49 protein-coding genes, 1 tRNA gene and 1 pseudogene (2 of these 51 only partly in view) are annotated in these 57,464 nt (G+C 65.6%); 29 read left to right on the top strand and 22 right to left on the bottom strand.

Features of this window, described 5'->3' with window-relative positions; all coding sequences use genetic code 11:
* From ubiE to ACNJYD_RS01515, 12 genes are all read left to right on the top strand, one after another.
* Positions 1–303 carry the 3' portion of a bifunctional demethylmenaquinone methyltransferase/2-methoxy-6-polyprenyl-1,4-benzoquinol methylase UbiE gene (ubiE, locus tag ACNJYD_RS01570; RefSeq protein ID WP_439365144.1) on the top strand. It extends 459 nt beyond the left edge of the window, so the window shows 303 of its 762 coding nt (coding positions 460–762); the start codon falls outside the window, past its left edge; it ends in the stop codon at positions 301–303.
* Positions 300–1,874 (top strand): 2-polyprenylphenol 6-hydroxylase, encoded by a 1,575-nt coding sequence (gene ubiB / locus ACNJYD_RS01565; RefSeq protein WP_212257712.1) that lies wholly within the window; start codon positions 300–302, stop codon positions 1,872–1,874. Before ubiE ends, ubiB begins: the two co-directional genes overlap by 4 nt.
* 56 nt (positions 1,875–1,930) lie before the next feature.
* Positions 1,931–3,382, top strand: coding sequence for a bifunctional phosphopantothenoylcysteine decarboxylase/phosphopantothenate--cysteine ligase CoaBC (gene coaBC / locus ACNJYD_RS01560; RefSeq protein ID WP_439365143.1), 1,452 nt, complete (start codon positions 1,931–1,933; stop codon positions 3,380–3,382).
* A complete protein-coding gene (dut, locus tag ACNJYD_RS01555) occupies positions 3,379–3,837 on the top strand; it encodes a dUTP diphosphatase (protein ID WP_212257714.1) in 459 nt (152 codons plus the stop codon). The genes coaBC and dut overlap by 4 nt, the downstream gene beginning before the upstream one ends.
* Positions 3,838–4,171: 334 nt before the next feature.
* Positions 4,172–6,676, top strand: coding sequence for an ATP-binding protein (locus tag ACNJYD_RS01550; RefSeq protein ID WP_439365142.1), 2,505 nt, complete (start codon positions 4,172–4,174; stop codon positions 6,674–6,676).
* Entirely contained in the window at positions 6,673–8,190 is a 1,518-nt protein-coding gene (gene tsaE / locus ACNJYD_RS01545) for a tRNA (adenosine(37)-N6)-threonylcarbamoyltransferase complex ATPase subunit type 1 TsaE (protein ID WP_439365141.1), read from the top strand. The genes ACNJYD_RS01550 and tsaE overlap by 4 nt, the downstream gene beginning before the upstream one ends.
* A gap of 86 nt (positions 8,191–8,276) precedes the next feature.
* Positions 8,277–8,594 (top strand): PilZ domain-containing protein, encoded by a 318-nt coding sequence (locus tag ACNJYD_RS01540; protein ID WP_036009083.1) that lies wholly within the window; start codon positions 8,277–8,279, stop codon positions 8,592–8,594.
* 118 nt (positions 8,595–8,712) lie between these two features.
* On the top strand, positions 8,713–9,435 hold the full coding sequence (locus tag ACNJYD_RS01535; protein ID WP_172788593.1) for a nucleotidyltransferase family protein: 723 nt from the start codon (positions 8,713–8,715) through the stop codon (positions 9,433–9,435).
* 214 nt (positions 9,436–9,649) lie between these two features.
* Positions 9,650–12,796: a double-strand break repair protein AddB gene (gene addB, locus ACNJYD_RS01530; RefSeq protein ID WP_439365140.1), complete on the top strand. Its 3,147-nt coding sequence runs from the start codon at positions 9,650–9,652 to the stop codon at positions 12,794–12,796.
* Complete coding sequence (addA, locus tag ACNJYD_RS01525; RefSeq protein WP_439365139.1) at positions 12,790–16,299, top strand: double-strand break repair helicase AddA; 3,510 nt, start codon at positions 12,790–12,792, stop codon at positions 16,297–16,299. Before addB ends, addA begins: the two co-directional genes overlap by 7 nt.
* A 70-nt stretch (positions 16,300–16,369) precedes the next feature.
* Positions 16,370–16,690, top strand: coding sequence for a thioredoxin (gene trxA, locus ACNJYD_RS01520; protein WP_008540017.1), 321 nt, complete (start codon positions 16,370–16,372; stop codon positions 16,688–16,690).
* Between the two features lie 157 nt (positions 16,691–16,847).
* Positions 16,848–17,855, top strand: a complete 1,008-nt coding sequence (locus tag ACNJYD_RS01515; protein WP_439367564.1) for an ATP-dependent DNA ligase — start codon at positions 16,848–16,850, stop codon at positions 17,853–17,855.
* A 139-nt stretch (positions 17,856–17,994) separates the two neighbouring features.
* Here the strand turns inward: ACNJYD_RS01515 and ACNJYD_RS01510 are convergent, their stop codons facing one another.
* From ACNJYD_RS01510 to trpA, 4 genes are all read right to left on the bottom strand, one after another.
* Positions 17,995–18,735, bottom strand: coding sequence for a metallophosphoesterase family protein (locus ACNJYD_RS01510; protein WP_439367563.1), 741 nt, complete (start codon positions 18,733–18,735; stop codon positions 17,995–17,997).
* Between the two features lie 124 nt (positions 18,736–18,859).
* Positions 18,860–20,203 carry a bifunctional folylpolyglutamate synthase/dihydrofolate synthase gene (locus tag ACNJYD_RS01505; protein WP_439365138.1) on the bottom strand — a complete coding sequence of 448 codons (1,344 nt, stop codon included), beginning with the start codon at positions 20,201–20,203 and terminating at the stop codon, positions 18,860–18,862.
* Positions 20,200–21,141 carry an acetyl-CoA carboxylase, carboxyltransferase subunit beta gene (accD, locus tag ACNJYD_RS01500; RefSeq protein WP_172788597.1) on the bottom strand — a complete coding sequence of 314 codons (942 nt, stop codon included), beginning with the start codon at positions 21,139–21,141 and terminating at the stop codon, positions 20,200–20,202. Before accD ends, ACNJYD_RS01505 begins: the two co-directional genes overlap by 4 nt.
* A gap of 109 nt (positions 21,142–21,250) precedes the next feature.
* Positions 21,251–22,087 (bottom strand): tryptophan synthase subunit alpha, encoded by an 837-nt coding sequence (trpA, locus tag ACNJYD_RS01495; RefSeq protein ID WP_172788598.1) that lies wholly within the window; start codon positions 22,085–22,087, stop codon positions 21,251–21,253.
* Between the two features lie 72 nt (positions 22,088–22,159).
* On the opposite strand from trpA, the gene ACNJYD_RS01490 reads away from it, so the two are divergent.
* The gene (locus ACNJYD_RS01490) at positions 22,160–22,504 is read left to right on the top strand and encodes an endonuclease domain-containing protein (RefSeq protein WP_439365137.1); all 345 of its coding nucleotides are present in this window, start codon (positions 22,160–22,162) and stop codon (positions 22,502–22,504) included.
* Positions 22,505–22,583: 79 nt separating this feature from the next.
* Here the strand turns inward: ACNJYD_RS01490 and trpB are convergent, their stop codons facing one another.
* The 8 genes from trpB to aroA all read right to left on the bottom strand — a co-directional run bounded on the left by trpB (position 22,584) and on the right by aroA (position 30,778).
* Positions 22,584–23,801, bottom strand: coding sequence for a tryptophan synthase subunit beta (trpB, locus tag ACNJYD_RS01485; protein WP_439365136.1), 1,218 nt, complete (start codon positions 23,799–23,801; stop codon positions 22,584–22,586).
* Positions 23,798–24,469, bottom strand: a complete 672-nt coding sequence (locus tag ACNJYD_RS01480) for a phosphoribosylanthranilate isomerase (RefSeq protein WP_439365135.1) — start codon at positions 24,467–24,469, stop codon at positions 23,798–23,800. The genes trpB and ACNJYD_RS01480 overlap by 4 nt, the downstream gene beginning before the upstream one ends.
* Positions 24,470–24,536: 67 nt before the next feature.
* Entirely contained in the window at positions 24,537–24,929 is a 393-nt protein-coding gene (locus ACNJYD_RS01475) for a lipopolysaccharide assembly protein LapA domain-containing protein (RefSeq protein ID WP_212257926.1), read from the bottom strand.
* An 82-nt stretch (positions 24,930–25,011) separates the two neighbouring features.
* Positions 25,012–25,317, bottom strand: a complete 306-nt coding sequence (locus tag ACNJYD_RS01470) for an integration host factor subunit beta (RefSeq protein WP_124162406.1) — start codon at positions 25,315–25,317, stop codon at positions 25,012–25,014.
* Positions 25,318–25,489: 172 nt separating this feature from the next.
* A complete protein-coding gene (gene sppA, locus ACNJYD_RS01465; RefSeq protein ID WP_260381533.1) occupies positions 25,490–26,470 on the bottom strand; it encodes a signal peptide peptidase SppA in 981 nt (326 codons plus the stop codon).
* Between the two features lie 361 nt (positions 26,471–26,831).
* Positions 26,832–28,538, bottom strand: coding sequence for a 30S ribosomal protein S1 (gene rpsA, locus ACNJYD_RS01460; RefSeq protein ID WP_172788603.1), 1,707 nt, complete (start codon positions 28,536–28,538; stop codon positions 26,832–26,834).
* A 267-nt stretch (positions 28,539–28,805) separates the two neighbouring features.
* Positions 28,806–29,444, bottom strand: coding sequence for a (d)CMP kinase (cmk, locus tag ACNJYD_RS01455; protein ID WP_172788604.1), 639 nt, complete (start codon positions 29,442–29,444; stop codon positions 28,806–28,808).
* Positions 29,441–30,778, bottom strand: a complete 1,338-nt coding sequence (gene aroA, locus ACNJYD_RS01450) for a 3-phosphoshikimate 1-carboxyvinyltransferase (protein ID WP_439365134.1) — start codon at positions 30,776–30,778, stop codon at positions 29,441–29,443. The genes cmk and aroA overlap by 4 nt, the downstream gene beginning before the upstream one ends.
* Positions 30,779–30,936: 158 nt before the next feature.
* On the opposite strand from aroA, the gene ACNJYD_RS01445 reads away from it, so the two are divergent.
* From ACNJYD_RS01445 to ACNJYD_RS01435, 3 genes and pseudogenes are all read left to right on the top strand, one after another.
* Positions 30,937–31,344 carry a TIGR02300 family protein gene (locus ACNJYD_RS01445; protein ID WP_172788606.1) on the top strand — a complete coding sequence of 136 codons (408 nt, stop codon included), beginning with the start codon at positions 30,937–30,939 and terminating at the stop codon, positions 31,342–31,344.
* Positions 31,345–31,439: 95 nt separating this feature from the next.
* Positions 31,440–31,515, top strand: a tRNA-Ala gene (locus ACNJYD_RS01440).
* A 158-nt stretch (positions 31,516–31,673) separates the two neighbouring features.
* Positions 31,674–31,909, top strand: a pseudogene (locus ACNJYD_RS01435) (GIY-YIG nuclease family protein).
* Positions 31,910–31,912: 3 nt separating this feature from the next.
* Here ACNJYD_RS01435 and ACNJYD_RS01430 read toward each other — a convergent pair.
* The gene (locus ACNJYD_RS01430; protein WP_172788607.1) at positions 31,913–32,371 is read right to left on the bottom strand and encodes a MarR family winged helix-turn-helix transcriptional regulator; all 459 of its coding nucleotides are present in this window, start codon (positions 32,369–32,371) and stop codon (positions 31,913–31,915) included.
* A 155-nt stretch (positions 32,372–32,526) separates the two neighbouring features.
* Between ACNJYD_RS01430 and ACNJYD_RS01425 the strand changes: the two genes are divergently transcribed.
* The 11 genes from ACNJYD_RS01425 (at position 32,527) to ACNJYD_RS01375 (ending at position 44,415) form a co-directional block, all read left to right on the top strand.
* Positions 32,527–32,952 carry an organic hydroperoxide resistance protein gene (locus ACNJYD_RS01425; protein ID WP_439365133.1) on the top strand — a complete coding sequence of 142 codons (426 nt, stop codon included), beginning with the start codon at positions 32,527–32,529 and terminating at the stop codon, positions 32,950–32,952.
* 179 nt (positions 32,953–33,131) lie between these two features.
* Complete coding sequence (locus tag ACNJYD_RS01420; RefSeq protein WP_439365132.1) at positions 33,132–34,337, top strand: CaiB/BaiF CoA transferase family protein; 1,206 nt, start codon at positions 33,132–33,134, stop codon at positions 34,335–34,337.
* A 218-nt stretch (positions 34,338–34,555) separates the two neighbouring features.
* Complete coding sequence (ugpB, locus tag ACNJYD_RS01415; RefSeq protein WP_439365131.1) at positions 34,556–35,872, top strand: sn-glycerol-3-phosphate ABC transporter substrate-binding protein UgpB; 1,317 nt, start codon at positions 34,556–34,558, stop codon at positions 35,870–35,872.
* A gap of 50 nt (positions 35,873–35,922) precedes the next feature.
* A complete protein-coding gene (ugpA, locus tag ACNJYD_RS01410; protein WP_212257730.1) occupies positions 35,923–36,804 on the top strand; it encodes a sn-glycerol-3-phosphate ABC transporter permease UgpA in 882 nt (293 codons plus the stop codon).
* Positions 36,804–37,652 (top strand): sn-glycerol-3-phosphate ABC transporter permease UgpE, encoded by an 849-nt coding sequence (gene ugpE / locus ACNJYD_RS01405; RefSeq protein WP_172788610.1) that lies wholly within the window; start codon positions 36,804–36,806, stop codon positions 37,650–37,652. Before ugpA ends, ugpE begins: the two co-directional genes overlap by 1 nt.
* Positions 37,653–37,658: 6 nt before the next feature.
* Positions 37,659–38,747, top strand: a complete 1,089-nt coding sequence (locus tag ACNJYD_RS01400; protein WP_212257731.1) for a sn-glycerol-3-phosphate import ATP-binding protein UgpC — start codon at positions 37,659–37,661, stop codon at positions 38,745–38,747.
* A gap of 269 nt (positions 38,748–39,016) precedes the next feature.
* The gene (locus ACNJYD_RS01395) at positions 39,017–39,442 is read left to right on the top strand and encodes an Hsp20 family protein (RefSeq protein ID WP_025032962.1); all 426 of its coding nucleotides are present in this window, start codon (positions 39,017–39,019) and stop codon (positions 39,440–39,442) included.
* A 50-nt stretch (positions 39,443–39,492) separates the two neighbouring features.
* Positions 39,493–39,765, top strand: coding sequence for a DUF1150 family protein (locus ACNJYD_RS01390; RefSeq protein ID WP_018645064.1), 273 nt, complete (start codon positions 39,493–39,495; stop codon positions 39,763–39,765).
* 395 nt (positions 39,766–40,160) lie between these two features.
* On the top strand, positions 40,161–40,802 hold the full coding sequence (locus ACNJYD_RS01385) for a TetR/AcrR family transcriptional regulator (RefSeq protein ID WP_212257933.1): 642 nt from the start codon (positions 40,161–40,163) through the stop codon (positions 40,800–40,802).
* Positions 40,799–43,486 (top strand): molybdopterin-dependent oxidoreductase, encoded by a 2,688-nt coding sequence (locus ACNJYD_RS01380; RefSeq protein ID WP_439365130.1) that lies wholly within the window; start codon positions 40,799–40,801, stop codon positions 43,484–43,486. Before ACNJYD_RS01385 ends, ACNJYD_RS01380 begins: the two co-directional genes overlap by 4 nt.
* On the top strand, positions 43,483–44,415 hold the full coding sequence (locus tag ACNJYD_RS01375; protein ID WP_439365129.1) for an FAD binding domain-containing protein: 933 nt from the start codon (positions 43,483–43,485) through the stop codon (positions 44,413–44,415). The genes ACNJYD_RS01380 and ACNJYD_RS01375 overlap by 4 nt, the downstream gene beginning before the upstream one ends.
* Positions 44,416–44,649: 234 nt before the next feature.
* Here the strand turns inward: ACNJYD_RS01375 and ACNJYD_RS01370 are convergent, their stop codons facing one another.
* From ACNJYD_RS01370 to ACNJYD_RS01360, 3 genes are read right to left on the bottom strand one after another with little or no spacing between them, the layout of a single operon-like run.
* Complete coding sequence (locus ACNJYD_RS01370; protein WP_439365128.1) at positions 44,650–46,188, bottom strand: AMP-binding protein; 1,539 nt, start codon at positions 46,186–46,188, stop codon at positions 44,650–44,652.
* Between the two features lie 57 nt (positions 46,189–46,245).
* Entirely contained in the window at positions 46,246–47,376 is a 1,131-nt protein-coding gene (locus ACNJYD_RS01365; protein ID WP_439365127.1) for a DUF5938 domain-containing protein, read from the bottom strand.
* A gap of 34 nt (positions 47,377–47,410) precedes the next feature.
* A complete protein-coding gene (locus ACNJYD_RS01360; RefSeq protein ID WP_439365126.1) occupies positions 47,411–48,214 on the bottom strand; it encodes an SDR family NAD(P)-dependent oxidoreductase in 804 nt (267 codons plus the stop codon).
* A gap of 316 nt (positions 48,215–48,530) precedes the next feature.
* Here ACNJYD_RS01360 and ACNJYD_RS01355 point away from each other — a divergent pair, with 316 nt between their 5' ends.
* Positions 48,531–49,166 carry a TetR/AcrR family transcriptional regulator gene (locus ACNJYD_RS01355; RefSeq protein ID WP_172788617.1) on the top strand — a complete coding sequence of 212 codons (636 nt, stop codon included), beginning with the start codon at positions 48,531–48,533 and terminating at the stop codon, positions 49,164–49,166.
* A 96-nt stretch (positions 49,167–49,262) separates the two neighbouring features.
* On the top strand, positions 49,263–49,889 hold the full coding sequence (locus ACNJYD_RS01350; RefSeq protein WP_439365125.1) for a GNAT family N-acetyltransferase: 627 nt from the start codon (positions 49,263–49,265) through the stop codon (positions 49,887–49,889).
* A gap of 38 nt (positions 49,890–49,927) precedes the next feature.
* Here ACNJYD_RS01350 and ACNJYD_RS01345 read toward each other — a convergent pair whose 3' ends face one another.
* The 6 genes from ACNJYD_RS01345 to hpf all read right to left on the bottom strand — a co-directional run.
* A complete protein-coding gene (locus tag ACNJYD_RS01345) occupies positions 49,928–50,767 on the bottom strand; it encodes an outer membrane protein (protein WP_439365124.1) in 840 nt (279 codons plus the stop codon).
* A gap of 226 nt (positions 50,768–50,993) precedes the next feature.
* Entirely contained in the window at positions 50,994–52,013 is a 1,020-nt protein-coding gene (locus ACNJYD_RS01340; protein WP_439365123.1) for a glycoside hydrolase family 5 protein, read from the bottom strand.
* Between the two features lie 13 nt (positions 52,014–52,026).
* Positions 52,027–53,346 (bottom strand): O-antigen ligase family protein, encoded by a 1,320-nt coding sequence (locus ACNJYD_RS01335; protein ID WP_439365122.1) that lies wholly within the window; start codon positions 53,344–53,346, stop codon positions 52,027–52,029.
* On the bottom strand, positions 53,346–56,558 hold the full coding sequence (locus tag ACNJYD_RS01330) for an autotransporter outer membrane beta-barrel domain-containing protein (RefSeq protein WP_439365121.1): 3,213 nt from the start codon (positions 56,556–56,558) through the stop codon (positions 53,346–53,348). The genes ACNJYD_RS01335 and ACNJYD_RS01330 overlap by 1 nt, the downstream gene beginning before the upstream one ends.
* Before the next feature lie 214 nt (positions 56,559–56,772).
* Complete coding sequence (gene ptsN, locus ACNJYD_RS01325; RefSeq protein WP_063701529.1) at positions 56,773–57,234, bottom strand: PTS IIA-like nitrogen regulatory protein PtsN; 462 nt, start codon at positions 57,232–57,234, stop codon at positions 56,773–56,775.
* Positions 57,235–57,463: 229 nt separating this feature from the next.
* Position 57,464, bottom strand: partial view of a ribosome hibernation-promoting factor, HPF/YfiA family gene (gene hpf / locus ACNJYD_RS01320; RefSeq protein ID WP_172788623.1) — a 1-nt sliver only. The gene runs 605 nt beyond the window's last position; just 1 of its 606 coding nucleotides falls inside the window; its start codon lies off the right edge, out of view — the gene reads right to left on this strand; only part of the stop codon is in view: it crosses the right edge, with 1 base visible at position 57,464.

Genomic DNA, 57,464 nt, shown 5'->3' with positions numbered 1-57,464 from the left:
GCGCTGCGCGAGGCCTATCGCGTGCTGAGGCCCGGCAGCCGCTTCCTGTGCCTGGAATTCTCCACCGTCGAGATGCCGGGGCTGGACAAGCTCTATGATCTGTTCTCGTTCAAGGTGATCCCGCCGCTCGGGCGCATGGTCACGGGCGACGCCGAATCGTATCAATATCTCGTCGAGTCCATCCGCAAGTTTCCAAAGCCCGCCGCCTTCGCCGACATGATCCGCGAGGCCGGCTTTGCCCGCGTCAGCTGGCAGACGCTCTCCGGCGGCATCGTCGCACTGCATTCGGGCTGGCGTTTGTGATCTCTGCCGTCACCCACATTGCGCGCCTGATCCGCGCCGCGCTCGTGTTTGCGCGCGAAGGCGTGTTCGGCGCGGTCGATCCGAGCCTGGTGCCGCCGCCGGGACAGCTCGCGCTGAAGCTGGCGCGCCTCATTGAGCGCCGCGGCGCCAAGCACGGCCCGCGGATCTCGCGCGCGCTGACGCGGATGGGCCCGGCCTATCTCAAGCTCGGCCAATTCCTGGCCACGCGTCCCGACGTGGTCGGCGTCATCATGGCGCGCGATCTCGAAAGCCTGCAGGACCGCCTGCCGCCGTTCCCGCAGGAGGAAGCCAAGGCCACGATCGCGATCTCGTTGGAGCGGCCGCTGACGGACGTCTTCGTGAGCTTCGGCCCGCCGGTCGCGGCGGCCTCGATCGCGCAGGTGCATCGCGGCGAGGTGTTGCGCGACGGCATCCGCAGACCCGTCGCGATCAAGGTGCTGAGGCCCAACGTCGCGGCACGCTTCCGCCGCGATCTCTCGGATTTCTTCTTCGTCGCGCACAAGGCCGAGGCCTATTCGGCCGAGGCGCGGCGCCTGCGCCTGATCGAGGTCATCAACACCATGTCGCGCTCGGTCGCGATGGAGATGGACCTGCGGTTAGAGGCTGCCGCGCTGTCGGAGATGGCGGAGAACACGCGCGACGATCCCGATTTCCGCGTGCCCGCCGTCGACTGGGACCGCACCACGCATAACGTGCTGACGATGGAGTGGATCGACGGCATCGCGCTGAACGATCACAAGCGCCTCGCGGAGGCGCAGGTCGATCTGCCCGATCTCGGCCGCAAGGTGATCCAGAGCTTCCTGCGCCACGCGCTGCGCGACGGCTTCTTCCACGCCGACATGCATCCCGGCAATCTGTTCCTGGATGAGGCCGGCCGCCTCGTCGCGGTCGATTTCGGCATCATGGGCCGGCTCGGCATGAAAGAGCGGCGCTTCCTCGCCGAGATCCTGCTCGGCTTCATCACCCGCGATTATCGCCGCGTCGCCGAGGTGCATTTCGAGGCCGGCTATGTGCCCGCGCACCATTCGGTCGAGAATTTTGCGCAAGCCATCCGCGCCATCGGCGAGCCGATCCACAATCGCACCGCCGAGGAGATCTCGATGGCGCGGTTGCTCACGCTGCTGCTCGAGGTCACCGGCCTGTTCGACATGACGACGCGGCCCGAGCTGATCCTGCTGCAGAAGACCATGGTGGTGGTCGAGGGCGTGGCGCGCGGCTTCGATCCCAAGCTCGACATCTGGAGGGTTGCCGACCCCGTGGTTCGCGAATGGATCGAGCGCAATCTCGGGCCGATCGGCCGGGTGCAGGGCGCACTTGCCGGGACCGGCGACATCGCGCGCGTCTTGATGCGCATGCCGGAGATCGCCGAGCGGTCGGTGAAGGTTCTCGAGCAGCTCGAGACCATGACGCGGGAGGGCATCAGGCTGTCGCCCGAGAGTATCGCGGCCATGGGGCGCAGCGAGGGCCGCAAGAACCGCTGGCGCACCGTGGCGCTCTGGATCATCGCCGCGACCTTCATCGGGATTCTGATCGCCGTCCGGAATCTATGATTGCACTGCAATCACGCGGATGATAGCATCGCTATCATTCCCTGACGGAGGGCGTCATGGCAAGCCTGACCATCCGCAAGCTCGACGACGCCGTCAAAACCTATCTGCGGCTGCGTTCGGCCAAGAACCACAGGTCGGTCGAGGAGGAGGTCCGGGTCATCCTGCGGGAGCTGATCGAGGGCCGCGAGGAGCCGCTGACGCCGTTTGCGGTGCCGCCGGCCGCGTCCGCCGCCCCCACGCCTCAGCGCACCGGCGCCCTTCCCGAGGCCAGCGTCACCCTGATCATCGGCGGCGGGATCGCGGCTTATAAATCGCTCGACCTGATCCGAAGGTTGAAGGAGCGCCGCATCGAGGTGCGCTGCGTGCTGACCAAGGCGGCGCAGCAATTCGTGACGCCGCTGGCCGCGAGCGCACTCTCGCATGAGCGCGTCTACACGGATTTGTTCGACCCGCAGAGCGAGTTCGACGCCGGCCATATTCGCCTCGCGCGCGATTGCGACCTGATCGTGGTGGCGCCGGCCACCGCCGACCTGCTGGCGAAGATGGCGAACGGTCATGCCGACGATCTCGCCAGCGCCATCCTGCTTGCGACCAACCGCAAGGTGCTGCTGGCGCCGGCGATGAATCCGCTGATGTGGAGCAACGCGGCGACGCGCCGCAACGTCGCCCAGCTCCAGCGCGACGGCGTGGTGCTGATCGGCCCGAACGCGGGCGAGATGGCCGAAGCCGGCGAAGCCGGAACGGGCCGCATGTCGGAAGCCATCGAGATCGCCAATGCCGCCGAACGGCTGCTGCGGCCGCCGATGCCGAAGCCGCTCGCCGGCAAGCGCGTGCTGATCACCGCAGGTCCCACTCACGAGGCGATCGACCCGGTGCGCTACATCGCCAACCGCTCCTCCGGCAAGCAGGGCTTTGCCATTGCCGCCGCCGCGCAGGCCGCGGGCGCCGAGGTTACTCTGGTGAGCGGTCCGGTCGACCTCGACGATCCCCCGGGCGTGACAGTGAAACACGTCGAATCGGCGCGGCAGATGCTGGAGCAGGTCGAGGCCGCGCTTCCCACCGACGTCGCGATCTTCGCCGCCGCGGTCGCCGATTGGCGCGTCGCCAATGAGGGCGAGCAGAAGCTGAAGAAGACGGCAGCCGGCATGCCGCCGCTTCAGCTCGTCGAGAACCCCGACATCCTCGCCACGATCTCCAAGCTCACCGACAAGCGCCCGAGGCTCGTGATCGGCTTTGCCGCCGAGACCGAGCACCTCATCGACAACGCCAAGGCAAAATTCGCGCGCAAGGGCTGCGACTGGATCGTCGCCAACGACGTCTCGCCCGCCACCGGGGTGATGGGCGGCGACCGCAACACGGTCCACCTGCTCAGCCGCAAGAACGGCGCGCAGGACGGCGAGATTGCAGTTGATTCCTGGCCGGCGATGACCAAGGAACAGGTCGCCATCGAACTGGTCGCGCAGATCGCGAAAAGCGTGACCGGCAAATCCCTGGAGTCGGCATCTTGAGCACGAAGGTTACCGTCGAGCTGCAACGCCTCGCCCACGCTGAAGGGCTGCCGCTGCCGGCCTATCAGACCAGCGAGGCCGCCGGCCTCGATCTGATGGCCGCGGTGCCGGACAACGAGCCCATGACGCTCGCACCAGGCCAATACGCTCTGGTGCCGACCGGCCTCGCGATCGCCTTGCCGCCCGGGCACGAGGCACAGGTGCGGCCGCGTTCGGGGCTGGCGGCCAAGCACGGAGTCACCGTGCTGAATTCGCCGGGCACGATCGATGCGGACTACCGCGGCGAGATCAAGGTGATCTTGATCAATCACGGCACCACGCCCTTCGTGATCAAGCGCGGCGAACGCATCGCCCAGATGGTGATCGCGCCGGTGCTGCAGGCCGCGCTGGTTCCCGTCGCCACCTTGTCCGCGACCGATCGCGGCGCCGGCGGCTTCGGCTCGACCGGGCGCTAGCTTTCTTGCCTCTCCCGCTTGCGGGTGAGGGCTCTATCCTCTTGGGGATGTCCCGTTGCGGAGACACCCTCTCCCCAGCCCTCCCCCGCAAGGGGGGAGGGAGCGCACCGCCATCGTGGCAGGCAATCCGCATGACACGGTAACGCACGGCAATCCCAGCCGAATCATCCGCAGAATCACGTGAGCCGGAACAACGCGCGGGGCACTTTTTTGGGACCCGCCTTTGCGTTCACGATCTGGACTCTTACCGGCGGAGTCGCGGTGAGGGTATTGTCTTTTGATTCGCGCGCGACGGGGGTCGCCGCGCGTCAATTCGTGCGGTCTTGGGGCAACTATGTCAGGCGTGATCGTGTCGATGCGTCGGACGCTGCTGTCGTGCACATCGCTGGCGCGCAACGGCTTGGTGGGAGGCGCTCTCGCAGCGCTGCTGCCGGCTGCGCCGGCAAAGGCCGCCGACCTCATCGACACCCTTTCCCTCGTGATGGATTTGAACCGGCAGGAACTCGCGGTGCTCGCCACCGCGCTGGCCCTGCTCGGCTTTTCGGTGGTGGCCGCGATCCTGTTGATGCGCACGCGGGTGCGCACGGCGACGAACGAGGCGCGGCTGCGCGCCCGGATCGGGGAACTTCAGCTCCAGGCCGACCGCTTCGGCGCGCTGCTGTTCGCCGAGCCGCAGATCCTGATCTCGTGGCCGGCCGGCGACAACCGCGCGCAGATTTCCGGCGACATCGCGTTGGTGCTGCCGCGCGATTCCTCGCCGCAGCGCGTGCTGGCGTTCGGAACCTGGCTGCCGCCGGAACCGGCGCTGCAGATGGACCATGCGGTCGACGCATTGCGCGAGCGCGGCGACGGGTTCCAGCTGACGCTGACCACCGCGCAAGGCCATATGCTGGAAGCGATCGGGCGCGCCATCGGCGGCCAGGCCATCGTCCGCATTCGCGAGCTGTCCGGACTGCGCCGCGATCTCGCCGAGACCCATCTGCGTTACAAGGCACTCTCCGACGAGACCGAGATGCTTCGCGGCTTTGCCGCGGCCGCGCCGTGGCCGATCTGGGCAAAGGGGGAGAACGGCGCGCTGACCTACGCCAACCCGGCCTATGTGCGCGCCACCGAGGCGACCAGCGCCATCGATGCCCAGGAGCGCAAGCTCGAGCTGCTCGACAGCGCCGACCGCACCGCGATGGAGCGAGGGCTGAAGGACGCCGCCAATTTCACCTCGCGGCTGCCGATCGTGGTCGGCGGCGAGCGGCGCATCTACGACGTGCGCGCCGTCAATGTCGGCAGCGGCAGCGTCGGCGTCGCCATCGATGCCAGCGAGGCGGATGCGCTGAGCTCGGCGCTGGTGCGCATGGCGGAGGCGCACCGCCGCACGCTCGACCAGCTCTCCTCCGGCGTTGCCGTGTTCGACGGCCAGCGGCGCCTTGCCTTCTACAACGATTCCTATCGCCGGCTGTGGGATCTCGATCGCAACTTCCTCGACGCCCATCCGGACGATTCCAGCGTGCTCGACCAGCTCCGCGCCGCGCGCAAGCTGCCGGAGCAGCCGGATTTCCGCGCCTGGAAAGCCAAGCTGCACGAGGCCTATCGCGCGGTCGAGACGGCCAAGGACACCTGGTTCCTGCCCGACGGCCGCGCGCTCTCGGTCGTCACCACGCCGAACCCCGAGGGCGGTGTGACCTATCTGTTCGACGACGTCACCGAAAGCCTCGACCTCGCCCGCCGCTTCGACGGCCTGATCCGCGTCCAGCGCGAGACGCTGGACAGTCTCGCCGAAGGCGTCGCGGTGTTCGGCAGCAACGGCAAGGCGCAGCTGTTCAATCCGGCCTTCGTCCGGATGTGGAAGCTGTCGAGCGATGCCATGCGCGACGAGCCGCACATCCAGACCGTGGAAGGCTGGTGCCATCAGCTGTTCGACGATCCGCAAGTCTGGCGCCAGATCCGCGAGGCCATCACCTCGATCGAGAACCGCGCGGACGTGCCGCTGAAGCTGGAACGCAAGGACGGCAGCGTGCTCGACGGCATGATCCGGCCGCTGCCCGACGGCGCCACCATGCTGACGTTCCAGGACATCACCGACACCGAGAATGTCGAGCGCGCGCTGCGCGAGCGCAACGAGGCGCTGGAGGCGGCCGACCAGATGAAGGTGGATTTCGTCCACCACGTCTCCTACGAGCTGCGCTCGCCGCTCACCACCATCATCGGCTTTGCGCATTTCCTCAGCGATCCCTCGACCGGACCGCTGACGCCGAAGCAGGCCGAATATCTCGACTACGTCACCAAATCGACCAACGCGCTGCTCGCGCTCACCAACAACATCCTCGATCTCGCCACCATCGACGCCGGCGCGATGAAGCTGGAACTCGGGCAGGTCGATGTCAGCAAGGCCATCGAGCTTGCCGCCGAGGGCATCCAGGACCGGCTCGCCACCGACCGCATCCGCCTCAAGGTCGAGATCGCGCCCGATGTCGGCAGCTTCGTCGGCGACGAGAAGCGCGTGGTGCAGGTGCTCTATAACCTCCTCGCCAACGCCGTCGGGTTTTCTCCACAGGATTCCACCGTCGGCATCAGCGCCCGGCGCACCGACCGCAGCGTGGTCTTCACCGTGACAGATTCGGGCCCTGGAATACCTGCCGACATGAAGGACAAGGTGTTCAACTGGTTCGAAAGCCGCTCGCAGGGCTCGCGTCATCGCGGCGCCGGGCTCGGCCTGTCGCTGGTGCGCTCCTTCGTCGAGCTGCATGGCGGCAAGGTGCGGGTGGATTCGATCGTCGGCCGCGGCACGGTCGTGATCTGCGACTTCCCGACCGACCAGGCGGCGCACCGCGACGCCGCCGAATGACGGAAACAACCACATTCGCCGTCGCGCTTCACAACGAGACGGCCACGGCGCAATTGATGGCCGACCTCGCGCTGCTGATCGGTCCCGGGGACGTCATCACCCTCACCGGCGATCTCGGCGCCGGCAAGACTGCGGCGGCGCGCAGCCTGATCCGCTATCTCGCCGGCGATGACGCGCTGGAAGTGCCGAGCCCGACCTTCACGCTGGTGCAGGGCTACGAGCTGCCGCCCTTCCCGGTGCTGCATGCCGATCTCTACCGTGTCGAGGACGAGAGCGAGCTCGAGGAGATCGGGCTGTCGCCGCTGCCCGATGCCACGCTGGTGCTGATCGAATGGCCCGAGCGCGCCCCGTCGGCAATGCCCGAGGACCGCATCGACATCGCGCTGACGCACCGGCCGGCGCTGGGCGCGAACGCACGTGCCGCCGACATCACCGGCCATGGCAAGGGCGCCGCGCAAGTCGCGCGGCTGAAGGCGCTGCGCGAATTCCTCGACGCATCCGGTTACATCGATGCGATGCGCAAGCGCATGGCCGGCGACGCCTCGACGCGCTCCTATGCGCGGCTCGTGCGCGATGAGGAAATCGTCATCCTCATGAACTTTCCGCAGCGCCCCGATGGCGCCGCGCTCTACGACGGAAAATCCTACAGCGCCGCGGTGCATCTGGCCGAGAACGTGAAGCCTTTCGTCGCCATCGATGAAGGTCTGCGCGCGCAGGGAATCTCGGCGCCGGCCATCCACCATTCCGATCTCGACCATGGCTTCCTGATCACCGAGGATTTCGGCAGCGAGGGCGTGATCGAGGGCGATCCGCCGCGACCGATTCTCGAGCGCTACGAAGCCGCGACCGACGTGCTGGCGATGCTGCACGGCAAGGCGCTGCCGGAGACACTGCCGCTGCACGGGCAGACCTACGCGATTCCCGTCTTCGACGTCGAGGCGCTGCTGATCGAAATCGGATTGATGCCGGAATGGTATCTGCCTGATCGCAACGCGCCGCTGAGCGAGGCGACGCGCGCGGAATTTTTTGCGATGTGGCGCGAATTGCTGAAGGGGCCGTTGGCGGCGCCGAAGACGTGGATCATCCGCGACTATCACTCGCCCAATCTGATCTGGCTCGGGCAGCACAGCGGCATCGAACGCGTCGGCGTGATCGATTTCCAGGACACCGTGCTGGGGCCGCAATCCTACGACGTGGTGTCGCTGCTCCAGGACGCCCGCATCGACGTGCCCGAGAGCATCGAGCTGACGCTGCTGTCGCGCTACATCAAGGCGCGGCGGGCGCAAGATTCGAGCTTCGACGCCGCCGGCTTCGCCGAGCTCTACGCGATCATGTCGGCGCAGCGGAACACGCGCCTGCTCGGCACCTTCGCCCGGCTCAACCGCCGCGACGGCAAGCCGCATTATCTGCGCCACCAGCCGCGGATCTGGACCTATCTCCAGCGTTCGCTGGCCCATCCCGCGCTCGCCCATCTGCGCGACTGGTATCTCGCCAACGTGCCGCCGCCAGGCTGATTCAGGACCGATTTACCGGCCGTTAGCCAAGATGTCGCTACTCTGGCGCCGAGGCAGCCGGAAATTACGGGGCTGGAGCGGGGCAGATGGCAGCGAAAGCGGATCAGCGCGGAAATAGCCGGGTTATTTTCGAGCGCGGGTTTTCGGCCCAGATGATGGGAATCGACGGCACCTGGCGGCGCGACTGCACCATGGAGGACGTCTCCGAGACCGGCGCCAAGCTGACCATCGACGGCTCGGTCGAAGGCCTGCATTTGAAGGAATTCTTTCTCCTGCTGTCGTCCACGGGGCTCGCGTACCGGCGTTGCGAACTGGCCTGGGTCAATGGCGACCAGATCGGCGTCAATTTCCTGAAAGTGGGCGACAAGAAGAAGAAGGTCCGTTCCACAGCCGTTGGGGCGTGACGGCAACACCCGTCGTACAACCGTCACGGCGGGTGGTTAAGGCGGTCGAGATGCGGTGCGGCAGATCGAGCCTCGTGTTAGGATTGCTGCGAACGCGAAAGGTCTGAGAAGGCGAAGGATGTCCGTCAAACCGACCAAAGCCATGGTGCTCGCCGCAGGATTTGGCCTGCGCATGCGCCCCCTGACGGACAGGATGCCGAAGCCGATGGTGCCGGTCGCGGGCCAGCCCCTGCTCGACCACGTGCTCGACAAGCTCGGCCAGGCCGGCGTGACTGAGGCGGTGGTCAACGTGCATTACCTGCCGGACCAGATCATCGACCACGTCGCATCGCGTCAGCTTCCGCATGTCACTATCTCGGACGAACGCGACCAGGTGCTCGGCACCGGCGGCGGCGTCGTCAAGGCGCTGCCGCTGCTCGGCGATGCGCCGTTCTTCCATGTCAATTCCGACACGCTGTGGATCGACGGCGTGCGCTCGAACCTGACGCGGCTCGCCGAAAACTTCGATCCTGATCGCATGGACATCCTGCTCCTGATGGCGCCGACCGCGACCAGCATCGGCTATGGCGGCCGCGGCGATTACGGCATGCTGCCGGACGGCGCCTTGCGCAAGCGCAAGGAGAAGGAGGTCGTTCCGTTCGTCTATGCCGGCGCGGCGATCATGTCGCCGGCGATCTTTGCCGACGCGCCCAAGGGCGAATTCTCGCTGACGAAAATGTTCGATCGCGCCAACGAGCAGGAACGGCTGTTCGGCCTGCGCCTCGACGGCGTCTGGATGCATGTCGGCACGCCCGATGCCGTGCACGCCGCGGAAGAGGCGTTTTTGGAGAGCGTGGCGTAGGGGCGCTCCAGGCACGGTGCCGTAGGGTGGGCAAAGGCGCCCTTGCGCCGTGCCCACCATCTCTGTCGACCGCAAAAAATGCGTGGGCACGCTTCGCTTTGCCCACCCTACGAGACCTGTGCTGGTCGCACGAACAGCGGGGACTACTCGCCCATACCCATGACCATTTGACCCCGTCTCCCTATATTGCCTGATCCTTCGAATCAGGCAGCCCATGCGCGTTTTCAGCGTTCCCATCTCAGTTCCGTTCCTGCGCACGGTCGTCACGGCCCTGCTCGATGGGCGGCTGGTCGAGGGGTTCGAGGCGCGCAAGGAACCGGCGCGGCTGGCGGACGCCACGCTGTATCTGCCGACGCGGCGCGCGATGCGCGTCGTCCGCGAGATCTTCCTCAACGAGATGAAGGCGGATGCCGTGGTGCTGCCGCGCATCGTCGCGCTCGGCGATATCGACGAGGACGAGCTCGCTTTCGCGGGCGAGAGCGAACAGTTTTCCGGGACCGCGCCGCTCGACATTCCGCCGCGCCTGGGCGAGCTCGAACGGCGGCTGACGCTGGCGCAGCTCGTCGCCGCCTGGGCCAAGGGCCCGGTGCTGGCGCCGCTGGTGGTCGGCGGCCCCGCCTCGACGCTGGCGCTGGCTTCCGATCTCGCGCGCCTGATCGACGACATGGTGACGCGCGGCGTCGACTGGAGCGCGCTCGATGGGCTGGTGCCTGACAACCTCGACCGCTACTGGCAGCACTCGCTCGAATTCCTGCGCATCGCCCGCATCGCCTGGCCCGCTCATCTCGCCGAGATCAAGCGGATCGAGCCCGCGGCGCGGCGCGACCAACTGATCGAAGCGGAAGCCAAACGGCTGACCGCGCATCCGCATGGCCCCGTGATCGCGGCCGGCTCGACCGGATCGATGCCGGCCACGGCAAAATTCCTGCGCGCGGTCGCATTGCTGCCGCATGGCGCCGTGGTGCTGCCGGGCCTCGACACCGATCTCGACGACGACGCCTGGCGCAGCATCGGCGGCGTGCGCGACTCGCTTGGCAAGTTCGCGGAGCATCCGGCGTCGAACCATCCGCAATATGCGATGCATGCGCTGCTCGATCGCTTTGGCATCAAGCGCAGCGACGTCGAGATTCTCCACCCGCCAGCCGAGGGCGGCCGCGACATCCTTGCATCGGAATCGATGCGGCCGTCCGCCAAGACCGAGGTCTGGCACGACCGGCTGAAGCAGCCTGATGTCGCCGCGAAGATCGCGGGCGGCATGCAGAACCTCGCGGTGGTCGAAGCGCCCAATCCCGAGATGGAAGCGCTCGCCATCGCCATCGCGATGCGCGAGGCGCGCCATCTCGACAAATCCGCGGCGCTGGTGACGCCCGACCGCGCGCTGGCGCGGCGGGTGATGGCGGCGCTGACGCGATGGGATCTCGCCTTCGACGATTCCGGCGGCGACGTGCTGATGGAAACCTCCGCCGGCTCGTTTGCGCGCCTCGCGGCAGAGGCGGCGACCAAGGGCCTGGAGCCGCCGACGCTGCTGGCGATGCTGAAGCATCCACTGTGCCGGCTCGGCCGCGCGCCGGGCGCGTGGAAGATGGCAATCGAGAGCCTGGAGCTCGCGGTGCTGCGCGGCACGCGGCCGCCTGCGGGCACGGCCGGCCTCCTGCGCGAATTCAACCGCTTCCGCGAGGAGCTGGCGAAGCTGTGGCGCAGCGAGGTCTCCGCGCTGCATCGCGCCGAGCCGCGGGCGCGCCTGAAAGCCGAGGATCTCGATCGCATCCAGGCTCTGGTCGATGCCCTGCAAAAAGCCTTGGCGCCGATCGAGAGCCTGCCGCCCGCGAGGCCCTACGACTTCGCCGAGCTCGCGCATCGGCATCGCGAGATCATGATCGAGCTGTCGCGCGACGAGCAGGGCATCCCGCTCGCCTTCGAGGATCGCGATGGTCTTGCGCTCGCCGGCGCGTTCGACGATCTCCTGCGCGGCGGCACAACCAGCGGATTGCTGGTGCAGCTAGCGGACTACGCGGACGTCTTCCAGACCGCGTTCGGCGATCGCGCGGTGCGGCGGCGCGACAGGCCGGGCGCACGCTTGCAGATCTACGGCCCCCTGGAATCGCGCCTGATGCAGGCCGACCGCGTCATCATCGGCGGCCTGATCGAAGGTGTCTGGCCGCCGGCGCCGCGCATCGATCCCTGGCTCAGCCGGCCGATGCGGCACGAGCTCGGCCTCGATCTGCCGGAACGCCGTATCGGCCTCTCCGCCCATGACTTCGCGCAATTGCTCGGTGGCGACGAGGTGATCCTCACCCACGCCGCCAAGGCCGGCGGCGCGCCGGCGGTGGCCTCGCGCTTCCTGCATCGGCTGGAGGCGGTGGCCGGCGACGAGCTCTGGAAGGCGGCCATTCGCGGCGGTGAGACATACGTGCAGTTCGCTGCGGCGCTCGACCAGCCCGCCGAGGTGAAACCGATCAAGCAGCCCGAGCCCCGGCCGCCGCGCGCGACACGGCCGCTCAAGATGTCCGTCACCGAGATCGAAGATTGGCTGCGCGATCCCTACACGATCTACGCCAAACGTATCTTGCGGCTCGATGCGCTCGATCCCGTCGACATGCCGCTCTCGGCCGCCGATCGCGGTTCGGCGATTCACGATGCCATCGGCGAATTCACGGAAAGCTATGCGACGCGTCTGCCGGACGATCCCGCGCGGATGCTGCGCGCGATCGGCGAGAAGCATTTTGCGCCGCTGATGGAGCGGCCCGAGGCAAGGGCGCTGTGGTGGCCGCGCTTCCAGCGCATCGCGCGCTGGTTCGGCGAATGGGAGACGGCGCGGCGCGAGGCGATCGAGGCGATCGTCGCGGAGACCCGTGGCGAGATCTCGATCATGCTTGATCCTCAGCGCAGCTTCCGCCTCTCGGCGCGCGCCGACCGCATCGAGCGCCGCCAGGGCGGCTTCTATGCCATCCTCGACTACAAGACCGGTCAGCCGCCAACCGGCAAGCAGGTCCGCATGGGCCTGTCGCCGCAGCTGACGCTGGAAGCTGCGATCCTGCGCGAGGGCGGCTTCCCTGATATCGACGCCGGCGCCTCCGTGAGCCAGCTCGTCTATGTCCGCCTCAGCGGCAACAACCCGCCGGGCGAGGAGCGCATCCTCGAGCTCAAGTTCAAGCCGGGCGACGAGCCGCAGCCGCCGGACACCGCGGCCGCAGAAGCGCGAGCCAAGCTGGAAGCGCTGATCCGCGCCTTCGAGGACGAGAACCAGCCCTATACCTCGCTGAACCTGCCGATGTGGGCGAACCGCTACGGCACCTATGACGACCTTGCCCGGATCAAGGAATGGTCCGCGGCCGGCGGATTGGGGATCGAGGAATGGTGAAGGCGCCGCGTCCCATCCCTGACGAGGTGCGCGCGCGGCAGGCGCGTGCCTCCGATCCGACTGCATCGGCCTTCGTCTCGGCCAATGCGGGCTCGGGCAAGACGCATGTGCTGGTGCAGCGCGTGATCCGCCTCTTGCTGTCGGGCGTGCCGCCGGAAAAAATCCTCTGCATCACCTTCACCAAGGCCGCCGCCGCCAACATGGCCGAGCGCGTGTTCACCACGCTCGGTCATTGGGTGACGCTGGACGATGATGCGCTCAAGAAGGCGATTATCGCAGTTGGCATTCCGCACCCCAACGCAAAGCTGTGCCGTGAAGCGCGAAAGCTGTTCGCCTGCGCGCTGGAGACGCCGGGCGGGCTGAAGGTGCAGACCATCCACGCGCTGTGCACCCGCCTGCTCCAGCAATTTCCGTTCGAGGCCAACGTTCCCGCGCGCTTTGCCGTGATCGACGAGCGCGACCAGACCGACATGATGGAGCGCGCCAATCTGAAGGTGCTGCTGGAGGCCGCGCGTGATCCTGACAGCGTCACCGGCCGCGCGCTGCTGACGGCGATGGCGAGCGCCGCCGATGTCACCTTCAAGGAGGTCGTGCGCGAGGCGTGCCTCAGCCGCGATCATTTCATGGCCTGGACCGACGAGGCCGGCAACGCGGAAGCCGCTGCCGCGCAGATGGCTTCGGTGCTGGGCGTCGACACGAGCGATCGGATCGAGGCCGTCGAGACGGAGATTCTCGATGGCCCGTTCCTGCCGCGCGCGCGCTGGGACGACATTGCCTTCGCGCTGGAGGACGGCAGCAAATCCGACAATGACCAGGCAGCGCGGCTGCGCGCCGCCAAGGTGTTTTCCGGCAGCGACCAGGTCGATGCCTATCTGTCCGTGTTTCTCACCGACGACAAGCTGCCGCGCAAGGCGGTGCTGACCAAGAAGTTCTGCGATCACAATCCGTCCGTGGCCCGCCTGTTCGAAGCCGAGGCGCAGCGCCTTGCAGGGCTGATCGAGAAGCGTCGCGCCGTGACGGTTCGCGACCGCACCGCGGCCCTGCTGCATATCGCGACCGCGGCCGCCGCGAATTACCGCCGCGAGAAGCAGGAGCGCGGCCTGCTCGACTACGACGACCTCATCGACAAGACGCTGGCGATGCTGGACCGCATCGCCTCGGGCTGGGTGCATTACAAGCTCGACCGCGGCGTCGATCACGTGTTGATCGACGAAGCCCAGGATACCAGCCCGCGGCAATGGGACATCGTCGCGCACATCATTTCCGAGTTCACCGCCGGCGAAGGCGCGCGCGAGGGGCTGAACCGCACCATCTTCGCCGTCGGCGACGAGAAGCAGTCGATCTTCTCGTTCCAGGGCGCGGCTCCCCACGAGTTCGACGCACGACGGCGCGAGCTGCATCGCAAGTTCACAGCGGCCGGGCTGAAATTCGATCCGGTCGCCTTCACCTATTCGTTCCGCTCGGGTGCGACAATCCTGCATTCGGTCGACCACGTCTTCCGCGATCCCGCGATCTACAAGAGCATCCACTCGGTGGAGATCGGCCATCCCCTGCACAACGCGCTCAGCGATGCCGGCCCGAGCGTGATCGAGCTGTGGGACCTTGCGGAGGCCGACGATCGGCAGGAGATCGAGGGCTGGCGCGCGCCGTTCGACGGCGTCGCCGTGACCAGCCCCGAGGTCAAGCTTTCCCGACGCATCCAGGCCGAGATCAAGCGGCTGGTCGAAGGTGGCACGCTGACAGGGCACGAGGGCGAGCGTCGTCCCCTGCGCTATGGCGACATGCTGATCCTGGTGCGCCGGCGCGGCAATGCATTCGACGCCGTGATCCAGGCACTGAAGCACGCCGGCATTCCGGTCGCCGGTGCCGACCGACTCAAGCTCACCGAGCACATCGCCATCATCGACCTGATGAACCTTGCCGACGCGCTGCTGCTGCCGCAGGACGATCTTGCGCTCGCGGTGGCGCTGAAGAGCCCGCTGTTCGGTCTCGATGACGACGATTTGTTCACGCTTGCCCACGACCGCAAGGGCTCGCTGCGCCGCGCGCTCGGCGAGCATGCGGCCACAAGCGAGACATTCGCCACGGCGCTGCGACGCCTCGAAGCCTGCGAGATCCGCGCCCGAGACGAGACGCCGTTCGCGTTCTACGCCTGGCTGCTGGGCGGCGACGGCGGACGCGCCCGCATCCTGCGTCGGCTCGGCCACGAGGCCAATGACGCGCTCGACGAATTCCTGGAGCTCGCGCTGAACTACGAGCGCAAGGCGCCGGCCTCGCTGCAGGGCTTCATGGCCTGGCTGCGCTCGGCCGACACCGAGGTGAAGCGCGACATGGAGATCTCGCGCGACGAGGTGCGGGTGATGACCGTGCACGGCGCCAAGGGCCTGGAGGCCTCGGTCGTGTTCATGGTCGACACCACGTCCTCGCCCGCGGACTCGCAGCGGCTGCGGCTGATCCATGTGCCGCGCGGCAATGGCGGCGAGGTCGTGGTCTGGGCCGGCCGCAAAGCTGATGATCCCAAACCCGTCGCCGAGGCGCGCAAGGCAATGCTGGAGGAGACCGAGGACGAATATCGCCGCCTGCTCTATGTCGCGATGACGCGCGCGGCCGACCGGCTGATCGTCGGCGGCTGCATGCCCGGCAATATGAAGACGGTGCGCAAGCTGAGCTGGTACGACCTCGTCGACACCGGGCTCAAAGGCTCGGGCCTGGACAAGCAGGTGATCGAGACGCCGCTCGGCAAGGTGACCCGGTTCGCACGCCCGGAGGATGCCGCGGCGCTGGGCGCGCCGGCGACCTCGGTGCACCAGACCATCGCGCTGCCGGACTGGCTGCGGACACCGGCGCCGCGCGAGACCATCGACGAGGATTCCGTGCGCCCCTCGGGCCAGTCTGCCGAGGAGGGCCGCAGCGTCCGACCGGGCGAATCGGTGCAGTCGCGCGCGCTGGCGCTGCAACGCGGCACGCTTGTTCACCGTTTGCTGCAATCGCTGCCCGAGATCGCCAGCGAGCGCCGGCGCGAGGCCGCGCTCGCCTTCATGGCGCGCAACGCCTCGGACTGGCCGGAGCCCGACCGCATCGCACTGGCCGACAAGGTGCTCGCTTTGATCACGGACCCGCGCTTTGCGCCGGTCTTTGCCGCCGGCAGCCGGGCGGAGGTGGCCATTGCCGGCCGGCTGGAGCGGCCGGGCCGCACCCCGGCCCTGATATCGGGGCAGATCGACCGGCTGGTCGTGCGCCCCGAGGAGGTCCTGATCGTCGACTTCAAGACCAACCAGAGCCCACCCAAGAGCGCCGGCGAGGCGCCCGCCGCCTATGTCCGCCAGCTGGCGCTGTACCGGGCGGTGCTGTCGCAGCTTTATCCCCAAAAGCCGGTTAGGGCCGTCCTGCTCTGGACCGAGGCCCTTGAATACATGGAGATTTCGGCCCCCGCGCTGGACGCGGCGCTGGCATCCCTTCATCTCGGTGTGAGCGTCCTTGACCCGGCAAGGGGCCGTTCATAGGTTGACCGCATGATCCCGGGCGCGATTCCAGGTCGCGCCGATTCTCTTTCAACCGAGTGAGGTAATCCCAATGGCCGTTAGCAAGGTTTCCGACGCCGATTTCGAAGCCGAAGTGCTCAAGGCGAACGGCCCCGTGGTCGTCGATTTCTGGGCCGAATGGTGCGGCCCCTGCCGCATGATTGCACCCGCGCTCGACGAGATCGCCGGCGCGATGGGCGACAAGGTCAAGATCGTCAAGCTCAATGTCGACGAGAGCCCGAAGACCGCCTCCAAGTACGGCGTGATGTCGATCCCGACCCTGATGATCTTCAAGGGCGGCGAGATGGCCTCGCGCCAGGTCGGCGCTGCGCCCAAGGCGAAGCTGCAGCAGTGGATCACCTCTGCGGTCTGATCCACTGGCGCAGGATTATTGGCGCAAGATTATTTTCGACAACGGCCGGCGAAAGCCGGCCGTTTTGCGTTGATGGGACGTGTTCAGCGTATGACGAGTCCCGCCCTTGCCTGCTCCTCCCCGTAAGCGCGACCGCAAGCCCACGTCTCTCGTGGCGATGGAGGCGCGTTCGGTCGACGCGATCCCGCGCGGCAAGGAGTGGCAGTACGAGCCGAAATGGGACGGCTTTCGCTGCCTGCTGGCGCGCAACGGCAGCAACGTCGATCTGCGCTCCAAATCCGGCGAGGACCTCGCGCGCTATTTCCCGGAAGTCGTCGCCGCGGCCTTGGAGCTGAAGGCCGACCGCTTCACGCTCGACGGCGAGATCGTCGTGCCGCACGGCAAGAGCTTTTCCTTCGACGCGCTGCTGCAACGCATTCATCCGGCGGCAAGCCGCGTGAAGAAGCTCTCGCAGGAGACACCGGCGCTCTACCTCATCTTCGATCTGCTCGCGACATCCAGAGAGAAAGGTCTGGCCGAGAAGACGCTGCGCGAGCGCCGGCCGGCGCTGGAAGTCTTTGCGAAAGCCAATCTCAGGGGCAGCCTCTTCCGTCTCTCGCCGACGACGATGAGCTACGCCACGGCAAACAAATGGCTGGCGCAATCCGGCGGCGGCTCGGACGGCGTCATCGCCAAGCGGATCGACCTGCCCTACCAGGGCGGAAATCGCGATGGCATGCAGAAGATCAAGAAATTTCGCAGCGCCGATTGCGTGGTCGGCGGCTTCCGCTATGCCACCAACAAGATCGCCGGCCGGAACGTCGTCGGCTCGCTGCTGCTCGGGCTCTACGACGATGACGGCCTGCTGCACCATGTCGGCTTCACTTCGGCGATCAAGGCTGAGGCGAAGCCTTCTCTGACCGATCGGCTCGAAGCGCTGATCGGCGAGCCCGGCTTCACCGGCAACGCGCCGGGCGGGCCGAGCCGCTGGTCGACCGAGCGTTCGGCAAAGTGGTGTCCGCTGAAGCCGAAGCTGGTGATCGAGGTCTGCTACGACCATCTCAGCGGCGAGCGTTTTCGCCACGGCACCTCGATCCTGCGCTGGCGTCCCGACAAGGCGCCGCGGCAATGCACCTTCGAGCAGCTGAAGCAGAAGGCGGCCGATCCGATGAAGCTGTTGAAGTGACGTGGTCTCGTGCCCCGGACGTAGCGCAGCGCCTCTTCAGCGATGCGCTGCAGAGCCGGGGCCCATGTTGCGGCATTCTGGGTCTCGGCTCTGCGGCTCATCGCTTGCGCGATGCGCCTTGTCCGGGACACGAGAGGTTCTACTTGATCCACCCCGTCGCCAGCGCGTTCGCCAGCTCCGGCTGACCGTTGCGCCGCGCCAGCGCGGCCATGACCTCGTGATCGTAGGCGACGTGCCGGAAGGTCACCTGCCAGGCACCATCGATGCGTTCGAGGATCGCATAGCGCGCGTGCGGCGTGCCGGCTTCGACGACATGCGGGACCGGATGCTTGTCGCGATAGCCGGGGCTGCCGACGCTGCCGGGATTGACGATCAGCCGGCCGTCGCGCAGGCGCACCGCGCGGGCGAGATGGGTGTGGGCGCACAGGATCAGCGATTGCGTGATGCCTTGCGCGAGCTGCTCGATGCGGTCGAGCGGCGACAGCGCCACCGCGCCGTCGGGATGGACGGTGTCGAGCCAGTACACCTCATCGCTGCCGGGCGTCGCATGGCAAAGGAACACCTGCTCGCGGAAGACCCGCGTCATCGGCTGCGCGCGCAGCCAATCGAGGTGGGCGGCATCGAGCTGCGCATGAGCCGGACGATCCCACGAGCCCATCTTCTCCGGCGAACGGTCGAGCAAGTAACGGTCGTGATTGCCGAGCACGTGCACGGCGTCGAGCGGCATCAGGATCTCGATGGTGCGGCGCGCATCGAGCGGGCCACTCAGCATGTCGCCGAGATTGACGATGTCGGCGATGCCGAGCGCGCGGATGTCGGCGAGCACGGCCTCAAGCGCGAGGTAGTTTCCGTGGATGTCGGCAATCGCGGCAAAGCGCATTGGCATTTCTCACTCTCGTGCCCCGGACGCAGTGCAGCACGCAGTGGTGCGCTGCAGAGCCGGGGCCCATGTTGCGGCATTTCTGGGTCCCGGCTCGCGCTTCGCGCGTCCGGGACACGAGAATTCATGCAGGAGGCGTGCCGTTGATCGCCAGCACGTGGCCGGCGAGATACAGCGAACCGGTGATCAGGATGCGCGGCGGCAGCTCGTAGGCGAGCTGCGCCAGGGCGCGCAAAGCGGCTTCGACGCCAGGGGCGGGCTCGACGCGCATGCCGAGGCTGCGCGCGGCATCGGCGAGACGGTCGACCGGCATCGCATTCTCGATGTCGGGGATCGGCACTGCGATGATGTGACGGGTGAGGCCGGCGAAATTGGCGAGGAAGCCCTGCGCATCCTTGTTGGCCATCATGCCGGCGATGATCACCAGCGGCCGCGACACCCGCTCCTCGAGATCGCCGACCGCCGCCGCTGCCACGCGGCCACCTTCGGCATTGTGGCCGCCATCGAGCCAGATCTCCGAGCCCTGCGGACCCCAGGACAGCAGCTCGCCCGAGGTGAGGCGCTGCATCCGCGCCGGCCATTCGGCACTGAGGATGCCGGCCTCGAACGCGGCGTGGTTGACCTTCAGGTCCGGAAGCGCGCGCAGCGTCGCGATCGCGAGCCCGGCATTGGCGAATTGGTGGCGGCCGAACAGACGCGGTGCCGGCAGGTCCATCAAGCCGCGGTCGTCGGAATAGACCAGACGTCCGCGCTCGACATTGACGTGCCAGCTCTCGTTGGCGGCAAACAGCGGCGCACGCATGCGCCTCGCCTGCGCTTCGATCACGGCCATCGCCTCCGGCATCTGCTCGGCGCAAATCACGGGCACGCCGCGCTTGATGATCGCGGCCTTCTCGCCGGCAATCGAGGCCAGCGTCTCGCCGAGGAAATCCATGTGATCCATGCTGACGGGCGTGATCACGCAGGCCGCAGGCTGATCGACCACATTGGTCGAATCGAGCCGGCCGCCGAGGCCGACTTCGAGCAGCACGATTTCGGCCGGGTTCTGCGCGAACAGCTGGAAGGCGGCCGCCGTCTTCAACTCGAACAAGGTCGCGGCCTCACCGGCATTGACGCGTTCGACTTCTTCCAGCGCGGCACGCAGCTCGTCGTCACCGACGAGCACACCGCCGCCGACGCGGCCAAGGCGAAAACATTCGTTGATGCGGACGAGATAGGGCGAGGTATAGGCGTGGACGCGCAAGCCTGAAGCCTCCAGCGTCGCGCGCAGATAGGCGAGCGTCGAGCCCTTGCCGTTGGTGCCGGCGATGTGGATCACCGGCGGCAGCTTGCGTTCGGGGTGGCCGAGCCGCTCGAGCAGGCGGTGCATCCGCTCCAGGCCGAGATCGATGCGCTTCTGATGCAGGGCCGACAGCCGCCCGATCACTTCGTCGAGCGGTGTCTTTGCACGGTCAGGGGAAGCGTTCACGCGTGCGGCGCAGCCGGCGCCGTCTCGGCGGCCGATACGATCTGCGCCGGGCTTGCGACCGGCTGCACGGACTTCGATGCACCTTCCTGCGCCGGCGCCTTGGTCAAGAGGCGGCAGAGCCGCGCCAGCGTCGGGCGCAGCTCGTGGCGATGAACGACCATGTCGACCATGCCGTGCTCCTTGAGGTACTCGGCGCGCTGGAAACCTTCAGGCAGCTTCTCGCGGATGGTCTGCTCGATCACGCGCGCGCCGGCAAAACCGATCAGCGCGCCGGGCTCGGCGATCTGCACGTCGCCGAGCATCGCATAGGACGCGGTGACCCCGCCGGTGGTCGGATTGGTCAGCACGACGATGTAGGGCAGCTTTGCCTCGCGCAGCATCTGCACCGCAACGGTGGTGCGCGGCATCTGCATCAAGGACAAAATGCCTTCCTGCATGCGCGCGCCGCCGCTCGCCGCGAACACGATGAACGGGGACCTCTTCTCGACCGCGAGCTCCATCCCGCGCACGATGGCTTCGCCCGCGGCCATGCCGAGCGAGCCGCCCATGAAGTCGAAATCCTGCACGGCGACGACGACGGCGGCGCCTTCGAGCTTGCCATAGCCGACCTTGACCGCGTCGTTCAGATTGGTCCGCGCCCGCGCATCCTTGATGCGGTCGACATATTTCTTCTCGTCGCGGAACTTGAGCGGGTCAGGCGTGACCTCGGGCAGTGCGACGTCGAACCAGGTCTCGTTGTCGAAGATCGACTTGAGACGCGCCACCGCGCCCATGCGCATGTGGTAGTTCGAGCCGGGGATGACGAACTGGTTGGCCTCGACGTCCTTGTAGAACACGAGCTGTCCGGAATCCGGGCACTTGATCCACAGGTTCTCCGGCGTCTCCCGCCGCAGCATGTTGCGGATCTTCGGCCGGACCACATTGGTAAGCCAGTTCATGGTTTGCTCCGATGTGCGATCCCGCTGGGAATCGCCTGAAGGATATATGGCGGCCGGACATCTGCCCGGCAAGCCGCCGTGTCGCCCGTCCCAACAGCGGAATTATGGCCTATTCCGCCGCCTGCTGTGCGCCCTTGACGCCCTGGGCCAGGGCGGCCGTCAGCTCGGCGACGGCGTTAACGGTTTTGGCGGTCGCCCGCCCCTCGGCATCGAGGCTGTTCTTGAGCGCATCGACCAGCGCGGTACCGACCACCGAACCATCCGCCTTCTCGGCAATGGCGCGCGCTGCCTCCGGCGTGCGGATGCCGAAACCGACGCAGATCGGCAGCCTGGTATGCCGCTTGATGCGCGCGACAGCTTCGCCGACGGCATTGGCGTCCGCCGCTGCTGCACCGGTGATGCCGGCGATCGAGACGTAATAGACAAAGCCTGATGTGTTCGCGAGCACCGCGGGCAGGCGCTTGTCGTCGGTGGTCGGGGTCGCCAGGCGAATGAAGTTCAGCCCCGCCTTCAGCGCGGGAATGCAGAGCTCGTCGTCTTCCTCCGGCGGCAGATCGACGATGATCAGGCCGTCGACGCCGGCCGTCTTGGCATCGGCCAGAAACTTGTCGACGCCGTAGATGTAGATCGGATTGTAATAGCCCATCAGCACCAGCGGCGTGACATTGTCGTCCTTGCGGAAGTCGCGCACCAGCTCCAGCGTCTTCTTCAAGGTCATGCCGATCTTGAGCGCACGCAGGCCTGCAGCCTGGATCGAGGGACCATCCGCCATCGGATCGGTGAAGGGAATGCCGAGTTCGATGACGTCGGCGCCGGACTTCGGCAGCGCCTTGACGATCTCGAGCGATGTCGCCGGATCGGGATCGCCGGCCATCACATAGGTGACAAAGGCCGCGCGGCCTTGGCTTTTCAGATCGGCGAAACGGGTATCGATACGCGTGGTCATAGTGCGGCGGCCGCTGTGCTATACCTCTCCCCACCGGGGAGAGGTCGGCTGCGAAGCAGCCGGGTGAGGGGGATGGAGCGATTCAAGTCGAGAGCGCGACGGCTCCGCGAGTCACAGACGAGCGCGGAAGCAAAGCTTTGGCAGGCGCTGCGCAACCGGCAGCTCGCCCGCTGGAAGTTTCGCCGCCAGCATCCGGTGGACCGGTTTGTGGTCGATTTCGTGACGCTGGACGGTAAGCTCATCATAGAGGTTGACGGCGTCACGCATTCCAGCCCGTCCCAGATCGAACGTGACGAAGCCAGAACCAAGGTGCTCGAGTCCTGTGGTTTCCTGGTCTTGCGCGTTTCGAACACCGATGTGTACGAGAATCTCGAGGGCGTCCTGGAGCTTATCGAGACCTCACTGAGGTTCGAGTAAGCGGAGAGGCCCCTCACCCGGCTGCTTCGCAGCCGACCTCTCCCCGACGGGGAGAGGTGAAGAGAGTGCGACACACTCCTCACTTGTTCTTGCCCCTCAGGATGTCGCCGACCTGCGGGACGTCCTTGTCGCCGCGGCCGGAGAGATTGACGACCATCAGGTGATCCCTGGGCCGCTTCGGCGCGAGCTCCATCACCTTGGCAATGGCATGCGCGGGCTCGAGCGCGGGGATGATGCCTTCGAGCTTGGACAGCAGCTGGAACGCGGCGAGCGCCTCGTCGTCGGTTGCGGAGAGATAATTCACGCGGCCGACCTCGTGCAGCCAGGAATGCTCGGGGCCGATGCCGGGATAATCGAGACCCGCCGAGATCGAATGCGCGTCCTGGATCTGGCCGTCGGCGTCCATCAAGAGATAGGTGCGGTTGCCGTGGAGAACGCCGGGACGGCCGCCCGCGATCGAGGCGGCATGCAGCTGGGTGAGGCCATGGCCGGCAGCTTCGACGCCGAAGATTTCGACCGCGGGATCGTCGAGGAACGGATGGAACAGGCCCATCGCGTTGGAGCCACCGCCGATGCAGGCGACCAGCGAATCCGGCAGGCGGCCCTCGATCTCCTGCATCTGCGCCTTGGTCTCGTCGCCGATGACCGACTGGAAATCGCGCACAAGCGTCGGATAGGGATGCGGGCCCGCCACCGTGCCGATGCAATAGAACGTGTTGTGCACGTTGGTGACCCAGTCGCGCAGCGCCTCGTTCATGGCGTCCTTGAGCGTGCGCGTGCCCGACTGCACCGGCATCACCTTCGCGCCCAGCATCTCCATGCGGATGACGTTGGGCTGCTGCCGCTCGACGTCGACGGCGCCCATATAGACCACGCATTCGAGGCCGAAGCGCGCGCACAGCGTCGCGGTGGCGACGCCATGCTGACCCGCGCCGGTCTCGGCGATGATGCGCTTCTTGCCCATGCGCCGCGCCAGCATGATCTGGCCGAGCACGTTGTTCACCTTGTGCGAGCCGGTGTGGTTGAGCTCTTCACGCTTGAGGTAGATCTTGGCGCCGCCGAGATGTGAGGTGAGGCGCTCGGCGAAATAGAGCGGCGAGGGCCGGCCGACATAGTTCTTGAGATAGCCGTTCATCTCGGCCTGAAACGCCGGATCAGCCTTGGCCGCGGTGTAGGCCTTCTCCAGATCGAGGATCAGCGGCATCAGCGTTTCGGCGACGAAGCGTCCGCCGAAAATGCCGAAATGGCCGCGCTCGTCCGGGCCGCTGCGGTAGGAGTTTGGCTTGGCGATGTTCATCGGACGCTCAACTCTTGACTTGCATCTTTGCTTGCGCGCGCGGCGCGGATGAAGGCCTTGATCATCTCCGGGTCTTTCACGCCGGGGGCGCTCTCGACACCGGAGGACACGTCGACGCCGCCGGCGCGGGTGACGCGAAGGGCCTCAGCGAGATTGTCGGCGTGCAGCCCGCCCGAGACCATGTAGGGCAGTTTCAGATCGAGGTTTTCGAGCAGGTGCCAGTCGAACGGTTCCCCGAGACCGCCGGGCCGCGTCGCATCCTTCGGCGCGCGCGCGTCGAACAGGATGCGGTCGGCGACGGCGGCGTAACCGGGCAGCACCGCGAGATCGGCTGAGGTTGCGACCGGCACCGCCTTCATGACCGGGCGGCCGAAGCGGTGCTTGATGTCGCGCAGCCGCGCGACGCTCTCCTTGCCGTGGAGCTGGAAAATGTCCGGCGACAGCGCGTCCATGATGTTGTCGAGCGTTGCGTCATCGGCATCGACCGTGAGCGCCACCTTGAGCGCACGCCGCTGCACCTGACGGCCAAGATCGCGGCCGAGCTCCAGGGACAGGTGCCGCGGCGACGGCGGGAAGAACACGAACCCGACCATGTCGGCGCCGGCGCCGAGCGCCGTTTCGAGCGTCTCGGGCGTGGACAGGCCGCAGATCTTGACGAGCAGGGACATGGTCTCAAAGCGGGTAGAGGCCGCAGGTCCGCGGCCGGAAAACGGGGCTTTTCGGTCGGGGCCGCTTCTACAACGTCGCGCGCTGCTTGTCTCGCCCGACGGGCCCGTACAGGCCCATCCCGGAGGGAACGGGAAGGCGCTGGGACGCCGGCTTCGCCGCGGTCGCCTGGGCCCGCAGATCGGCCAGTTCGGCCCTGGCAATCCGGGCCTCCGCGTCATTCCGGCGCGCCGCGCGCCGCCAGCGCCGCTGGCCGAACCAGACGGCGGAGCCGCCCGCGACGACGCCCAGGGCCGCCGCCAGGATCAGCAGCAGGAACAGCGGCAGGGTAATCGACAGCGATGGGTCGTCGGCAATGAAGGGGTCGAAGGAGACGGTGACGAAATGCCGGTTGGCGACGGCGAACGCCACCAGGATCAGGCCCAGCGGAATCACGATCAGCGCGGTCAGGAACTTTCGCATCTCGCTTCGCTCGCCTTGAATCAAGCTTGCGGCCGCATCCTGTGCGACCGCGAAAAACCCTCAAGCGCGCTCACATCGCGCTTCAGTCTGCGCCGCCGGGATCCGGATGGTCGCGGTTCAGCCGCTCGCGCATTTCCTTGCCGGTCTTGAAGAACGGAACGCTCTTCTGATCGACGGGCACATGGGCGCCGGTGCGTGGATTGCGCCCTGCGCGCGCAGGGCGATGCTTGACCGAGAAGGCACCGAAGCCGCGCAGCTCGACGCGATCTCCGCGTGCAAGCGCCGCTACGATCTCTTCGAGAATCGCATTCACAATGTTCTCGACATCCCGCTGGTACAGATGCGGGTTGTGCTCGGCGATACGCTGAACAAGTTCGGATTTGATCATCGAGAGATAGGACCCGGAAGCATGCGGATGACCATTTCCGTGAAAATACCGTGATCTGTCAAGACGCTAAATCAAGGTTGGGCGTCGTGAAAATACGTGACAAATGCCGAAAAAGCAGGCTGCGCCGGCACGCGCCGGACGGGAAAAAGCTCTGGAACTCGCCTGCCGACGGTCAGTTGGACGCAGCCGGCTGCCACAAGGCCAGCATGCCATCCATTCCGAGCCGATCCACCGCCTGTGCGACGCCGGTTTGCCCGATCTGGTGCGCGATCGACCCCAAACCGAGCGCTTCTAGCGTCAATGCGGCCGCGGTCTTCAGGAACGGCAGGTCGCCGAAGCGCGGCTGGAGCTTGTAATCGCGCACGGGAAGCCCCTTCTTGACGCCCTTCTGCTCGACCAGCCAGGTCACGGCCGTCTTCTCGTCGCCGATCTGGTCGATCAGCTTGAGATCGATCGCCTGGCGCCCGGTGAAGACGCGGCCGTCGGCAACTTTTTCGAGCTGCGTGTCATCCATGCCACGCCGCTCCTTCACCATTCCCTTGAACCAGGCATAGGAATCCTTCACCAGCGCATCGAGCGCGGCGCGCGCCTCGGGACTGGTCGGCTCAAAACCGTTGGGCGCTGCCTTCAGCGGCGAGGACTTCACCTCCTCGACCTTCACGCCGATGGTCTTCAGGAGCTCGGTCACGTTGGGGTACTGGAACAGCACGCCGATCGACCCGACCAGCGAGCTCTGTTGGGCGACGATGTGGTCGCTTGCAATCGCCGTGATGTAGCCTCCGGAGGCAGCCAGGCCCTCCACCACCACGACCAGCGGCTTTTTCGCCTTGAGACGGACGAGCGAGTCATAGAGCTGCTCGGACCCGGCCGTGGTGCCGCCGGGCGAGTTGATGTGAACGATGACGGCGGCGGCCTGCGAATTCTCGAGCCGCTCCAGCGCCTGCGTGCGATCGGAATCGCTGCGGATCAATCCCTCGATATGGACGCGCGCGATCGAGCCGGCCGATGCGAAGGTGCCGCGTGCACCGGGTGTCGCAATCAGTGCGAAGCTTGCAATCGCCGCGATCGCGATCAGCGCCGCGATGACGCGCCAGAACGTCAGCTTGCGGCGAATCCTGCGGCGATCGACGATGATGTCCGAATCGAGCGACATCGGAATATCTCCAAATGAAAGATCAGGCGCGTTGTGCCGTCACGGCGTGACCATCGGCCTATCTGGATACATCAATTGCGGCGCAATTTGAAGAAAACAAGGCCTCGTGGGGGACGCGCAGGTCGCCGCAAACGCAGTCGTCATCCCCGCCTAGTGCGCAATTGCGCACGGGGGCGGGATCCATAACCCCAGGGAGGAGTCGTCGCGCGAGCTGGCAACTCCGGGTCTTCGTCAAACTCCTCCCTGGGGTTATGGGTCCCGGGATCGCGCTTCGCGCGCCCCGGGACGACAGTCGCGTATGCCGCAACAAAAAAGCCCCGGCTTGCGCCGGGGCCTTGATGCAGCAAAACGGACGTTTCGCTTACTTGCTGTCGCGGTTCTTGAGCGCGGTGCCGAGGATGTCACCGAGCGTCGCACCCGAATCCGAGGAGCCGTACTGCGCGATGGCTTCCTTTTCTTCGGCGACTTCGAGCGCCTTGATCGACACCTGGACCTTGCGGGCCTTCTTGTCGAACTGGATCACGCGGGCATCGACCTTCTCACCGACGGCGAAGCGTTCGGCGCGCTGGTCGTTGCGGTCACGGGCGAGCTCCGAGCGCTTGATGAAGGTGGTGAAGTCGGTACCGGCGATCTTCACCTCGATACCGCTCTCCTTCACTTCGAGCACTTCGCAGGTCACGACCGCGCCCTTCTTGACATCGCCCGGCTCGGCGAAGGGGTCGCCTTCGAGCTGCTTGATGCCGAGCGAGATGCGCTCCTTCTCGACGTCCACATCGAGCACCACGGCCTTCACCATGTCGCCCTTCTTGTAGTTGTCGATCACCTGCTCGCCCGGAAGCTTCCAGTCGAGATCGGAGAGGTGGACCATGCCGTCGACGTCGCCCTCGAGACCCAGGAACAGACCGAACTCGGTCTTGTTCTTGACCTCGCCCTCGACAACCGAACCGGTCGGATGCTTCTCGACGAAGACCTCCCAGGGGTTGCGCATGGTCTGCTTGAGGCCGAGCGAGATGCGGCGCTTGACGGAATCGACTTCCAGCACCTGCACGTCGACTTCCTGCGAGGTCGACACGATCTTGCCGGGGTGCATGTTCTTCTTGGTCCACGACATCTCGGAGACGTGGATCAGGCCTTCGATGCCCGGCTCGAGCTCGACGAACGCACCGTAATCGGTGATGTTGGTGACGCGGCCGGTGAAGCGGGCACCCAGCGGGTACTTGGCTTCGATGCCCTGCCACGGATCGTCCAGCAGCTGCTTCATGCCCAGCGAGATGCGGTGCGTCTCGTGGTTGATCTTGATGATCTTGACCTTCACGGTCTGGCCGATCGAGAGCACCTCGGTCGGATGGTTGACGCGGCGCCACGCGATGTCGGTGACGTGCAGGAGGCCGTCAATGCCGCCGAGGTCGACGAACGCACCGTAGTCGGTGATGTTCTTGACCACGCCGTCGATGACCTGACCCTCTTCGAGGTTCTGCACCAGCTCCTGGCGCTGCTCGGCGCGGGTCTCTTCGAGCACCGTGCGGCGGGACACCACGATGTTGCCGCGGCGTCGGTCCATCTTGAGAATCTGGAACGGCTGCGAGTTGTTCATCAGCGGCGCAACGTCGCGGATCGGACGGATGTCGACCTGCGAGCGCGGCAGGAAGGCCACGGCTCCGTCGAGGTCGACGGTGAAGCCGCCCTTGACCTGGTTGAAGATGACGCCGTTGACCTTCTCGTTGTTCTGGAACGCCTTCTCCAGCTTGCCCCAGCTCTCTTCGCGGCGCGCCTTGTCGCGCGACAGCACGGCTTCGCCGAGGGCGTTCTCGATACGATCGAGGAACACTTCCACCTCGTCGCCGACCTTGAGGTCAGAGTCACGGCCGGGGCCGGAAAATTCGCGCAGCGCAACGCGGCCCTCGGTCTTCAGGCCGACGTCGATGACGGCCATGTCCTTTTCAATTGCAACCACCTTGCCCTTGACGACGGAGCTTTCCTGCAGGTTGCCGCCTGCGAAGGACTCGTCGAGCATCGCGGCGAAATCGTCGCGCGACGGGCTATAGGTATCAGCAGAAGTCGAAGCCATTTGTTCTCCAGTTGCGGATGTCTTGCCGGCCGTCGGGTTCATGGGCGCATCGCGCGCGCAGTGTCGGAAGGTCCGCAAGACCTTCGAGCGACCGCTCGTTGCCCCGGCCTTGCGACCAGAACAGCGGAAGCGGGCCGGCTGAGGCCCGCGCGTTCGATACGTTGAAAGCTTTGTCCGGAACCTGGATCGCGCCGGTCCCGAAACCGGGACGAAGCGTATCGACCTCAAAGAGCGGGAGCGGGCACTTCCTCCAATGACGGCGGCGGCTTAACCCCGCGACCGGCCCGCTCGGACAGCCTCGATAATGTCGATGGCGGCCCGGACGCCGCCTTCTATATCCAGTTGGGAGTTATCTAGCAAGTAAGCATCCGGGGCCGGTTTTAAAGGCGCAATCGGCCGGTTCTTGTCGCGTTCGTCGCGCTGGAGGATGTCGGCGAGCACGGCCGCCTCGTCCGCATCCTCGCCCCGCGCCCTGGCCTCCATGGTGCGGCGGCGGGCGCGGACCTTGGGGTCGGCGACCACGAAGATCTTCACGTCGGCGTGGGGGCAGATCACGGTTCCAATATCCCGGCCGTCGAGCACGGCGCCCGGCGGATCGGCGGCGAATTGCCGCTGGAAATTCACCAGAACCTCGCGAACCCGAGGGATTGCCGAGACGATCGAGGCGCCCTCGCCGGCCTTCTGGGTCTTCAGCGCAGGATTGCCGAACTTTTCGGGATCGAGCTCCAATGCGGCCTGCACCGCAGCCGCCTCGTCGTTGAGATCGTGCCCTGACTGCATCAGGGCATAGGCCACCGCACGATAGATCACGCCGGTATCGAGATGACGATAGCCGTAATGGTGGGCGAGACGCTTGCCGAGCGTCCCCTTGCCCGAGGCCGCGGGCCCGTCGATGGCGATGATCATGAGAACTCGGCCCCTAACGAACCCATCATCGGAATGAAATCCGGAAAGCTGGTGGCGATGAAGGCGGTGTCGTCGACGGTCACGGGCTGATCGGAGGCGCACCCCATCACCAGCGCGGACATCGCGATGCGGTGGTCCATGTGGGTGGCGACAGTGCCGCCGCCCGGGACGTGGCCGCGGCCCTCGACGATCAGATCGTCGCCGGAGACCTCGACCTTGACACCGTTGACGCGGAGCATGGCGGCGGTCGCCTCCAGGCGATCGGATTCCTTGACGCGCAGCTCCTGCAGGCCGCGCATGATCGTGGTGCCTTCGGCGAACGACGCCGCCACCGCCAGCACCAGATATTCGTCGATCATCGACGGCGCGCGCTCCGGCGGCACCTCGACGCCGCGCAGTTTCGAGGCGCGCACGCGCAATTGCGCCATCGGCTCGCCGGCATCGCCCCGCACTTCGCTCTCCTCGATGGAGGCGCCCATTTCGCGCAGCGTGGTGAACAGGCCGGTGCGCAGCGGATTGGTCATGACATCGGACAGCACGACATCGGAGCCCTCGACGATCAGCGCCGCGACGATCGGGAAGGCGGCCGACGAGGGATCGGCGGGCACCACGACATTGGCGCCGCGCAGCTCGGGCTGGCCGACCAGCGTGATGCGGCGGCCGTGCTGGCCTTCCTGGACCGAGGTGATGTCGGCACCGAAATGCCTCAGCATCAGCTCGGTGTGGTCGCGGCTGGCCTCGCTCTCGATGACAGTGGTGACGCCCGGGGCAGCCAGGCCCGCCAGCAGCACGGCCGATTTGATCTGGGCCGAGGCGACCGGGGTCTTGTAGGTGATCGGCAGCGGATCGCCCGCGCCCTGGAGGGTCAGCGGCAGGCGCCCGCCCTCGCTGCCCGCGGTGACCTTGGCACCCATCTTTTCCAATGGATCGAGGATCCGGCGCATGGGACGGCTGCGCAGCGAGGCATCGCCGTCGAACACCGCCGAAATCGGGCAGCCGGCCACGGCGCCCATGACCAGCCGGCAGCCGGTGCCGGAATTGCCGAAATCCAGCGGCGCATTGGGCGGGGCGAAGCCTCCGACCCCGACGCCGTTGACCCTCCAGGCGAAATCGCCGGTGCGCTCGACCCTGGCACCCAGCGCCTGCATCGATTTGGCGGTGTTGAGGACGTCCTCGCCCTCGAGCAGGCCCGAAATTCTGGTCTCGCCGACCGCGAGCGCGCCCAGGATCAGGGCGCGGTGGGAGATCGACTTGTCGCCGGGCACCCGTACTTTCCCGGTCAGGGGCCCGCTGGCGCGAGACTGGAGCGGTCTCGGTTGGTCGGAATGGGTCAAGATTGTGTCCTTGAATAGGCCCGATGGGCTGGCGCGCAGGTATCACATGGTCCGCGCCCCGTCACGGGCATGTCGTTCTCCCGTAATGCGCTATTGACAGCGGGCCGCCAACTAGCCAAGTGAAGCACCGCTTTTCAGACATTCCCAGGATTCCTGCCGTGGCCAAGTCCGAACTCGGAACCAAACGTATTTGCCCGACCACGGGCAAGAAGTTCTATGACCTCAACAAGAATCCGGTGATCTCGCCCTATACCGGCGAAGTGGTGCCGATCGCCCCGGTTGCTCCTGCGCGCGCGCCCCGTGGGGCCGAGGCCCGCAACATGGCACAGGACAACGCGCCGGAGCCGGCAGAGGCCGAGGAATTGGTCTCGCTCGAGGAGGCCGATGCCGAGGAGAACACCGGCAAGGTCAAGGCCGTCGTGCCCGAATCGGAGGACGATATCGAGGTCGACGAGACCCTCGACGACGATGATGACGACGATTCGACCTTCATTGCCGACGAGGAAGAGGGCGATGAGGACGTGACCGACATCATTGGTGATGTCGGAGGTGATGAAGAGACTTGAGATCAGCCCTGATCTGTGAAAAAGGGTGCACCGCGCGAGTCGGAAAGGCTCGCCGGTCCGGGGTGATCGACCAGGTTCACCCCGTCTAAGGTTAAGGGGCCATAGCTCAGCTGGGAGAGCGCTTGCATGGCATGCAAGAGGTCGGCGGTTCGATCCCGCCTGGCTCCACCAGCCTTCGCTCGCTTCGCGAGCTACGGCTCGGCAAGCCAGCCCCGCTCCATCGTAGCGAAGTGAGCGAAGGCTACCGCGGCGTAGCCCGAAGGGCGAATCCGGGCCCCATCAGATAGAACGCGGGTGTAAGCTCCCCCTCGACGACTGGGGAGTGTGCCGTGAAATACGTCTACATTCTGAGAGCCTCGATTCCCTTCACTTTTATGTCGGGATCACCGACGACCTGCGAACCAGACTGGCAAAGCACAATGCTGGCGAGGTGCCCCACACCTCGAAATACGGGCCTTGGCGTCTCAAGACTTACGTCGCATTCAGCAACGAGAAGCAGGCCGTCGCATTCGAGAAGTACTTGAAGTCAGCGTCCGGTCGCGCCTTCGCCAAGAAGCGGCTCTAACCCCTACTCCCCGATCACCGCATTCAGCCGATCCCTCAGCGCGACGATCTCGTCTTTCATCGCCACCAGCTCCGACACCGAGCAGTCCGATGCCGCCAGGATCGAGTGCGGCACGGCGCGCGCCTTTTCCTTCAGTGCATGGCCCTGCGGCGTCAGGGCGATCAGCACCTGGCGTTCGTCCTCGCGCGAGCGGGTGCGCTTGACGAGATGGGCGGCCTCGAGCCGCTTGAGCAGCGGCGTCAGCGTGCCCGAATCCAGGAACAGCTTCTCGCCGATGTCCTTCACCGGCACGTCGTCGCGCTCCCACAGCACCAGCATGACCAGATATTGCGGATAGGTCAGGCCGAGCCGATCGAGCAGCGGCTTGTAGACGCGGTTGAAGGCGTGCGTGGCGGAATAGACCGCGAAGCAGATCTGGTTGTCGAGGCGAAGCGGGTCGACCGCCGTTGATTTCCGGGCCATGACGAATCTCGTGCGTTTCTCCCATTCTGGGCCCGGCCGGCGGCGCATTCAATTGCGAACAATTAAATGTGAGACGCGCCGATTTAGATTGCGCGCAATCTAATTGCCTGCGATAAAGCTCACACCCCAACCTGGAAAGACCCGAGGAGACGAAAATGTCCGTGAACGTCCTCTACAAGACCAGCGCCAAGGCCACCGGCGGCCGCGACGGCCATGCTGCGACCCTCGACGGCGCGCTCGACGTCAAACTCACCACGCCGAAGGAGCTCGGCGGTGGCGGCGGCGCCGGCAACAATCCCGAGCAGCTGTTCGCGGCCGGCTATGCTGCCTGCTTCATCGGCGCGATGAAGTTCGTGGCTTCGCAGGGCGGCCCGAAGGTTCCGGCCGATGCCTCCGTCACCTCGACCGTCGGCATCGGCCCGCGCTCGGAAGGCGGCTTCGGCCTCGACATCGATCTTGCCGTCTCGCTGCCGGGCCTTGCCCGCGCGGAGGCCGAGGCGCTGGTCGCCAGGGCCCACCAGGTGTGCCCGTACTCCAATGCCACGCGCGGCAATGTCGACGTTCGCCTGACGGTCGTCTGATCGGCAGAACGGATTGGCTGGCCCGGGATCCCCCTCGGGCCGGCCGCTTCCGACTGAATTTGCCACCGCGCGGCATGGCAGCGCAGCCGCGCATGCGGCCCTACGCGAGGGCCCATTGCTGGCGCAAACAAACCTCGCTAGGCCTGTGCTCGAACGACCGACACAGGAGAAGCGAAGGCATGAGTTCTGAAGCCGCAACGGGTGCCATGAGCGGACTGCGCGTCATCGATCTCACGCGTGTGCTCGGCGGTCCCTACTGCACCCAGATCCTCGCCGACCACGGCGCCGACGTGATCAAGGTCGAGCCGCCCGCGGGCGACGAGGTGCGCGAATGGGGCCCTCCGTTCCACGAGGAGGATGCGGCCTATTTCGTCGGCATCAACCGCAACAAGCGCTCGATCGGCCTCGACCTCGCCTCCGAAGGCGGGCGTGTCGTGCTGCTGAAGATGCTGGAAACGGCCGACGTCCTGATCGAGAATTTCAAGCCGGGCACGCTGGAGAAATGGGGCATCGGCAACGACGTCCTCAGCAAGAAATATCCGCGCCTCGTGCATTGCCGCATCTGCGGCTTCGGCGCCGACGGCCCGCGCGGCGGCAATCCCGGCTATGACGCCATCATCCAGGCCATGACCGGCATGATCGCGGCGACCGGCTCGCCCGAGAGCGGGCCGATGCGGATCGGCGTGCCGCTGGTCGACATCACCACCGGCCTCTATGCGGCGATCGGCATCCTGATGGCGCTGTCGGAGCGGCAGCGTTCGGGCAAGGGCCAGTTCCTGGAGACGACGTTGTACGAGACCGGCCTTGCCATCATGCATCCGCACACCGCGAATTATTTCATGCATGGCAAGCCGCCCTCGCTCACCGGCAACGAGCACCCGAACCTCGTGCCCTACGCGATCTTCCCGACCAAGACCGACAACATCTTCATCGGCGTCGGCAATGACGGCACCTTCCGCAAGCTCGCCAAGGAGATCGGCAAGCCCGAGCTCGGCACCGATCCGCGCTTTGCCCGCAACAAGGACCGCATCGCCAATCGCGAGGCGCTGCGCGCCGAGCTCGCCGCCGTGTTCAGCCAGCACGAGGCCGAGCCGCTGTGCAACCGCCTGCTCGCGGCGGGCCTGCCTGCGGGGCCTGTGCAGAAGATCGACCAGGCGCTGACCAACCCGCACACGATCGCGCGCGGCGATATCATCGAGAAGGACTGGTACAAGGGCGTCGCCTCACCGATCCGGCTCGACCGCAGCAAGCCCAGCCTGCGCCGCGTGCCGCCGAAATTCAGCCAGCACGCGGCCGAGGTGCTGGGCGAGTTCGGCTACTCCAAGGCCGAGATCGACGCGATGGTCGAAAAAGGCACGGTCTGCGGTCCCGAGCGCAAGCGCTAAGGGCCTCACCCTTCCCATCAACCAATGCCGCACTGCGGCGCGCGCACGCATGTGCAGCGCGAACGGCGTTGGCTGACCGCTCCGTGTTCGCCTATTTGACGACTTCCCATTTGGCGGCGCTTGCTGCTTTCGTTTCTCCCGCTTACACAGTCATGTGAACGTCATATGGCGCTGCTAGCGCAAGCGCTTCTTAGTGACGGGCAAGGGAGGTTTTCTTGATGGCTCTTCGACATTTTGGCGCGGCTGCGGCTGTCGCGCTCGCGGTTGGTCTCGGCGCCTCGCCGGCACTTGCCGTGACCGAAATCCAGTGGTGGCACGCGATGACCGGCGCCAACAACGACGTCATCGTCAAGCTCGCCAACGACTTCAACGCCACGCAGAGCGACTACAAGGTGATCCCGACCTACAAGGGCAACTACGCCGATACGATGAACGCCGGCATCGCCGCGTTCCGCGCCGGCAACGCGCCGCACATCATGCAGGTGTTCGAGGTCGGCACCGCCACCATGATGGCCGCGACCGGCGCCGTGAAGCCGGTCTACAAGCTGATGGCCGAGACCGGCGAGAAGTTCGATCCGAAGGCCTATCTGCCCGCGATCACCGGCTACTACTCGACCTCGAAAGGCGAGATGCTGTCCTTCCCCTTCAACTCGTCGTCGACCGTGATGTGGGTCAACCTCGACGAGCTGAAGAAGGCCAATGTCGAGATCCCGAAGACCTGGCCTGAAGTGTTCGACGCCGCCAAGAAGCTGAAGGCGGCCGGCCATGCCACCTGCGGCTTCTCCAACTCCTGGGTCACCTGGGTCAATCTCGAGCAGCTGTCCGCCTGGCACAACGTGCCGCTGTCGACCAAGGCCAACGGCCTCGACGGCTTCGACACCGTGCTCTCCTTCAACGGGCCGCTCCAGGTCAAGCATCTCGAGAACCTGGTCGAGCTCCAGAAGGACAAGACCTACGACTATGCCGGCCGCACCAACACCGGCGAAGGCCGCTTCACGTCGGGCGAATGCCCGCTCTACCTGACCTCGTCGGCGTTCTTCGGCAACGTCAAGGCGCAGGCCAAGTTCGCCTTCACCGCCGTGCCGATGCCCTATTATCCGGACGCCAAGGGCGCGCCGCAGAACTCGATCATCGGCGGTGCCTCGCTCTGGGTGATGGGCGGCAAGCCGGCGGACGATTACAAGGGCGTCGCGAAGTTCCTCACCTTCCTCTCGGACACCGATCGCCAGGTCTACATCCACAAGGCCTCCGGCTATCTGCCGATCACCAAGGCGGCCTATGATAAGGCCAAGGCCGAGGGCTTCTACAAGGACCAGCCCTATCTCGAGACGCCGCTGCTCGAGCTGACCAACAAGGAGCCGACCGAGAATTCGCGCGGCCTGCGCCTCGGCAACATGGTGCAGCTCCGTGACGTCTGGGCGGAGGAGATCGAGCAGGCACTGGCGGGGAAGAAGACCGCCAAGCAGGCGCTGGACGCCGCCGTCGAGCGCGGCAACACCATGCTGCGCCAGTTCGAAAAGACCGCCGTGAAGTAAGGCGACCAGCGGCAGGCCGGTCAGCCGGCCTGCCGCTTCTCTGGGGCATCATGCAAAAGCAAGCCATTTTCCAGTCGAAGCTGTTGCCCTATGCGCTGGTTGCGCCGCAGCTCGCGATCGTCCTGATTTTCTTCTACTGGCCGGCCTTGCAGGCGGTGATCCAGTCCTTCCTGCTCCAGGACGCCTTCGGCCTCTCGACCAGCTTCGTCTGGTTCGAGAATTATCTCGAGCTGTTCAGGGAGCGCGCCTATTTCGAGGCGATCCTGCGCACCTTCTTCTTCTCGTTCGCGATCGCGGTGTCGTCGCTGTCGTTCGCGCTGCTGCTCGCCGTGATGGCGGACAAGCCGCTGCGCGGCTCGATGCTCTACCGCACGCTGCTGATCTGGCCCTATGCGGTGGCGCCGCCCGTCGTCGGCGTGCTCTGGATCTTCATGCTGCATCCCTCGCTCGGCGTGCTCTCGCGCTACCTGCGCACTCTGGGCATCGACTGGAATCCGCTGCTCGACGGCGACCAGGCCGCATCGCTGATCATCCTGGCCGCCGCCTGGAAGCAGATCTCCTACAACTTCCTGTTCTTCCTCGCCGGCCTGCAGAGCATCCCCAGAAGCGTGCTCGAGGCCGCCGCGATCGACGGCGCGCGCCCGATGCGCAGGTTCTGGACCGTGACCTTCCCGCTGCTGTCGCCGACCATCTTCTTCCTCCTGGTCGTCAACATCGTCTACGCCTTCTTCGACACGTTCGGCATCATCGACACCATGACCCGCGGCGGCCCCGGCAAGTCGACCGAGACGCTGGTCTACAAGGTCTATTCCGACGGCCTGCTCGGCGGCAATCTCGGCAGCTCGGCGGCGCAGTCGGTGATCCTGATGATCATGGTGATCGTGCTCACGGGCATCCAGTTCCGCTTCGTCGAACGCAAGGTGACCTACTGATGGTCGAGGAAGAGGGCTTTCGGCGCTACGTCGCCCACATCATCCTGTGGATCGGAATCGCGATCGTCGCCTTCCCGGTCTACATCGCAATCGTCGCCTCGACCCAGGACAACGCCGTGATCGCGAACGGGCAGATGTCGCTGCTGCCCGGCGGCCACTTCTTCGAGACCTACTACCAGACCATCTTCGTCGGCACGAGCGGCTCGACCCGCGAGCCGGTCGGCAACATGATGCTGAACTCGCTGGTGATGGCGCTGCTGATCGCGGTGGGCAAGATCGCGATCTCGATCATCTCGGCCTATGCGATCGTGTATTTCCGCTTCCCGTTCCGGATGCCGATCTTCTGGCTCATCTTCATCACCCTGATGCTGCCGGTCGAGGTCCGCATCTATCCGACCTACAAGATCGTCGCCGATTTGCACATGCTCGACAGCTATGCCGGCCTGTCGCTGCCGCTGATCGCATCGGCCACCGCGACGCTGCTGTTCCGGCAGTTCTTCATGACCGTGCCGGACGAGCTGTTGGAGGCCTCGCGCATCGACGGCGCCGGCCCCTTGCGCTTCTTCTGGGATACGCTGCTGCCGCTGTCGCGCACCAACATGGCGGCGCTGTTCGTGATCCTGTTCATCCTCGGCTGGAATCAATATCTCTGGCCGCTCTTGATCACCACGCGCGACGACATGCAGACCATCCAGATCGGCATCCGCAAGATGATCACCACCACCGACGCGCTGACCGAATGGCCGATCGTGATGGCAACCGCCGTGCTGGCCATGCTGCCGCCGGTGTTCGTCGTCGTCGCCATGCAGAAATTGTTCGTGCGCGGCCTGGTCGAGACGGAGAAGTAGAGACTTATGGCCAACGTCACCCTGCGCAGCGTCCGCAAAACCTATCCCGGCGGCTTCGAGGCCATCAAGGGCGTCGACGTCGATGTCGGCGACGGACAGTTCTGCGTGCTGGTCGGCCCCTCCGGCTGCGGCAAGTCCACGCTGCTGCGCATGGTCGCGGGGCTGGAGACGGTCACCGGCGGTGAGATCGACATCGGCGGCCGCGTCGTCAACCAGATCGAACCCGCCGATCGCGACATCGCGATGGTGTTCCAGAACTACGCGCTCTATCCGCATATGAGCGTCTACAACAACATGGCCTATGGCCTGCGCAACCGCGGCATGGCCGAGGCCGAGATCAAGACCCGCGTCGAGGAAGCCGCGCGCGTGCTCGAGCTCTCCGCCATGCTGGAGCGCAAGCCGCGCCAGCTCTCCGGCGGCCAGCGCCAGCGCGTCGCCATGGGCCGCGCCATCGTGCGCCAGCCGAAGGTGTTCCTGTTCGACGAGCCGCTCTCCAACCTCGACGCCAAGCTGCGCATCGCGATGCGGGTCGAGATCCGCAAGTTGCAGCGCCGGCTCAACACCACGTCGATCTACGTCACCCATGACCAGCTCGAGGCTATGACGCTCGCCGACATCCTCGTCGTGATGAACGGCGGCCAGGTCGAGCAGGTCGGCAATCCGCTGGCGATCTACGAGAAGCCGGCGACGACCTTCGTCGCCTCCTTCATCGGCGCGCCGCCGATGAACCTGATGTCGACGCGGCCCGAGGAGATCCGCTCGCAGCTCGCCGGCAGCACTGCTGCCGATGCCGGCATCCTCGGCATCCGCCCGGAGGACTTTGTCATCACCGACGAAACGCCGGCCGGCGGCGTCGCCCTGCCGCTCACCGTGGAAGCGATCGAGCGCGTCGGCGCCGAAACCTTCGTCTACGGTTCCCGCGAACAGGAGGACCAGCGCGTCGCCGCCACGCCCGGCGAGCTGCCGCCCGGCGAGGTCATCGTCCGCATTCCCGGAACCCAGGCCCCCGCCATCGGCGCGAGAATCCGCGTCGCGGCGGTGCGGGCGAAGCTGCATCTGTTCAGCGGCGACGGTCGGAAGCGGATCGAGGCCTGAGGGGATCCGAAGAGCCAGACAACAAAAGTGCGAAAACAACCCCATGCACAGTAGGAGGGGGTTTGTTTTTGCTGGGATAAATCGCCTCGAAATTGGTCATGCCGGCCATGACGAACCGGAGACATCCGGCGAGTGGGGAAAATCGCCCATCCACAGCGATCCCCGCTACCTGCTTGAACCCACAGGGGAACATGCCCATATTGCTGATCAAGGGGTGCCGTTCGCGGGCCCTGATGCACCAAAGTCGCTTCGAGAGGACTTTGTAAACTATGTCTCGTGTTCCAACGCTCTCCAGTCCTTTCCTGCTGGGCTTCGACGAGATCGAGCGCGTGCTCGATCGGGTCGTCAAAGGCGCCGACGGTTATCCTCCCTACAATATCGAGAGGTGCGACCGCACGGACGGCCAGCCCGAGCGTTTGCGCATCACGCTGGCGGTCGCCGGATTTACGCGCGACCAACTCGATGTAACCATTGAGGAAAACCAGCTCGTGATCCGCGGGCGGCAGCAGGACGACAAGTCCCGGCAGTACATCCATCGCGGCATCGCCGCGCGCCACTTCCAGCGCACCTTCGTGCTGGCGGAGGGGATGCTGGTGCTGGGTGCGGATCTGAAGAACGGGCTGTTGTCGATCGATCTGGCCCGGCCTGAACCGGAGCGGATCGTTAAGACAATCGCTATCAATGAGCACGAATAATGGAACGAGTAGCGGACTCGACCGCTTAGTGTTCCAGAGGAGTCGAGACCATGAGTGAAGGTCACGTTGCGTTCGAATACGAAGCCAAGAACGTCTCTCCTGAGACGCTGGCAACCCTGGGCGAAGGCCATATCGCCTATGTGAAGCAGATCCGTTCCGAGGACGTGCCGGACCTGTTCCCCGAGGCGCCCAAGATCGCGCCTGGCCTCAAGCTGTTCGCCCTCCATGCCGCCGACGGCACGCCGATCATGCTGACCGACAGCCGCGAAGCCGCGGTCGCCAACGCCTGGAGCAACGAGCTGCAAGCGGTGAGCGTGCACTAAAGCACGCGCGTCGCACGAATAGGGTTTTGGCGGGCATGCCTTCGCAAGAAGGCGTGCCCGTTTTCATTTGAGAGGCGATGTCCCTGCCCGGGTGGGGGCACTGGCTATCGCATATGACTTGTGGCGGCGGTTTGCGCGCACGCCTCGTCCTTCGAGACGGCGCTGACGCGCCTCCTCAGGATGAGGCTCATCAGCGTCAGCGCCCGTTGAAACTGCTGCCGCGCACCCCGCCCTCATCCTGAGGAGCCCGCCTCAGGCGGGCGTCTCGAAGGATGGCCGCAGGGGAAAACTCTCAACTCCGATAGCCCTGGCGTGCGGGGGCGGCCTTCATGCGCGCACGAGACCTCATCAATCCGTGATTTGACAGTTCCTGCATCTTTGTCAAATCTGACAAAATGCAGGCCAAGGCCCCTCCCCAGGACCGGATCCTCGACGCTGCCTTGCGCGTGTTCCGGCGCCACGGCTTCCGCCGCTCCTCGATCGAGCAGGCGGCTGAGGAAGCCGGACTGACGCGGCAGGCGCTCTATCATCACTTCGCCTCCAAGGAGGCGCTGTTTCGCGCCGTGCTCGAGCGGATCTACGAGCAGGGGCTCGCTGCCGAAATCGCGGCAGCGAAGGCGGCGGAAGAGGCCGGCCTCGAGCTTGCCGACATCCTGGTCGCCGAAATCGGCGCGCGGATGCAGTCGCTGCTCGCTTCGCTCAAGGACTCGCCCCACACCGAGGAGCTGTTTTCCGAGCACCTCGCGCAGGCGCGCGACCTCTACCAGAGCTATTCCAACCGTTTTGCCGACGAGATCGCAACCACGATCGCGCGGGTGTGCCGCAAGCGAAAGCTTAACCTCGAAAGCGGCGTCAGCGTGCGCGAGCTCGCGCGCTGCGTCGAGATGGCGATCCACGGCACCAAATCCGCGTTCCCTTCCATGCAGCCGGTCGACGCATTCCTGAAACAGCTGGAGACCATGCTGCGCATGCTGATCGCCGGCGCGATGGCGCCGTCCGCAAAGAAGTCCCACCGCAAACCGGGAGTTCGAAAATGACCACCACGACCATCAATGGACGGCCCCTGGTGCTGCCCGACGATCCGGATGCGCTCTTGATCGACGTGATCCGCGACGGCGGCCTCACCGGCACCAAACTCGTCTGCGGCTCCGGCGTCTGCGGCGCCTGCACCGTGCTGCTCGAGGGCACGCCGGTCGTGAGCTGCCTGTTGCCGGCGCAGGCGGCCGCCGACAAATCGCTGACGACCATCGAGGGCGTCGGAGCGGCCGGATTGCATCCGGTGCAGAAGGCGTTCATGGCGCACGACGCCCTGCAATGCGGCTTCTGCACGCCCGGCTTCGTCGTCGATGCCACCGCCTTCCATGACAGCTGGCGCGCGACCAGGGGCGCGGCGACACCCTCGCGCGAGGAGATCGCCGCCGCGCTATCGGGACATCTCTGCCGCTGCGGCGCCTATGAAGGCATTTTTCGCGCGGTGGCGGAGGCTTGTTCAGGCCGCTTCGACGGCAACGATCCCATCGCGCCGCGGCTGGAAGCCCGCGACAAGGTGACGGGACTGGCCCGCTACACGGTCGACATCCGCCATGACGGCCAGCTCGAAGGCGTCATCCTGCGCGCGCACGTCGCGCATGCGAGGATCACCGGGCTTGATCTGGCGCCGGCGCGTACTATTCCCGGTGTTGCCGCGGTGGTTCCGCTGCTCGACGACGACAACATGGTCCGCTTCGTCGGCGCGCCGATTGCAGCCGTCGCGGCCAGGGATCGCGGCACCGCACTGAAGGCAATTGCCGCGATCAGCTTCAAGCCCGAGCCTTTGCCCGCGGTGATCGGGCTCGATGCAGCGCGACGCGACGATGCGCCCGTCGTGTTCGAAAAGAAGGACCGCAAGCGTGCCGGCAACGTGTCCGAGGGCGCCGGCGGCGCTCCGGTGTCGTGGAACGGCAATGTGCGCGGGCCTTCGGCGCCGTTCTCGCAAAAAGCCAAGCGGGCCAGGAGCTGGCTCGACGAGGCGCGCCAGCAACGCAATCCGCTGCTGATAGAGGAGACCTTCCGCGTCTCGACGCAACAGCACGCAAGCCTCGAACCACATGCCGCGGTGGCCAGGTTCGATGGCGATCAGCTCATTATGCACATCTCGACCCAGGCCATTCACGAGAGCATGGAGAAGATCGCCAAGCGTTATGGCCTTCCGCACGACAAGGTGCGTGTGATCGCCGATCATGTCGGCGGCGGGTTCGGCTCCAAGGGCAGCGTCGGGCTGGAGACCATCGCCGCAATCGAGCTTGCGCGCGCCGCGAAGGCGCCGGTGCGTGTCGCCTTCGATCGTGAAGAAGAGCTTTCCGTCGCCGGCTATCGTCCGGCCGCCGAGCTGAAGCTGTCCTTGCTGCCTTCGGCGGAAGGCCGCCTCAAGGCGCTGTCGCTCACCGCCCATGCCGATACCGGCGCCGCCGTGAACTCGCTGATCGCCGGCCTGGCGCGGCTGATCTATCCGGCCGAAGCAAAAGAGCTCGTCGACTTCGACGTGCTCAGCAATTTGCCGCCCGGCGCGCCGTTCCGCGGCCCCGGCGGTCCACCGATGTCGTTTGCGCTGGAGCAGGCGGTCGACGAAGCGGCGCTGCGCATGAAGGTCGATCCGATTCAATTGCGCAGGCTCTGGGACCCCGATCCCAACCGCCAGCGACTGTACGACTGGGCCGCCGGCCTCGACGTCTGGAAGAACCGCAAGCCGGCCGCCTCGCAAACCGGCCGCTACCGGCGCGGCGTCGGCGTCGCCACCGGCTACTGGCTCTATCTCTGGCAGACCGGCTCCTCGGTCGAACTCGCGATCAAGGGCGGACGCATCGTCGCAAGCTGCGCGGTACAGGATATCGGCACGGGCACGCGCAGCGTGATCGCGAACACCGTCGCGAAGGCGTTCGATCTCGAGCCGCAGGATGTGGACGTTCGCATCGGCCGCTCCAACCTGCCGCCCGGACCGGGCTCCGGCGGCAGCCGTGTCACCGCTTCGGTGGTGCCGCCGACCTTGCTCGCCATCGACAAGCTGAAAGCGGAAATCAAGCGCACCGCGTCTCGCACACCTGCTCCGGGCTCGAACGCGCCATGGCGCGAGATGATCGCGGCTTCTCCTGATATCGCCGTGTCGGCGAGACGCCAGGAGGACGGCAGGCCGCCGCCCGGCGTCAGGCCCGCTCTGCACGAGGCGGGCATCATGGGCCGGGTGTTCGGTTGGGTGCTGCGTCTGATGAACCACATGGTGGTCGGCGCCGGCGTGCCGAGCTCGGTCCAGGTGATGGAGGTCGAGGTCGATACCTGGCTCGGCCATGTGCGCGTGCTCAACGCCTATACGGGCCTCGCGATCGGCAAGCTCGCTGCGCCGACGCTGGCGCGAAGCCAGGCCGCAGGCGCGGTGATCCAGGGCATCGGCTACGCACTCTATGAGTCGCGGGAGACCGATCCTTCGAGCGGCCACATCCTGAGCGGCAGCATGGAGGATTACCGCATTCCGGGGATTGCCGACATGCCGAAACTGGAAGTGCATTTCGACGAGGCCGGTTTCGAGCATGTGCCGGGCGGCAGCGTCGGCATCGGCGAAGTCGCCACCGTGCCGACCTCGCCCGCGATCGCCAACGCCATCCGCGATGCGATCGGCGTGAGACTGACCGAAATTCCGTTCCGGCCCGATCGTCTGGTGGCCGCGCTGAAAGGGAGGGATGCAGCATGAGTGTCGCCGTCATGACCGCCAAGCCCACTGCCAAGCCCACGACGGAATTCCGCGCCGGAGGCACCGACTTCAGCGAACGCCGCCGCAGCGGCGTGTCGCAGGGAATGCTGATCGATATCTCGGCCACCGGCGACAAGACGATCACCTGGGACGCCGACGGAGCAGCCCGGATCGGCGCGCTGACCACCATCGCCACGATCGCGACCGACGCGCGCATCGCCGCCGCCTATCCCGGTATTGCGGCGAGCGCGCAAGGGCTCGCCACGCCACAGGTGCGCCAGGTTGCAACGCTCGGCGGCAATCTCGCGCAGCGTTCGCGCTGTTGGTATTTCCGCCGGGCCGACATCGATTGCCTGAAGAAAAGCGGCAGCACCTGCCCTGCCCGGTCCGGCAATCACCTCTATGGCGTTGCCTTCGACCTCGGCGACTGCGTCGCGCCGCATCCCTCGACCATGGCGGCGGCTCTGCTCGCCTATGATGCGACCATCACCACGGACCGGCGCAGCGGATTGACGATTGCCGGCCTGCTCGGCGACGGCTCGGTCTCGCACGCCGATCATACACTCGCAGCAGGCGAGATGATCAAGAGCATTGCGCTTCCTGCTCCGCTCGAGGGCGAGCGCGCTTCCTACAAGCGCGCGATCAGCCGGACCTATGCGGAATGGCCGCTGGTGGAGCTCTGCGCCCGCGTCGTGATCGCCGGCGGCAAGTTCCAGCTCGTGCGCCTCGCTGCCGGCGGCGTCGCGCCCGTGCCGCTTCGCCTCACCGCGGTGGAAGTCGCGCTCAGTGGCAAGACTGCCAATGCGACATCGATCGCGGAAGCAGCGAAAGCGGCGAGCTCGGGCGCCAAACCATTGCCGATGACGGCCTACAAGCTCGATCTTCTGCAAGGGTTGGTGCGCGACGTGCTGGAGCGGCTCTCGGATTAGAGCGGAATGGCTTTAGGTCGAATCGATTGCCGCGGACTCGGTGCAACCTCTCCCCGTTGCGGGAGAGGTCGGCGCGTCCGGGCGATGCGAAGCATCGTCCCGCGCGCCGGGTGAGGGCTTCCTCCTCTTGGGGATTGTCCCATTGCGGAAGCACCCTCTCCCCAACCCTCTCCCGCAAGCGGGAGAGGGAGCGCACCTTCGTCGTTGGGCGATCAAGCCTCAATTCATCACGCTCTAACCGCCGGAGCGACCTGCCAGCCGCGCTCGGATATCCGGCTTCAGCACCTTGCCGACCTTGGAGCGCGGCAGATCGTGCCAGACTTCGATCTGCTTCGGTGTCTTGACGCTGCCGATCCGCTGCTTGACGAAGGCCGCCAGCGCCGTCGCATCGACGCTCTGGCCGGCACGGGGCTGCACCACGGCGACGATCCGCTCACCCCATTTGTCGTCCGGAAGCCCGATCACGGCGCAATCCTGGACCGCCTCATGCGCCCGCAGCGCGTTCTCGACCTCGATCGAGCAGACGTTGAACCCGCCGGTGATGATCATGTCCTTGGCGCGGTCGACGATATAGAGGTAACCCTCGTCGTCGACGTAGCCGATGTCGCCAGTGTGGTGCCAGCCATGCGCGGAGGCCTCCGCCGTGGCCTCGGGGTTTTTGTAGTAGCCTTGCATCACCAGCGAGCCGCGGACCACGATCTCGCCGCGTGAACCGGTCGGCAGCAAGTTGCCGTCGCCATCCATGATGCCGGCCTGCACCAACGGGCTGATTCGCCCCGCCGAGGCGAGGCGCTCCATCGCGATCGTGCCATCAGCATTGTAATGCTCGCCAGGTGCCATCATCGAAATCATCATCGGCGCTTCCGTCTGACCGAACAGCTGCGCCATCGGCCCGATGCGCCGGAGCGCCTCTGCAAGCCGTGCGGCCGAGATCGGTGCCGCGCCGTACCAGAAGCATTGCAGAGACCCGAGCTTCGCGGAGTCGAGCCTGGGATGATCGAGCAGCATGTAGATCAATGTCGGCGGCAGGAAGGTGTGCGTGACATGGTAGCGCTCGATCAAATCGAGGAATTCGGCGATGTCGGGGTGATGCATGATCACGATGCGACCGCCGAGCGCCATGATCGGAAAACACAGCACGCCGGCCGCATGGGTCAACGGCGCGAGCGCGAGATAGACCGGACGACCCCTGAAGGGATAGCCCATCAGCGTCAGTGCCGTCATGGCCTCGATGTTGCGGCCCGACAGCATGACTCCCTTCGGCTTTCCGGTGGTGCCGCCCGTGCCGGGAATCATCGCGAGATCGTCGACCGTCTCGCGTTGATATGGGTCGGTGGGGAGGCCAGCGAGCCAGCCGTCGAACGAGGGCGCGAAGGGCAACTCGGCATCGAGGCAGACGAGGGCGCGCAGCTTCGGCAGCTCTGCACGCACCGCCTCGACCATCGGCGCGAAGCTCGAATGAAACAGCAGCAGGCTGCAGTCGAATTGGTCGAGGATGAGCCGGTTTTCGGCCGCCTCGTTGCGCGGATTGATGGGGCACCAAACCGAGCCCGCGCGGGAGATGCCAAACACGCATGCGAACGCGACCGGATCGTTGCCGGACAGGATTGCGACCTTCTCGCCAGCAGCAATACCCGATCGCGCGAGCCCGCGCGCGACGCGGTAGCTCAGCAACTGCACCTCGCGATAGCTGAGATCGCGCCCGTCCATGGTCAGGCACGGCGCATCGGCGCCGAGCGAGGCACCTTTGTCGAGGTAATCGATAAAGCGCATGATCAATCCCCGAAACGGCTGGCGGGTGGCGCGCGACCGCGCCACCCGCGATCCTGCTCAGTCGTGCACGGTGAGGATCGGTCTGCTGACCAGCCCGAAGCTCCGCAGCTGGCCGAGGAGCTCGTGGTGACCGAACGCCTGGCAGCCCGAGGCGAAGCCCACGCGCTTGGGCGGCTGCTGCAGCAGGTGCGCCGCGGCATAGGCCTGCAGCAAGCCGGTCTGCTTGTAATTGCTGTTGCCGTTGATGACGCAGTGCGCGCGCCCCAACGGGCCGGAGGCATGCACCGAATCCAGCGACTTGTTGACGCGCGGGTTCTCCCGCGGCGGCATGGTGTTCATCACGCCGGCGGCAGTCTGCGCCAACGCGGCATAGCGGTCGTCGGGGCTCATGTCCTTGGTCGCATCCAGCGCGGCGGCGACGATCTGCGGCACGCCCAGCATCAGCGCGCGGTTGAACACGCCGCCCAGCACCTTCACGTTGGCAACGCGCGGATCGCGCTTGAACCACACCGGGTGCGAGGTGCCGCCCCAGGGCAGCGCCAGCGCCAGCTCATGCTGGCCGGGGATGGCGAGGTTGTAGAGACCGGCGTCGGGCTGATGCTCGACATACTTGTTCTGTTCCAAATAGTAGGCTTTTGCCATCGCGGCGTTGACCAGGATGGTCTGGGTCGAGGCGATGGTCGGGCTGCCGCCCCAGAACACGGCGATATCCAGCGTGTCGAGGCCGGGCGTCTCCAGGCACAGCTGCGCGGCGATCTCGCCGGTGGTGTACATCTGCGCGATGCCCGGCGCGAGCAGCAGGCCGGCATTGGCGAACTTGGTGCCCCACTCCTGCTCGAGCGTGATCAACCAGTCCTGCTCGCCTGTCGTGTCGGTGTAGTGGCATCGGGAAGCCCAACACGCCTGCACCACCTCGCCTCCGAACCTGGCGAAGGGACCCACGGTGTTGAGCACCACCGAGGCGCCGTTGAACAACTCGGTCAGTGCGCTCACGGTGTGCGGCACTTCCACCACCTCGTAGTCGGCGGTCTCGATGCCGGCCACGTTCGCCTTCATTGCGGCGTTGAGCTTCTCCGCGCTGCGGCCGGCGGCGATGAACGGGATGTTGTACTCACGCAGATATTCGCAGACCAGGCGGCCGGTGTAGCCGGACGCGCCATAGACGATGACGGGCTTCTTCGCGCTCATTGCGTTCCTCCGAAATGTTTGTTGTCAGGTTCTGCTACATGCCCATGCCGCCATCGACCGGCAGTCCGATGCCGGTGATGAAGCGCGCCTCGTTCGAGCACAGGAACACCGCAGCATTGGCGATGTCGCCGACCTCCGCGAGCTTGCCGAGAGGCGTCTGCTCCACCACCGAGCCGACCGCGGCGTTGACGTCGGGCGCGAGACCGATCTTCACGATGTCGTTGGCCAGCTGCAGGCCCATGTCGGTCGGGATCAAGCCGGGATAGATGCAGTTGACGCGCACGCCATAACCGAGCTTACCGGCTTCCATCGCAGCGACCCGTGTCATGCGATCGACCGCAGATTTGGTGCCGGAATAGACCGCGATGCTCGGGAAGGCGATCGTCGCCGCGACGGAAGCGATGTTGACGACCGCGCCGCCTTTGCCCGCCGCTCCGCCCGGCCGCATCGCGCGGAAGGCGTGCTTCATGCCGAGCACGGTGCCGACGATGTTGACGTCGCACATCCGCCGCGCATCCTCGGCTCTGATCTCGCTGACCAGCGACGTGATCTCGATGCCGGCATTGTTGATGAGGATGTCGTAGCCGCCGAGGGTGGCATTCGTCGCAGCAGTCGCTTTCTCCCACTGCGCATCGTCGGTGACATCGAGATGCACGAAGCCGGTCTTCACACCGAGCCTGGCGATCTGACCGGCGCTGTCCTTGCCGACGTCATCGAGAATGTCGCCGATCATGACCGCCGCACCGGAGCGTGCCAGTGCCTCTGCAATGGCGGCTCCTATCCCGCGGGCTCCGCCGGTGACCAGGGCTTTGCGGCCATCAAGACTCTTCTCACTCATCGCACGTCCTCCCTTTGCTTGGACTGATCTGTTGAATTGATCTGTTCGCTGATGATCGTGCGTGCTGCGGCTGGCAGCACGGTGCCGGCGCGGTTACGCAACGGCATGCGAGTCCGTTCCGGCGGCGCAGCGCCGGTGGGTGCATTTCCTCCATTTGCTGGCGTCTTGACGACTGTCCAAATTTCTTAGCGCGCACACTCCTCCCGGGACTTGACAGTTGTCAAGGTAAAAATTTGACAGTTGTCAAAGAGGATGGTCTGTAGACGATGACCGACGATATGATCGTGGTGACCAAGAGACGGGAGACAGCGCGACGATGGCGCGGCAAGCGACAGGGGCGGCGAAGCGAGAGGCCGTGGCGGAGATCGTGCGGGACGACAAGTTCAACGCGCGGCGCATCGAGCTCGCCGAGGCCGCGCTCGAGACGCTTGGAGAGCTTGGCTTCGCCCGGACCAGCCTGCGCGAGATCGCGCAGAACTCGGCGTTCACGCACGGCGTGTTTCACTATTATTTCAGCGACAAGCTCGACCTGATCTGCTGCTGCGTTCGCCACTACAAGGCGAAGTGCGTGACGCGCTATGACGAGGTCGTCGCGACCGCAACGAGCCGCGACGAATTGACGGAGGGCTTCCTCGCCAAGCTCGCAGCAACGCTGCAGAACGAAGCCCGCATGCACCGGCTTTGGTACGATTTGCGCTCGCAGGCGATGTTCGAGGCGGCGTTTCGCAAGGATGTGCTCGAGATCGACAAGAGCCTGGAAGCGATGATCTGGCGCATTGCCTCTCGCTATGCCGAGTTCGGCGGCAAGCGGCCGGCGTCGTCGCCAGGCGCGCTCTATGCGCTGTTCGACGGTCTATTCCAGAGTGCGCTGCTCAAGCACCTCGCGGGTGACAAGACGGCGGTTCCCGAACTGCTCGACGAAGTCCGGCGCCTGCTGCCGACGGTCTGCTGAAGCGCACGAGCGGCGCCCGAGAAGGCGTCGCCGCTCGAGACCTGCACGTTGAGCCATCCAAATTGATCGTCCGACTCGAAACTGCTTAGATGCGGCATGCCGCCGAAAGTGGAGCGTCTCGCCAAGCAGCAATTGTGGTTTCCGGCCGGGCGCTATTTCCTGCGCACCATCAAGCGCGATGACGCCTCGCAGCGCTGGGCGGACTGGTTGTCCGACCCCTGGACGGTGCATGTCCTCAACACGTCACCGCGCGCGATGACCAAGGCTGATATCGCCGACTACATCAAATCCTTCGATCAGCGCGAACGGCTGCTGCTCGGGATATTCGAGCGCGGCAGCCGCATGCATGTCGGCTTCATTCGCCTCGACATCAACGCAGCGGCGAGCGAGGCGCTCGTCAGCGCCGTCATCGGCAAGAAGGAGCACCGTAACGGCGGAGCAACGGTGAACACCTTCATTCCGCTGCTCAGATTCGTGTTCGACGATCTCAAGTTGAGCCGCATCCGCGCGTTCGTGCTGGAGCGCAACCAGACGACCATTCAATATCTGTCGAAGCTCGGATGGACGCTCGAGCCAGAACCCGACAATCCCGTGCGATCGCACACGGATGGATCGCTTCTGGTGTTGCGTCGGATGAGCTGGGACAGGCCAGGTTTCCAGGCCTGGTTGAAGAGCCCGATCGGGCAGCGGATCGTGAATCGCATGGAAGCGGCGCGAGGTTAGAGTCCCCGGCCGCTCCCTTTGTCTGCTTACGCGATCAATCAGTACTTCGCGACGACGGGTGATCCGCCGAACCGATAGTTGATGCCTACCTTCACGATATCGATGTCCTGACGAATATCGATCAACGCGGTGGTGGCGGCGACTGGATTGGCGAACCCCACGCGCTTGCTGTCGAAGCCGTAGTGAGTGTACTCGATCAAGGCCGACCAGTTCGGGGCGAAGGCCCACTCGACACCGGCACCTGCCACCCAGCCGACACGATCGGTGCTGGCGCTTGAATTACAGGGCTCAAAAACGAGGAATCCCACACCGGGACAAACGAAGCCGCCAATCGTCGTGAAATTGTTCAGATTGTACCGGTCATGCGCAAACCCGACGCCGCCCTTGCCATAAACGAGGAAGCGATCCCATGTGTAGCCGATCCGACCCGTGACGCTGGCGACCCAGTCGGTGCGGCTCGATAGAGTGGCGGGCGCGCCGGTCTTTCCGGCGAAGAAGGGATCGTTGGCGGTGCCGTGAAGATCGGTGGCCGTGAAATCGCCGGCAATCCCGAGCACCCAGTTGCTGGCAAATTGGTAATCGCAACCTACCTGTACGCCTCCTACAATTCCGACGTCTCCGTTCACCCCAATGCGATCACCAGGGACATTGCCTATGGTCATTGCCGGCGCGATGAGCGCCCCCGTTCCGATGCCGGGATCCGTGAAGCCCGTTCGGCTCGCACCGCCGCCGACATGACCCCCGACATAGCAGCCGGTCCAACTGAAAGGCACGGCCGCCGCAACCGGCGCTTTCGTGTAGGGACGAGCTCCCAGATCGGCACCTTGAGCAGAGCCTGCGACAATCAGAGCCGACGTCGCCAGCAGCAGTCGTTCCATTCGTCACCCCCAAAGCAATCAGCGATAGAAATCTCCAGCCAAGGTACATCGGCCGGCCTCCGCGCGCTGTATTCGGGCAGCAACACTCCGATACATTTGGTAATTGGGTATTGGTCAAAAGTGAACGCAAGGCGCCGCCTCTCGGCGTCTTAAGCCGGAAAACGGCGCGTAAGGCGGAGCACGATCGCATCGCGCGGTCGAGTTCAGGTCACGTAACATTCGCGTTTCAGCGTGCGTTTGGAATCAGCGCCCGGATGATCTCCGGCTTCCAGGTTTGGCGCGCGCTGTCGAAGGCCGCGAAATCGTGGTCGAACTGCCAATAGGCCCAGGCCCAGCCGAGCCGCTCCGCACTTCGCGCCATGAACGACAGATATCGCGTTCGGGCTTCGGCGGGAGCGGCCTCGTACACGCCGAATTCGCCGAGATAGACCGGGCGCTTTTCCCGTTCGGACCAGGATTTGACCTTCTCGAAATCGGCGCGCGCCTTCTGCTCGTCCTCCGGCGTGCCCCAATCGAGCGGGCCGATCCGCGAGAACGTCGGCGACCACGGTGCGCCCTGATGGGTGAAACGGAGCGGCGCGTAATAGTGAAACGTGACGATGAGGTTTCGGTCGTCTGACGGCAGGACGAGGTCCTCGACGGGCATCTCGTCGACGTTGAGGACCGCAGCGATCACCAACCGCCGGGGGTTGGTGGCGCGGATGATGCCGAGACACTCGTTCAGAAGGGCGTTCCAGGCGGCGGACGTCATCTGCCCGCCCGGCTCATTGAGCACCTCGAAGACAAGCCTCGGATATTTCCCGGCATAACGCGCGGCGATCTGCGTCCAGAATGCTTTCAGCTTCTCGGCGCAGCCGGAGACGTCGCGCTGACAGACATGGGTATCGTGCTCGTCCAGGATGGGGATGAGATTCCGGGCGAGCACCTCCTCGATGACGGCATCGAGCCGCCTCAAGACCACTTCGTCCAGCGCATTCTCCGGGTTCATGAACTTGAAGCCGAAGAAATTGATCCGAACGTGCGAGAACCCGGCGCGCCTGATCGCAGTGAGATTGTCCAGACGAAATGGCGCGTTCCGGCCTCCCTCCCAGATGCCGTCGTAGCCAAGGATGTTGATGCCGCGTCCCAATTTTAGGGGAGCGGATTTGGCCTGCCCGGCTGCCTCTGCCGGGGAGCAGATCGCAAGCACCGATAGCGCCAAGGCGAGACCGAAAGCTGCCGCCCAGCGGGCGCAGATGGCGTTCATCCTGCCTGCTCCATCATTGCTGCAAGCCTTGCTGCGGCACCGGCCGACAGACTGCGAAGAAGAATGCAACGAGCAGCACCGAGGTGAACATCGTGGAGCGAAGGAACATCGTCTCGGTGAAATTCGATTGAAAGCTGAGGACGACGAATCCGATCACGAGAGCGCAGTGGCGACGATCGATCGACCGGGTGGCGATCAAGTACAGGACCTTTTCCGAGAACAGATAGACGCTCGCGACGAACAGCACGTATCCCAGGAAACCCGTCTCCATCGCCACCGCAATGTAGCCGCTATGGTAATTGTCGAGCACCCAGCCGTGGTTCTGGTTGAAATAGTCGTAAATCGCAGGGCGCGTCCAGAATCCGTTGATGCCGAAGCCCAGCAGCGGCGCGTCGTTGAAATGGCTGATGGCGTACTGCCAGATGAACGTCCGCTCGGTCAAGTTGATGGTCGATTCGCCGAGATGGATGGAATCGTACCCGGTGACGTAGAAATACAGGATCAGGAGTGCAGCCAGGATGCACATGATGACCGGCAGCACCGCGTAGATCCTCATGCAGCGGATCGACCACATCGAGGTCACGAGCAGTGCGCCCGCGGCAATCGCGACGGCGCCGGCACCACGGGATTCCGAGGCGATGACGCATGTCGATGCCAGGAGAAACGTCAGGAGGAAGACGATCCAGCCCTGGCCCGTCATCTTCTGATAGAAGGCAAAGAACATCAGATAGGCGCTGATGAAGCCGAGCGTCTGCTTCGATTCGTAGATTCCCTGCCACTGGCCGCTGTGCATCCAGCTCTGATCGACGCCGATCTCGGGCACGAAGACCGCACACAGGGCCGAGGCGGCGACCAAGATGAAGAGCCCCAGCGCCGTCGCTCCGACGATCTCGTCGATGTCGATCCGCGTGATGAGGCAGTACGCACCGAAGGTCGTCACCACGAGGGCCGCGCTCTTCATGATCGCCGCAGTGGCGAGGCCGCTCCAGAGCACGGAAACAGCGGCGAGAGCATAGAATGCGACCAGCGCGATGAAATCGGGATTGGGCTGCACGCGCAGGCAGGGACGCACGAAGGCACTGGCGTAGATCAAGATGACCCACATCAGGAGCGCAACGACCTGTTGCACAAAGCTCCATTCTGCGGGAAGCAGCGCGGGGTGGAGGACACCCATCGACGCGATCACATTGACCGTGATCGAGCAGCGCATCACGTTTCCGGCCAGCTTTTCCACGCCGACGCTGGGCGCTTGCCAGATCGCGCTTTCGTCCTCCTGGGAATCGTCGGTGTGCAGGCTGGTCACGAGCTGACCGCTCTCACCGGCCCCGGGCATCACCACGCATATCGTACGACGCCCTTGCCGGCGTAGCTGCGCGTGACGTTCGAGAACTCACCTTCAAACGTTGCAGCCGCGGACCAACCGTTCAGCCATGCCTTCTCCGCCGACGCGCTGACGAGCACGGCATCGGCGGCCTGTGCGGCGCCATTGACCACGAAGCTCGAGCCGGGCAGCGCCTGGAAGGTTGCTCCGATCGAGCGATCAGGGTTGAAATCATGCGCCCAGGCAAGACGGCCGCGCAGCGTGGCAATGCCGTCGGCCATGCCGAAGGACTTGTCCGTGCGCAGGCCGAGTTCGCTGCGGCTGGCGGTGACAATCTTCGAAGCGTAGCTGAGCGCAAAGGTGTCATTGCCGGTGATCGCCCGCTCCGTATAGGCCGGCAGGTCGAACGCCGTGAACTGGGCCGCGGCATAAGGCGTGATGCCGACGCCGCCGATCCAGGGCGCGACGAAGCGATATCCACCTTCGAGCCGGCCGGAATAGGCGTTGGCCTTGAAGCGCGCCTGGAGATGGTCGGCACCGGCGATGATGACCGTGCGATCGGTAGTAATGTCCTGCCAGCCATAGGCGAGCGCGCCCGTGACATAGGCCGCGCCTGCATTGTGCCGCACGAACGCGCCGGCCTGGAACAGGTCGGAGCGGCCGGTGCCGCCATTGGCCACCGAGAAGCTGGTGCCCCCGCCGGCGAGCGCGAAGCCCGCAACGGTATGCGGCGAGAGCCAGTAGTCGGCGCCGGCGACTGCGCCGGCGATGCGGCTGGTTGCATTATTCGAGCCGATTTGCGCGTTGCCGTCGGTGGTCTGCGAGCCACCAAAGCCTGCGGCCCATGCGCTCCAGCGGGATTCGAAGGTCTGCGCGGGCGGCGCCTTGCGGGAGATCGCCGCGTAGGCGTCACGCTCGGCACCGCTGCGCTTGCGGCCACCGGCTGACGCCGGCGCATCGCCAGCGTATCCCGTCACACCGGCTGACGCGTGAGGATCGCCGCGCCCGGCCAGGAACGGGTCGGTCAGCGTGCCCATGAACTGGCTCATGGCGTTGAAAGTCGTCTGCTGCGAGCCGGTCGCAGTCTCGCCCGAGGCCTGCGTCAGGGCGTTCATCAGCGGCGCACCGGCCATTGCGAACAGGGCATTGAAGCCCGCCGGCAGCGCCGCGCCTGTTATCAATGGCGCGTCGATCCCCGCCGCAACGTTCCGCACATTGACGCTGGCATTGCTGGGGAGCGAATACGACAGCAGGCCGGGATCGAGCGTCAGCAGCACGTCGTTGCCGACATAGCTCAGCCGGGCGTTGCGCGCGAAGCTGTTTGCGGTCAGGAAATCCACCCCCGTGAAGGTGCCGCTCACGTTGCCTGCGCTCGCGATCGTGTAGGTCGTCGTCGTCGTAAGGCGCGCCAGCGGATCCGCCACCACCTTGCCGCCGAGGCCGGCCGTGCCGGTGACGTTGAGCCGGTCGGCGCTGTGACCGGCGGCGTCCACGTCCACCATGAACCTGCCGCTCGCGCCCTGAACGAAATCGCCGGTCAGCGTCGTGGTGCCGACCGCGCCGACCCCAAGCGGAGCCAGCATGCCGCCGTTGCTCAGCAGATTGCCGGCGCCGAGATCCACCATCGCGCCGCTGTTGAACACGCTGCCGGACAGGTTGTTGAAGGCGTTGCTGCCGCCGCCGAGCACGACATTGCCGCTGACGATACCGGAATTGTTCACGGTGTCGTTGCCAGTGCTCGCCAGAACTGCATCGAGACCGCCCATGATTCTGGCCGTCGCATCGATGCTCACGGTATTGGTTGCGCCGCCGTCCAGCCGGATGCCCGCGAGCGCGCCCGACACGACGCCGCCGCTGGCCGTGACCTCGAGATTGCCTCCCCCGCTCGCATAGATGGCGTTGCCCGACCCGGACGAAACCGTGCCGGTGCTGTTCACGGTGACATTGCCGGGCGCGTAAGCGCGGATGCCGTCGGCAAATGCGCTGATGGTCCCGCGGCTGGTGACGGAGGTCACTCCAGCAACCGTTTCGGCGTGAATTCCTTCGCCTGCGGAGGAGACGATGTCGCCGGCACTGTCCACAGTCGTAAAGTATCCGAACAGGTTCGTCATGCCCGCAAAGATACCGTAGGTGGACCCGCTTACGTTTCCACGGCTGGTGATTCCCACGGCCTGCTGCCCGATGATGTACATCCCGGCGCCGTTGCTCACGGCGATGTTGCCGATGCTGTTCACGCCGACGCCGCCGCCGGTCGCCGCGATGCCGGTGTCATGGGCGACGAGATCGCCGCGGCTGGTGATGCTGACGCTGTCCGCCGCCGCGACGAAGATGGCGTTGCGTCCAGCCGAGATATTGCCGTTCTGCGTGACCGTCGCAGAACCGCTCGAGGTACTCACAAAGATGCCGTCGAGAGTGGCGGCGACGTTACCGCGTTGCGAAACCGCGATGTGGCCGAAGATGGAGAACGCAAGGATGCCTGCGGTAGCTGCGATGTTTCCCGTGCTGTTGACGGTAACGTCAAAGTCGGCGGTTGCCTCGATGCCCCCAAGGGCCGCGTTGATGTTGCCGACGGTAGTGACGTTTACGGTGTTGGAGAGGGTCAGCGCGGAAACCCCATAGGTCGTCCTCGACGTTATGTCGCCAGTGTGCGCAATGACGACGGGGCCGTTGGACAAAGCGGTCTGTACCCACGCATGAATGCCGTCACTATACGCGTCGATCGTGCCGCTACTGGTGATGCTGATGTCGGTGATACCGCCGGCGAACCCACCGACCGTCGTGAAGTAGATGCCGGCGCCGCCGGCCGAGCTGATGTTGCCGGCGTGATTGATGGTCACGCTGCCGTTGACTGTGCCGGTAATTGCGTCGGTGATTCCGGTCGCGTGGATGGCATACGGCCCGAGGTCGCTGTTGATGGTGACGTTGCCGTTGCCCTTGTTGAAGGAAATCGCGGCGACGCCGGAGCCCGGCGCGATGTCGGTCGTCAGCGCATTGACGTTGAGCGTGCCGACCACGCCTGGGTTGAAATCGGCCGCACCGATCCCGGCCGATTGATCGCCGCTACAGGTGGCGGTGTCGCCGACAACCGTGCAGCTGCCCGGTCCGGCCAGCGCCGGCCCCGGCTGCGTCAGCCACAATGCACCGCTTGCCACCGTGCCGAGGAGCGCCATCCGCAAGCGCCGGCGCCCATGGAGCCGTTCTTCCGCCGCCGCGCCGATGCGCAACGGCGCCCTTCCATTCCGCATCACGTCCACTCAGTCCAAATGGTCTCGAGCGACTCTTAGCGGACCTTGACGCCGGCCAATGTGCCGTGCGTCTCAGGCGGGAAGATTTTCATACCGTCTACCTTGGAGATCACCGGGGCGTGGCGACACGGCCCAACGCGCGATCCAGGAGCCCGAGCGGATCGGACCCTCGACAGGCTGGAAGAAGGCGACGTTACGCCGCCGTTGCCGGCGGCAGCGCCAGCACGGAATAGATCGCCTGGGCGTCGCGCGAGGCGCGGAGCTTCTTGGCGATGTCCTGGTCGCGCAGCAGGCGGGCGATGCGGGCCAGCGCCTTGAGGTGGTCGGCGCCGGCCCCTTCCGGGGCCAGCAGCAGGAAGACGAGATCGACCGGCTGGCCGTCCATCGCCTCGAAATCGATCGGGCGATCGAGGCGTGCGAACAGGCCGAAAATCTTTTCCAGCTTGGGCAGCTTGCCGTGGGGAATGGCGACGCCATAGCCGACCGCGGTGGTGCCGAGCTTCTCCCGCTGTAGCAGCACCTCGAAGATCGCGCGCTCGTTCTGCCCGGTCAGCTCGGCGGCCTTGGCAGCGAGCTCCTGCAGGGCCTGCTTCTTGCTGTTGACTTTCAATGCCGGGAGAATCGCCTCGGGCGCGACCAGATCGGTAATCGGCATGGAAGCTTTCCGAGGTGAATTAAACCGTCAGGTTCCGATTTGGCTGGCTTGATAGACCAAGCCCGGCCGGCGTCAATAACATGAAGCAGGAGGGGGACTTAGCCCAAGCCCTACCAAGTCCAGATGTGGGGGGCTTCTACTCCAACGCAATCCCGGTGCCAACTCCCGCGTGCGGCTTTGCCCCTGTCATTGTTAAGGGCCGGGATGGTACGGGTGCCGGCCCACGGGCC

It is taken from the genome of Bradyrhizobium sp. SPXBL-02, assembly GCF_051853065.1.
In the GTDB taxonomy this organism is placed as follows: Bacteria; Pseudomonadota; Alphaproteobacteria; order Rhizobiales; family Xanthobacteraceae; genus Bradyrhizobium.
The sequence above is the reverse complement of the archived record's forward strand: the minus strand, read 5'-3'. Positions and strand labels throughout refer to the sequence as shown.

Bases quoted from the DNA above. Each gene is read 5' to 3' on its own strand.
- coaBC (WP_439365143.1), top strand. From the start codon at position 1,931: ATGGCAAGCCTGACCATCCGCAAGCTCGACGACGCCGTCAAAACCTAT.
- ACNJYD_RS01550 (WP_439365142.1), top strand. From the start codon at position 4,172: ATGTCAGGCGTGATCGTGTCGATGCGTCGGACGCTGCTGTCGTGCACA.
- tsaE (WP_439365141.1), top strand. From the start codon at position 6,673: ATGACGGAAACAACCACATTCGCCGTCGCGCTTCACAACGAGACGGCC.
- ACNJYD_RS01540 (WP_036009083.1), top strand. From the start codon at position 8,277: ATGGCAGCGAAAGCGGATCAGCGCGGAAATAGCCGGGTTATTTTCGAG.
- ACNJYD_RS01535 (WP_172788593.1), top strand. From the start codon at position 8,713: ATGTCCGTCAAACCGACCAAAGCCATGGTGCTCGCCGCAGGATTTGGC.
- addB (WP_439365140.1), top strand. From the start codon at position 9,650: ATGCGCGTTTTCAGCGTTCCCATCTCAGTTCCGTTCCTGCGCACGGTC.
- addA (WP_439365139.1), top strand. From the start codon at position 12,790: ATGGTGAAGGCGCCGCGTCCCATCCCTGACGAGGTGCGCGCGCGGCAG.
- trxA (WP_008540017.1), top strand. From the start codon at position 16,370: ATGGCCGTTAGCAAGGTTTCCGACGCCGATTTCGAAGCCGAAGTGCTC.
- ACNJYD_RS01515 (WP_439367564.1), top strand. From the start codon at position 16,848: ATGGAGGCGCGTTCGGTCGACGCGATCCCGCGCGGCAAGGAGTGGCAG.
- ACNJYD_RS01510 (WP_439367563.1), bottom strand. From the start codon at position 18,735: ATGCGCTTTGCCGCGATTGCCGACATCCACGGAAACTACCTCGCGCTT.
- accD (WP_172788597.1), bottom strand. From the start codon at position 21,141: ATGAACTGGCTTACCAATGTGGTCCGGCCGAAGATCCGCAACATGCTG.
- trpA (WP_172788598.1), bottom strand. From the start codon at position 22,087: ATGACCACGCGTATCGATACCCGTTTCGCCGATCTGAAAAGCCAAGGC.
- ACNJYD_RS01490 (WP_439365137.1), top strand. From the start codon at position 22,160: ATGGAGCGATTCAAGTCGAGAGCGCGACGGCTCCGCGAGTCACAGACG.
- trpB (WP_439365136.1), bottom strand. From the start codon at position 23,801: ATGAACATCGCCAAGCCAAACTCCTACCGCAGCGGCCCGGACGAGCGC.
- ACNJYD_RS01480 (WP_439365135.1), bottom strand. From the start codon at position 24,469: ATGTCCCTGCTCGTCAAGATCTGCGGCCTGTCCACGCCCGAGACGCTC.
- ACNJYD_RS01475 (WP_212257926.1), bottom strand. From the start codon at position 24,929: ATGCGAAAGTTCCTGACCGCGCTGATCGTGATTCCGCTGGGCCTGATC.
- ACNJYD_RS01470 (WP_124162406.1), bottom strand. From the start codon at position 25,317: ATGATCAAATCCGAACTTGTTCAGCGTATCGCCGAGCACAACCCGCAT.
- sppA (WP_260381533.1), bottom strand. From the start codon at position 26,470: ATGTCGCTCGATTCGGACATCATCGTCGATCGCCGCAGGATTCGCCGC.
- rpsA (WP_172788603.1), bottom strand. From the start codon at position 28,538: ATGGCTTCGACTTCTGCTGATACCTATAGCCCGTCGCGCGACGATTTC.
- cmk (WP_172788604.1), bottom strand. From the start codon at position 29,444: ATGATCATCGCCATCGACGGGCCCGCGGCCTCGGGCAAGGGGACGCTC.
- ACNJYD_RS01430 (WP_172788607.1), bottom strand. From the start codon at position 32,371: ATGGCCCGGAAATCAACGGCGGTCGACCCGCTTCGCCTCGACAACCAG.
- ACNJYD_RS01425 (WP_439365133.1), top strand. From the start codon at position 32,527: ATGTCCGTGAACGTCCTCTACAAGACCAGCGCCAAGGCCACCGGCGGC.
- ACNJYD_RS01420 (WP_439365132.1), top strand. From the start codon at position 33,132: ATGAGTTCTGAAGCCGCAACGGGTGCCATGAGCGGACTGCGCGTCATC.
- ugpB (WP_439365131.1), top strand. From the start codon at position 34,556: ATGGCTCTTCGACATTTTGGCGCGGCTGCGGCTGTCGCGCTCGCGGTT.
- ugpA (WP_212257730.1), top strand. From the start codon at position 35,923: ATGCAAAAGCAAGCCATTTTCCAGTCGAAGCTGTTGCCCTATGCGCTG.
- ugpE (WP_172788610.1), top strand. From the start codon at position 36,804: ATGGTCGAGGAAGAGGGCTTTCGGCGCTACGTCGCCCACATCATCCTG.
- ACNJYD_RS01400 (WP_212257731.1), top strand. From the start codon at position 37,659: ATGGCCAACGTCACCCTGCGCAGCGTCCGCAAAACCTATCCCGGCGGC.
- ACNJYD_RS01395 (WP_025032962.1), top strand. From the start codon at position 39,017: ATGTCTCGTGTTCCAACGCTCTCCAGTCCTTTCCTGCTGGGCTTCGAC.
- ACNJYD_RS01390 (WP_018645064.1), top strand. From the start codon at position 39,493: ATGAGTGAAGGTCACGTTGCGTTCGAATACGAAGCCAAGAACGTCTCT.
- ACNJYD_RS01385 (WP_212257933.1), top strand. From the start codon at position 40,161: ATGCAGGCCAAGGCCCCTCCCCAGGACCGGATCCTCGACGCTGCCTTG.
- ACNJYD_RS01380 (WP_439365130.1), top strand. From the start codon at position 40,799: ATGACCACCACGACCATCAATGGACGGCCCCTGGTGCTGCCCGACGAT.
- ACNJYD_RS01375 (WP_439365129.1), top strand. From the start codon at position 43,483: ATGAGTGTCGCCGTCATGACCGCCAAGCCCACTGCCAAGCCCACGACG.
- ACNJYD_RS01370 (WP_439365128.1), bottom strand. From the start codon at position 46,188: ATGCGCTTTATCGATTACCTCGACAAAGGTGCCTCGCTCGGCGCCGAT.
- ACNJYD_RS01365 (WP_439365127.1), bottom strand. From the start codon at position 47,376: ATGAGCGCGAAGAAGCCCGTCATCGTCTATGGCGCGTCCGGCTACACC.
- ACNJYD_RS01360 (WP_439365126.1), bottom strand. From the start codon at position 48,214: ATGAGTGAGAAGAGTCTTGATGGCCGCAAAGCCCTGGTCACCGGCGGA.
- ACNJYD_RS01355 (WP_172788617.1), top strand. From the start codon at position 48,531: ATGGCGCGGCAAGCGACAGGGGCGGCGAAGCGAGAGGCCGTGGCGGAG.
- ACNJYD_RS01350 (WP_439365125.1), top strand. From the start codon at position 49,263: ATGCCGCCGAAAGTGGAGCGTCTCGCCAAGCAGCAATTGTGGTTTCCG.
- ACNJYD_RS01345 (WP_439365124.1), bottom strand. From the start codon at position 50,767: ATGGAACGACTGCTGCTGGCGACGTCGGCTCTGATTGTCGCAGGCTCT.
- ACNJYD_RS01340 (WP_439365123.1), bottom strand. From the start codon at position 52,013: ATGAACGCCATCTGCGCCCGCTGGGCGGCAGCTTTCGGTCTCGCCTTG.
- ACNJYD_RS01335 (WP_439365122.1), bottom strand. From the start codon at position 53,346: ATGCCCGGGGCCGGTGAGAGCGGTCAGCTCGTGACCAGCCTGCACACC.
- ptsN (WP_063701529.1), bottom strand. From the start codon at position 57,234: ATGCCGATTACCGATCTGGTCGCGCCCGAGGCGATTCTCCCGGCATTG.